The organism is Amycolatopsis mongoliensis, assembly GCF_030285665.1.
Classification (GTDB): Bacteria; Actinomycetota; Actinomycetes; order Mycobacteriales; family Pseudonocardiaceae; genus Amycolatopsis; species Amycolatopsis mongoliensis.
The window spans coordinates 8,720,827-8,777,722 of sequence record NZ_CP127295.1; the positions used below are offsets into that span (position 1 = coordinate 8,720,827).

Below are 56,896 nucleotides of genomic sequence, written 5' to 3' on the forward strand. Positions count from 1 at the left end.
GCAGCCACAGCTGCGGCGGGCCGTCCTGGGCGCGCAGGAAAGCGATCCGCGTCCCGTCCGGCGACCACGCCGGTACCGCGTCGGCGCTGCCGCGGGTCAGCCGGCGCGGCTCGCCGTCGCCGGTGGCGACCGCCCAGAGCGAGCGGACGTCCTCGTCCTGGTCGCGGTCGGCGGTGCGCAGCGCGTAGACGATCCGGGCGCCGTCTGGCGAGATCGCCGGCTGCTCGGGGAACTCCAGGGCGTACAGGTCGTCGATGCCGAGACGGCGGGTCATGCGGATCTCCTCGGGGGGATGACTGTGGTCATGCCGTGAGCCAGGACTTCGCGGTGGTCACCTCGGCGAGCCGCTCCGGGATCGGGGTGACGCCGAGACCGGGGCCGGACGGCACGGGCAGCCGGCCGTCTTCGAGCACGAACGGTTCGGTGATGTCGCTGGTGTAGAAGCGGTCCGACGCCGAGGTGTCGCCGGGCAGGGTGAACCCGGGCAGCGACGCGAGCGCGACGTTGGCCGCCCGGCCCAGCCCGGTCTCGATCATCCCGCCGCACCACACCGGGACGCCGTGCGCGGCGCAGACGTCGTGCACCCGCCGCGCCTCCAGGTACCCGCCGACCCGGCTCGGCTTGATGTTGACGATCCGGCACGCGCCGAGCTTGATCGCGTCGGCGGCCGAGCGGGCGGAGACCACGGACTCGTCCAGGCAGATCGGGGTCCGGATGTGCTTGGCCAGCTCGGCGTGGCCGAGCACGTCCTCCTCTTCGAGCGGCTGCTCGATCAGCAGCAGGTCGAAGGGGTCGAGCCGCTGCAGCTGCGGCACGTCCGAAAGCGTGTACGCGGTGTTCGCGTCGACCTGCAGCAGGATGTCGTCGCCGAAGCGCTCCCGGACCGCGCGCACCGGCTCGACGTCCCAGCCCGGCTCGATCTTCAGCTTGATCCGGAGGTACCCGGCGTCGAGGTAGCCGCCGACGACGTCCAGGAGCTTCGGGACCGTGTCCATGATGCCGACGGACACCCCGCACGGCACCGAGTCGCGGGTGGATCCCAGCGCCGTGCCGAAGGACACGCCGTGGGCACGCAGCTCCGCGTCGAGCACCGCCATTTCGAGGGCACCCTTCGCCATCCGGTGGCCCTTGAACTTCGCGAGCAGCGGCGCGACCTTGTTCGCGGTGAGGTCGCCGGCGGCGAGCAGGGCCGGCACGAGGAAGGTCCGCAGCACGTGCTCGACGCCGTCGACGTACTCCGAGGAGTACAGCGGGTCGACCATCGCGCCGCACTCGCCCCAGCCCTCGCCCTCGGCCGTCACCGCGCGCAGGAGCAGCAGCTCGCGTTCGGACTGCGTGCCGAACGACGTCCGGAACGGCGCCACGAGCGGCATCCGGACCCGCAGGAGTTCCACACCGGTGAGTTTCACGACTGCTCCTTCGCGATCACGTACCAGCCGGCACGATCGAATCCGGCGACCGAAGCGCCACCGGCCAGCAGGCCGCCCAGTGCCTCCCGCAGCGCGACCCGCCACGCCCGGCCGCGGCCGGGGTCGGCGAGCCGGAGCGCCTCGATGTCCGGCGGCACGGCGACGAGCACGACCGGCGCGTCGGCGGGCCCGGTGACCGGCGCACCGTCGGGGCCGGCCGCCAGCGCGACCGCGGCGCCCTGCTTCCTCAGCGCGGCCGCGTCGAGCCGGGCCGGCCTGCCCTCGGCGGCCGCCCGCACGGACGGGCTCGCCAGGTCCCAGACGGCCATGAGCCGGTCGGTGTCGCCCGCGCCGTTGATGCCGTCGTGCATCGGGCCGTAGAAGTCCGGCAGGTACTGCTCCGGCCGCGCCGCGAGCTTGGTCAGGTTGAAGTGGGCGTTGCGCCGCACCAGCGGGTCGAACGTCCACGAGATCACCCGGACGTCCTGGCGCAGGGCCCACGCGCGCTGGTGCAGCTTGAGCGCGAAGCCGATGCCGCGTCCGTGCCCGGCGGTGGCGACCCCGGCGATGTGGCTGTGCAGCCCGCCCTTCGCGGGCCCGCCGAAGAACCCGAAGCACGCGCCGAGGAGGTCGGGCCCGTCGAACGCGCCCGCGACGTAGTTGCCCGCCGATACCATGGCGCGCAGCAGTTCGGGCGTCACGGGCTGGTTGCCGGGGGCCGGGCGCCAGATCGACTCGAAGAGCCGGGTCACGGCGGTCAGGTCGGCGACCTCGGCCAGGGTCCGGACGTGGACCCCCGAGGCCGTGGCGGCGGCGGTCGCCGCGACGGCCGCCTCGTCCCGCAGCGGCGGGGCTGTGTTCGTCACGACTTCTGTCACGCTGACGATCCTCTCCGGACCCGGCCGGTGGGTCACCGTTGTGCCGCACCGGATTCGTCCCGCGCGTTCGTCGGGACGGACGAACTCCGGTGCGCCAGCACGGTTTCGGTGAGGGCGGCGAGCAGCGCGGTCCGGCGCGGCAGCTCGGCGACGACGACGTGTTCGTCGTCGGCGTGGGCGCCGCCGCCCACCGCGCCGAGGCCGTCGAGCGTCGGAATGCCCAGCCCGGCCGTGAAGTTGCCGTCGGACGCGCCCCCGACCGCCGCCTCGGTGAGGGGCCCGGCCGCGAACTTCCGGGCCAGGGCGAAGAGATCTTTCGAGGCGGCCACGTCCAATGGTGGCCGGTTGATCCCACCGGCGATGCGGATCCGGGCGTTCTCGTGCACCGGCCGCAGGCTTCGGACGGCCCGGTCGACGCGCTCCTGCTCGGCGGCGTCCCACACCCGCACGTCGACCGCGACGCTCGCCGCGGCGGGCACGGTGTTGGTCGTCGTCCCGGCGCTCAGCGCGGTCGGGACGACCGTGGTGCCGCGGTCCGGGTCGGCGAGCGCGGCCACGGCGAGGATCTGGTGGGCGACCTCGATCCCCGCGTTGACCCCCTTCTCCGGTTCGAGCCCGGCGTGCGCGGCGCGGCCCTCGACCTCGATCCGGTACAGGGAAACGCCTTTGCGGCGGGTCTTCAGCGCACCGCCGTCGGCGGAGGCTTCGAGGACGAAGACCGCCTCGCAGGTCTTGGCCTCTTCCTCGATCAGCGCACGCGACCGCGGTGAGCCGATCTCCTCGTCGCCGGTGACGAGGATCGAGAGCCCGTCCCGGCGGGGCAGCGCCGCGGCGGCGTGCAGGGCCATCACGACACCGGCCTTCATGTCGAAGCAGCCGGGACCGCGCAGGACGCCGTCTTCGACCGAAAAGGGGTGCGTGCGCAGGGAACCCAGCGGCCACACGGTGTCGTGGTGGCCGAGCAGCAGGACGCGCGGCGGGCCGTCGCCGAACCGCCAGCGCAGGTGCGTGCAGCCGTCGGTGACGATGCGCTCCGGCTCGACCCCGAGCAGGCGGCGGCCGATCCCGGCGACGGCTTCGGCGCTGCGGGCGACGGCTTCGTGGTCTGACGACGGCGACTCGCACCGGACGAGCGTCTCGATGTCGTCGATCACCGCGGCTCACCACGCAGCGGCTTGCCGGGCAGCGCTCCGGTGTCGAGTTTCCCTTCGCTGACAACCGGAACTCCCGCGACGTACAGGTGCCGGACACCGACGGACGGGCGGGTGGGGTCGGCGTAGGTCGCGGCGTCGGTGACGCGGTCCGGGTCGAGGACCACGAGGTCGGCGTCGGCGCCCACACCGAGGTGCCCCTTGCGGCGGGCGGCGGGTGCGACGTCGTCGAGGAGCCGCGACGGCAGGTACGAGCAGCGGCGGAACGCTTCGAGCCAGCTCCACTCCTCGGCTTCCCGGACCATCAGGCGCAGGGTCTTGGCGTAGGTGCCCGCGGTCCGCGGGTGCGTCGCGCCGCCCGGCGGGAGCGGCCACTCGGTGCTCTCGCTGCGGCCGTCCGGCCAGGAGACGGGCATGGCGTCGCTGGCGACGACGGCGTCGGGAAACGCGAGCGCCTGGTGCAGCAGCCCGCGGTCGCGGGGGTCGGCCTCGTCGAGGAACTCGAGGAGGCAGGGCGCGCCCGGGTCTTCCCGCCGCAGCTGCCGCAGGCGTCCTTCGTCGCGGACCCGCTCCCCCGTCTCCAGGATGACGACGCTCGACGGCTTCAAGCCCTTCAGCCGCAGGCGGTCCGGGTCGATGAAGGCGGCGCCGACGGCCGTGCTGCCCGCGCCGTACGGATAGGCCTCGACGGTGACGCGCGAGCCTTCCCGGCGGGCGGTGTCCAGGGTGACCAGCACGCGGTCGATGTGGTGGCCGGAGGTGCTGTTGACGTGGCAGTGGTGCATCGCGGCACCGGTCTCGCCCGCGGCGGCGGCGATCTCCACGGAGCCGTCGACCGGGATCGCGGGGTCGACCTCGACCAGCTCGCGCACGTGGGTGTAGGTGGGCACGCCGGCCTTCGCGGCCAGGTGCGCGACGGCGATGAACTCGCCGGGCTCGGTCGCGGGCGCGTAGCCCATGAGGACGCCGATGCCGAGGGCGCCCTTCGCGAGTTCGGCTTCGAGCAGGGAAAGCCACCCGGCCAGTTCCTGCTTCGACGAACTTCGTTGCCACTGCGGGTTCCCGAGGACGGCAAGGCCGCTGTCGATCTGCGCGTCGGGCGCGATGCCGGCGAGGACCTGCGCGCGGGCCGCACCCCAGGACGCGGAGAAGCCGTAGTGCAGCGGCCGCCCGGCCGCGGCGGCCTCGGCGTAGGCGCGCTCGATCGGCATCAGCCCGGCTTCGAGGTCGAGGGCGGTGGTGACGCCGTCCATGGCCTGCAGCCGCTGCCCGGCGATCGAGTGCACGTGGCTGTGCACGTCGACGAACCCGGGCCCGACGACGAGCCCGCTGACGTCGACTTCGGTGGCACCGGGCGCGTCGAGCCCCGGGCCGACGGCCTCGACGTGGTCGTCGTTCAGGAGGACGTCGGCGAGGCCGTCGAACCCGCTCCCCGGATCCACGACCCGGCCACCCCGCAAGAGTGTGTGCACCCGTCCGCCTCCTCGTCGTCGCTCCCCGGCGACGTTAGGAGGATTCCGGCCCGTTCCGTTGGTCCGCGCCGACGAACCGGAGCGGCCGGATTGATCCGCGCGGACGAACGCGTCAGGCCGGCGTGACGGGCGCCAGGAGCAGGCCGGTGATCGCGTCGATCAGGCCCGTCCCGGCGTCGTCCCAGGTCGCTCGCGGTGTCGGGGTGCCCTCGGCCAGCGCGCGCTCGCGCTCCGCCGTCATGTGGATCATCAGCTGGCGGGCCATGTCGCTGCGCTCCGCGCGGACGTCCGCCGGCAGGCCGTCCAGGCAGCGGTTCAGCCCCGCCACCGCGCGGGCGAGCGCCGGGGACGCCAGTGACTCCTCCGCGATGATCTCCCGCAGCGCCGGGTCGGTCATCACCTGCGCGCTGAAGCGGGCGAACCACGTCGGGGCGCCCAGCTCCCGCAGGTACGTCGTGCTCGGGCGGACCAGGCAGGCCACCCAGTCACGCAGGTCACCGTCGTCTTCGATCGCCTCGACGAGCTCGGCGCGCAGGCGCTCCATCCGCTCCGAGTGCCGGCGGACGATCGCGCGGACCAGGTCGACCTTGGTGCCGAAGTGGTAGTTCACGGCGGCGTTGTTGCCCTGCCCGGCGGCCTCGCTGATGTGCCGGTTGGACACCACCTGCACCCCGTGCTCGGCGAACAGCCGCTCCGCCGTCACGAGGATGCTCTCCCGCGTCGCACTCGCGCGGGCCGCCTTCACGTTCATTCCGAAACCACCTGGTCAGCCTGATCATCCGCCGGCCCCCACCTTACGGAGCCCGCGCGCTGGCGAGAAATCGGCGGAGCGTGACAGAACAGCCACTGGTCGCGCGGAGCGGGCGTTCCTAGCGTGGCGATCATGATCGCAGTGCTCGCGCCGATCCTGATCGGCTTCCTCTACGTCGTCCTCAGCTCGCTGATCCGCGAACCCCACCGGCGGAAGGTCAACGCCGTCATGGTGGGCGGCGCCGGCGCGGCCTACCTCTCCGGCGGCGCGCTCGGACCGTGGGAGCTGGCCTTCTGCGCGGTCATGACGTACGTCGCCTTCCGCGGGCTCGACTCGTGGACGTTCATCGGCATCGGCTGGCTCCTGCACACCGGCTGGGACGTCGTCCACCACCTCAAGGGCCAGCCGATCCTGCCGTTCGCCCACGACTCGTCGTTCGGCTGCGCGTTCTGCGACCCGGTGATCGCGATCTGGTGCTTCACCGGCGGCCGGTTCCGGCGGGTTGGCGCACCTGAGTCGCGGGTACCCGGCGGGGCATGAGCACCGACGTCGAACGCGCCGCACACGCCTTCTGCCCCCGGTGCCACCCGGATCCCCGACCGGGCGAGGTGGTCGTCGCGCTGTGCGGCGCGCGATACCCCTACTACGGCCGCCGCGACCGGCCGGTGAACACGTGCCCCGCCTGCGTCCGGCTGGCCTCGGCGAACGTCTACGCCTGCGGCCACCCCGGCGCCTAGTCCCGGACCAGCACGGGCAGCGCCACCACCAGCGCGAGCCCGCGCACGGCGGCCGCCACGAGATAGGGCGCCCGCAGCCCCAGCCCGTGCGCCACCAGCCCGCCGGCCAGGGTGCCGGCCGGGATCAGGCCCCAGGCGAGCAGCCGGTACGCGCTCGTGACGCGGCCGAGCAGCGAGGACGGCACGAGCTGCTGCCGGAGCCCGACGGTGACGATGTTCCACAGCGTCGTCACGAAACCGGTCACGGCGAGGAACGCGCCGAGCACCACGGCGTCGCGGCTCAGGCCGATGCCCGCGAACGCGCCGACGTTCACCACCAGCGCGGTCAGCAGCGCCGCCCGCGCCCCGATCCCGGCCACGATGCGCGCGTTGACCAGGCCGCCGAGCACACTGCCGAGCGCGGCCCCGCCGAGCAGCAGGCCGTAGCCGCGCGCGTCGAGGTGCACGACCTGCGTGGCGAGCAGCACCAGTGTCGCGGCGGCGAGCTGGCCGCAGAAGGCGTTGACGCCCACCAGGATCGCCAGTGTGCGCAGCAGCCGGTGGCGCAGGAGCCACGCCAGGCCGTCCCGGACCGCGGAGCGCGGCCGGGCGCCGCGGGCGCGCCGCGGCAGCGTCGCCACCAGCACGGCGGACAGCGCGAAGGAGACGGCGTCGAGCGCGAACGGCAGCGCCGCCGCGACGCCGAACAGCAGGCTGCCCAGCGGCGGGCCGGCGAACTGCTCGGTGATCGTGGTGACCGCCTGCTGACGGCCGTTGGCGCGCGGCAGCAGGGGCCGCGCGACCAGGTCCGGCAGGATCGCCTGGGCCGTCGTGCTCGGCTGCCCGCACGTCCTGGTCAAGCGGCGCACGTCCACGCAGACGACGGTCCGCTACCCGGCCCGCGGCCGCGGCGCCCTGTGGACGGCGGGCACGCGCCCGCCGTCGGAGGGCACGGTCCGGCTGCTCGGCCGCCCCCGTGCCGCACTCCTCGAAGCACTGCGCTCGCCCGCCACCACGACCGAGCTGGCCCGCGCGCTCGGCGTGACGCCCAGCGCGGTGCCGCAGCACCTGGCCGTCCTGCGCGAGAACGGCCTGGTGGACCGGGAACGTTCCGGGCGCCAGGTCCTCTACTTGGTCACGGCGCTCGGAACGTCCCTCCTCGGCGGTTAACCCAGCGAGGACAGCGGCACCGCGAACACCGACCGCCCGCAGACCTGGTTCTGCGCCTTGCAGTCCGCGGTCGACCACTCCGACTGCGACCAGACCAGCCCCGTCGACCAGTCGTACGTCAGCGCCTCCGGGTGGATCGCCCAGCAGGCCGTCGTGGTGCCGCAGGTCGCCGACGTGCTCGCCGCGGTCGTCTGGGCCCAGAGCTGGCCGTTGATCGTCGCCGAGCTGTGGGCCACGTACCACTTTCCGTTGTGGGACAGCACTCCCTGCATGTTGCCGACGTAGCTGCGGAACGCCTCGGACGCGGTCCCGGTCAGCAGGTAGTCCGTGCCCATCGGGAAGCGGTAGAGGCGGCCGTGGAGGCTCTGGTCGGAGAAGTACTCCGTCGTCACGATCGACGCCGGGGTCGTGCTGCGGTCCAGCGACATCGAGGAGAAGCACGGAACGCCCGTGTCGGACGCCATGCTGCACGTGCCGCCCGCGTAGGTGTAGTAGCCGACCTGCATCATCGCGTACTTGTAGGTGTAGGCGGCATACCCGCTCGAGGTCTTGCCGATCGCGTTCGACGTCGTGTCGGTCATCTGCAGGATGTGCTTGGTGCTGAACACCCGGATCGCGGTCGAGGTGCTGCCCTCGGCGGTCACGTAGATCTTGTCGCCGTACCAGGCCATCCCGCCCATGTGGGCCTGCGCCGCGGAGAAGCTGCTGCCGGTGCTGTTCGGCACGGCCAGGTACATCATCCGGTGCGCGGCCGCGGCGGGATCGTTGTAGTTGATCGCCTGGATCCGCGCATCGTTGTAGCGGCCGAGCGCGTCGGTGCCGTGCCAGCCGGACAGGATGATCTTGTCCGCACCCCACAGGCCGTCGTCGTCGGCGTCGCCGGACGTCGTGATGCCCTGCGGGCTCCACGTCGTCGTGCCGGCGCGGTCGGCGTCCCAGCACAGCGACTTCGTCGCCACCGGGGCCTTGGGCAGCGCGGCCTTCTCCGCACTCGTGCAGCCGGTCATCGAATAGCTGGTGTCGTTGACGACGGTGTTGAGGCTGACGTTCGGCAGCGCGTTGTCCAGCGCGGTCAGCGCGGCGGCCGGCGTCGCGTGCCAGACGAGGTTCTGTTTGGTCGTCGTCGTCAGCGGGTCGCTGTAGGCGGCACTGGCCGTACCGGGCAGCGCCAGTGCGCCGGCCACCACGGCCAGCGCGAGGAGGAGCAGTTTCGGAGTTCGCATGGGCGCCATTGCCGCACGCGCGAGTCAAAATTTCGTACATCGGCGGTTGTACAGCTCTTGTACCAGCCGGGTCAGCCCGATCGCGATCGCGACGAGGGCGACCCCGGCGACGATGTCCAGGACGTAGTGGTGCCCGGTCACGAGGAGGACCAACGCCGTGCCGAGGGGGAACAGCCAGACCGGCCACGCACGTCTCGGACCGCGCCGGCGCAGCACCGACCACGCCGTGTAGGCGCACCAGGTCGTCCAGGCGATGTGCATGCTCGGCATCGCCGCCAGCGGGTTCACCGCCCGGCTGGGGGTGCGGGAAGCGGCTCCGCCGAGGATGTCGTACGTCGCCATGTAGTCGACGATGCCGCTCTGCGCGAGCCGCGGCGGGGACTCCGGGAAGAGCCACACCAGCAGGATGTCCAGGAGCATCAGCACCACGAGCACGGCCAGCAGCCGGCGGTAGCGCGCGAAGTGGGAGACGCGGAGCCAGATCAGGACGGCCGGTACGGCGAGAACGCACAGCCGGTAGAAGTAGCCGGTGAGGTACATCGCGACCGGATGCGCGAGCATCGCGTGGTTGAGCGGGTGCTCGACGGCGATCCGGAGGGTCTGCTCCAGACGCTGGACGAACACCGCGGTGCTCGTGGCCGCCGCGTCGCCCCGGTAGACCGCGGCCCGCGCCAGGCCGAAGGCGACGTACCCGGCGACGAGCAGCGGCGCCTCGAAATACCATGCGGGCCACCTGCGCCGGACGCTCTCCGAGGACATGCGGCGCGAGACTACCCGACCGGCCGGACCGGCTAGTCGGCCAGCGAAAGCACCGTCCGCGCCTGCTCCACCATGGCCACGTCGAGGAAGGTCCCGTCCGGCAACGCGATCGCGCCGACGCCGGCCGCCGTCGCGCCGGTGACCCGCGCGATGACTTCGCGCGCCCGCGAGACCTCCTGCGGGGTCGGCAGGAACGCGTTCCTGATCGTCTCGAGCTGCACCGGGTGGATCGCGGTCCGGCCGCGGAAGCCGAGCGCGCGGCCCGCCCGGCACGACGCCGCGAGCCCGTCGAGGTCGCGGACGTTCGCGTAGGCGGACATCGCGGGTGGTGCGAGCCGGGCCGCCCGCGCCGCGACGATCACGCGGCTGCGCGCCCACGTCAGCCCGGCGTCGTCGGCGACGCCGAGGTCCGAGCGCAGGTCGGCCTCGCCGAGCCCGATCGACGCGATCCGCGGCGACGCCGTGGCGATGTCCAGGGCCCGTTCCACCCCGAGCGCCGACTCGATCAGCGGGTGCAGCGCCCGGCCCGGCAGCGCGGCCTCGACGGCCTGGATCTCTTCCGGCGACTCGACTTTCGGCAGCCGTACGCCGACCGGCAGCGGCAGGCGCGCGAGCGCGGCGAGGTCGGCGGCGTGCCAGGGTGTGCTCGGGTGGTTGACGCGCACCTGCACCGGCCTGACCACCGAAGCGAGCAACTCCAGGGCGTGCGAACGGGCTTCGTCCTTGCGCGCCGGGGCGACCGCGTCCTCGAGGTCGACGAGCACGACGTCCGCCTCGGACTCCAGGGCCTTGCGCACCCGGTCCGGCCGGTCGGCCGGGGTGTAGAGGAACGTCAGCGGCGGGCTCACACCGCACCCCGCTCGCGCAGCTCGGCCACCCGCTCGGGCGAGAACCCGAGCTCCTCCAGCACGGCGTCGGTGTCGGCGCCGTGCGGGCGGCCGGTGAAGCCGATGACGCCGTCGTGGCCCGACAGCCGGAACAGCGGGCCCTGCATGAGCATCGGGCCGAGGTCGGCGTCCTCGATCTCGTGGATCGTGCCGAGCGCGCAGAACTGCGGGTCCGCGACGATGTCGGCGGCGTCGTAGATCGGCGCGACCGCCGCCTGCGCTTCCTCGAACGCGGCGACGACCTCGTCGCGCGTGCGCTGCCCGATCCACTTGCCGACGGCTTCGTCGAGTTCGTCGGCGTGGCGGGCCCGGTCGGCCCCGGTGGCGAACCACGGTTCGTCGGCCAGGTCCGGGCGGCCGACCATGCGGACCACGCGCTCGGCGATCGACTGGGCCGAAGTGGACACCGCGACCCACTGGCCGTCCGCGGTGCGGTAGGTGTTGCGCGGCGCGTTGTTCGTCGACCGGTTGCCGGTGCGCGGCTGGACGGTGCGCAGCTGGTCCCAGCGCGTGATCTGCGGGCCGAGCATGGCCAGCATCGGCTCGATGATGGCGGTGTCGACGACCTGCCCGCGCCCGGTGGTCCCACGCGCCGCGAGCGCGACCATGATCGCGTACGCCGTGGCCAGGGACGCCACGCCGTCCGCGAGCCCGAACGGCGGGAGCGTCGGCGGGCCGTCCGGTTCCCCGGTCGTCGCCGCGAACCCGCTCATCGCCTCGGCGAGCGTCCCGAAACCCGGCCGGCTCCGGTAGGGGCCGAGCTGCCCGAACCCGGTGACGCGGGCGAGCACGAGCTTCGGGTTCCAGCTCGCCAGCTCGTCGTACCCGAGGTGCCAGCGTTCGAGGGTGCCGGGGCGGAAGTTCTCGATGACGACGTCCGCCGTGGTGGCCAGCGCGAGGAACACCTCGCGGCCGCCTTCGCTGCCGAGGTCGGCGGTGACCGTGCGCTTGTTCCGGCCCAGGGTCTTCCACCACAGGTTGACGCCGTCCTTCGCGGCGCCGTGGGTGCGCGAGGGGTCGGGTTTGCGCGGGTGCTCGACCTTGATCACGTCGGCGCCCATGTCACCCAGGTGCATCGCGGCCATCGGGCCGGCGAACAGCGTGGACGCGTCGACGACGCGCAGCCCGGCCAGCGCCCCGGCCGAGGCATCGCGGGAGACGGTCATGCCGGCACCTCCCAGGCGCACCGGAAGCCGACCGTCGCGCTCCGCGCGAGGCCCAGTCCGGGCAGGAGGAGCTTCACCGTGTACTCGGGCTCCTTCAGGCCGCCTTCGACGTACCACTCGGAGCCTTCGGCCGCGTAGTCGCTGCCGCCCTTGAGCATCACGAAGCGCGTCCGGCCGTCGGAGTGCTCGCTCTCGGTCCAGTTCCACACCGCCGGAGTCCCGCGCCGCAGCTTCTCCCCCGCCAGCTGCCACTCGTCCTCGGTGGGCAGCCGCCCGCCGCGCCAGGCGCAGTACGCGCGGGCGTCGTCGAGGTCGACGTAGGTGACCGGCTCGCCGGGGGCTCCCGGGTGCGCGAGGAACCGGTGCTTCAGCTTCGGCTCGTAGCCCGTGGCGGCCAGGAACTCCGCGAACTGGGCGTTGGTCACCTCGCCGGCGCCGACCGCGACGGCCGTCGCCAGTTCGCCCTCGCGCTGCAGCGTGCGGGCGTCGTGCAGGCGCGGCGGGAGCGGCTTCCATTCGTCCACATAGGGCGCTCCCTGGTACATGCCGGTCTCGCGGGCGCGGTACCGCACGGTCAGCACGTACGGCCCGGCCGGGACGACGACGGCGTCTTCGTCCGGCTCACCGGAGGTCCTTTGTGGACTCACCCGGGTCGCGAGCCGGTGCGGGAACCGGGCATCCGGGTCGTGCGGCAGCGGCGGGAGGTCCGGCCGCCACCCCTGCACCGCGGCCCCGATCCCCCGGGCCGGTACGCCGTCGAAGAGGTCGGTGCCGGGCAGCGGGCCGTGGTAGTCGGTGTCGCCGCGGTTGACCAGGGTCCACAAGATCTTGCCGTCGAGTTCCCATTTGGACGCGTATACGCCCGCGGCCTCCGCTTCGGGAGCGAGTGCGGCCAGGGGCGTCCACTCGCCGTCCAGCACCAGGTCGGCCGCGGCACGCTGGAGCGTGACCATCCGGCGCACGGTCGCGGCGTCGCGGGCCGACCAGCCGACCCACACGCCGAAGACGACCTCCCACACCATGACGCCGACGCCGTTGAGCCACGCCGACTGCAGCTCCTCGCTGTGGTCGCGGTGCCAGCGGCGGACGTGGTGCTGCATGTGCCGGCGCTCGTACCAGTGGGCGCGCAGCACGCCGGGGACGGGCGAGTCGGCGAAGAACTGGGCCCACGACGCCGCGTGGTCCTCGATCCGCTCGACCGGGAGCTTGGACTCGCCTTCGAGGACGATGCCGGGCCGGGCGGCTTCGAGCCGGTCGACGAAGTCCGGCTCCGCCTTCTTGAGCGTGTCGAGGAAGACGCCGTCGGCTTTCAGGTCGGCGACGAGTGCCGCCAGCTCGGTCAGGTCGTCGTCGCCGCGGCGGGTGCCGACGTCCCAGGGGTTGTAGTCGACGAAGACGTGCAAGCCGTGGTCGTGCAAGGTTTCGATCAGCTCGGCGAGTCCCGGGACGTCGCGGTAGAAGTCCCACTGGTTGCGGTCGTCGAGGCCGATCACGGGGTAGGCGTGCCAGAGGACGACGGCGTCGAGGCCGCCGAAGCGGTCGCGCGCGTCGGCGAGGAAGCGCTCGGGGGTGAACCGGTGCTCGGCGAAGGAGTAGAGCAGCTCGTCCCAGAGCCACACCTGGGCGACCGTGTGGCAGGTCGCCGCCCAGGCCGAGCCCGGCCGCTCGTAGGCGGCACCGGTGTGGGCGTGCCGGCTTCGAGCGTCCTCGCGCCATTGGTGGAGTTTCGCGCGCCACGCGGGCCGGTCGGCCGGGTCTTCCGGTGCGGCGAAGATCTTCGCGTCGTCCAATTCGGACAGCGGGCCGCGTACCTCGGTGGGCCGGTCGATCGGCCGCGGGACGAGCGGGTCGAACTGGTAGGTCATGATGTCTTTCCTGCGACCTCGTCTGCGGTGGGGACGGCGGCTTGGGCGCCGGGCCGGGTGACGGCGAGCGCGCCGGCCGCAGCCGCTCGTTTCGCGGCCTCGGGGAGGTCTTCGCCCCGGGCCAGCGCCGCCGCGAGCACGCCGCAGAAGGTGTCGCCGGCTCCGGTGGTGTCGACGACGTCGACGGGAATGCCGGGGATCCGCACGGGTTCGTGGTCCCTTCGGAGGACAACGCAGCCTTCGCCGCCGAGGGTGACCACGACGGCGGGCACGCGCCCGAGCAGCTTCTCCGGCTCGCCCGCGAGGTCGGCGGCCTCGTGCTCGTTGACGACGAGCAGGTCGAGGGCGTCCCAGAGCGAATCCGGCAGGTCCCGCGACGGCGCCGCGTTGAGGATCATGAGGGCATCGGGTTTCCGGGCCGCCGCGGCGGCCGCCACGACGTCGAGCGGGATTTCCAGCTGGGCCAGCACGACGTCGGCTTCGGCGATCCGCTCGGCCTGGGCGGCGCCGATCTTCGCGTGCTCGTTCGCGCCGGGGGCGACCACGATGGCGTTCTCCCCGTCCGGGGCGACGGTGATGAAGGCGGTCCCGGTGGGCGCGTCGGCCCGGTCGATCAGATCGGTGCGGACCCCGGCGCCGCCGAGGGAGACGAGGATCAGGTCGGCGGCTTCGTCTTCGCCGAGAGCGCCGACGAAGGTGGTGTCGGCGCCGCCGGCCCACGCGGCGGCGACGGCCTGGTTCGCGCCTTTGCCCCCGGGACTGCGCCGGAGCCGCCCGCCGAGCACCGTTTCGCCGGCCTTGGGCGGCCTGGGCACGTCGACGGCGAGATCGACGTTGGCCGACCCGACGACGACCACCCGCCCGGTCACGGCGTCACCCCCGCCAGCGCCGCCGTTCGAGCCGCGAGGTCCACGATCCGCCGCTCCCCGCCGGGCAGCGACGTCGCGATCCGCCCGTCAAGGGGCTTGCTCCAGTACTCGTCCACCCCGCTCAGCGCGCCCACCACTCCCCCGACCGTCGCGGCCGCGGAATCCGTGTCCCAGCCGGCCGTCACCGCGATCGCCACGCTCGGCCCGAACTCTCCGCCCCCTGCGGCGAGGGCGTAGGCGATCACCGCCGCGTTGTTCAGGACGTGCACCCAGTGCAGGTGCCCGTAGGCCGCGTGCAGGCGGTCGAGTCCACTTCGGACATCTCCCTCCGATGCCGCCGACCGGCCGAGGCGGACCGCCGAAGCCAGCTCGCTCGAAGGCGGGATCACGGCCGAAGCCGCGTCGAGGACCTCCTCCACCGTGTCGCACACCATCGCCGCCGAGGCGAGCCCCGCCGCCCACATCGCCCCGTACACGCCGTTGCGCGTGTGGCTGAGCCGCGCGTCCGTCCACGCCAGCCGCGCCGCCGCCCGCACGTCGCCCGGCGACACCCAGCCGAACACGTCCGCGCGGATCAGCGCGCCGATCCACTCCCGGAACGGGTTCCGGTAGGTCGCGGTGTCCGGCCGCGCGTCCAGGAGATTCCGGTACGCCGCGCGCTCCGCGGTGAACACCCGCCCGGCGGGCAGGTTGTCCAGCCACAGCTGCGCGACGTCCTCGGTGGTGAACTCCCGGCCGTGCGCCTCCAGCAGCGTCAGCGCGAGCATCGGGTAGTTGAGGTCGTCGTCCTCGGGCATCCCGTCGATGTTCTCTTCCAGCGACGTCGGCGCCGAACGACGGTTCCACGGCCACCGCGCGGCGACGTCGCCGGGCAGCCCCGCCGCGGTGAACCACCCCGCGAGAGGCCAGCGGCCGGTCGCCCGCAGGATCTCCTCGATGCCCTCCCGCGGGATCTTCTCCACGGGCTTGCCGAGCAGGCACCCGGCGGCCCGGCCGGTCCACGCGTCCAGCTCACGCCCCCGGGACCCACGCGGCAGCGAAGGCGCGGGCGGCAGATCGAGCGAGTCCCAGGCCGGTTCGGCGACCGGCGCGTCGAGCTCGTCCAGCAGCTCCCGGGCCAGCGGCCGCAGCGACGGCATCGCCGGACCCGCGCCGCTCACGACGGGCGTGGGGTCGCCGCCCGCCGCGATCCACCGCTCCCGCACCGCGGCGACGTCCTTGCCCTCCGCGGCGGACTGCACCAGCTCGTGCGGGAGCAGGTCCTCGGGCCGGGCCCAGGTCAGTCTCACGCCGTCTCCTCGAGGAACGCGGCCCGGGCCGCGGCCCGCTCCCGGTCGGCCTTCAGGATGTCCGCGGCCGCCGAGGCCAGCAGGTGCCCGGTCTCGCGCAGGTCCATCCGGCTGGCGTCGCCGATCTCGTCGACCCACTCGGGCGGCACGACCGCCGTCCCGCCGAGGCCCGCGCAGATCGCCGCCGCCATCACGGCGATCGAGTCGGCGTCGCGGCCGTAGTTCACGGCGGCGAGCACCGCGCCGCGGAAGTCGCCCCGGTGCGCGAGCACGAACGCCAGCGCCGCCGGCAGCTCCTCGATGGACTTCGTCCGCGACGGGCGCCGCGCGTCCATCGACATCTCCCGGTAGTGCGGCCCCACCGAGTCGAACGGCGCGACCGTCTCCCGGACGAGCGCGGCGAGTTCACGCTCTTCGTCGTCGGTGGCCGGGGGGACGGTCCGGCCACCGAACTCTTCGACGACGGCCCGCAGTGCCGCCGCGGTCCCGTCGTGCGCGACGTCGAGGGCCGCCGCGACGACGTCGTCGAGCGACGCGCCCGGGGCGACGGCGGCCGCCACCATCGCGGCCAGCACCCCCGCCGCCTCGCGGCCGTAGCTCGACTGGTGCGCGCCGGTGAGGTCGATCGCCTCGGCGTACGCCGCCCGCGGGTCGCCCGCGTTGACGACGCCCACCGGGGCGACGTACATCGCCGCGCCGCAGTTGACCACGTTGCCCACGCCGGCTTCGCGCGGGTCGACGTGTCCGTAGTGGAGTCTCGCGACGATCCACTTCTCCGCCAGGAAGACCCGCTGCAGCAGCAACGCGGTCGACTCCAGCTCCGGCACCCAGCGCGGCTCGCCGATCATGAGCGGCACCAAGTCCTCGGCCATCGCGTACGCGTCGAGGTGCGCGCGGCGTTTCGCGTACACCTCGACGAGCGCCCGCGTCATGAGCGTGTCGTCGGTGATGTGCCCGTCGCCCTTGTGGTACGGCGCGATCGGGCGGGCGGTCCGCCAGTCCGGGTACCACGGCCCGACGACGCCGGTCACCCGGCCGCCGTGCCGCTGCTCGATCTGTTCGGGGGTCCACCCTTCGGTCGCGCCGCCGAGGGCGTCCCCGACGGCCGCGCCGGTGATCACCGCGACGGCCCGGTCTTCCAGCCAGGTCAAGAATCCGCTCCTGTCACTTGCTGACGCTCTTCCAGCCGTCCTCGAGCTGCTTCGCGAGGCCGGCGGCGTCGATCTTCTGTCCGAGGAACTGCTGGTACGCCGGGGTCGCGACGGTGTCCTTCCACTGTGCGTACTTGCCGGCGAACAGGTAGGGCGCCGAGGTCAGGTACTCCCCCGAGGCGAGGATTTCCTTCCAGCCGTTCTTCGCACCGAGCTTGGTGGTGAGCGCCTGCCGCGCGGACGTCGTCGGCGGGATCAGCGCGTCGGCCTCGTTGATCGCGGCGAGGTTTTCGGTGCCGGTGAAGAAGTCGACGAACTCCGCCGCTTCCTTGACGTGACCCGAGTCCTTGTTGACCGACAGCGTCTGCGGGTTCGCGGCCTGCGCCGGCCCGGCCGAGCCGGCCAGCGGCGGGAGCACGACCCAGTCGAAGCCCTTCGGCGCGTCCTTCGCGATGTTGGCCGCCTGGTAGGAGCCCTGGACGGTCATCGCGATCTGGCCGGCGTAGAACGGCGCGAGCGCCTTGGTGCCCGACTGCGTCAGCGTGACCGGCAGGATCGAGTGGTCCTGGTGCGCCATCGCGTCGACGAGCTGCGGCAGCGCCTGCTCGCCCTGGCCGACGCTCAGCTTCGCGGTGGTGCCGGTGCCGTCGAAGTACTTGCCGCCGAAGCCGGGGGCCAGCGCGACGAACGCCGCCGTCGGGCTCGACAGGCCCCAGCCGAGGCCGAACTTGCCGTCCTTCGTGGTCGCCTTCGCGATGTCGCGCAGCTGGTCCCACGTCATCGTGGCGCCGGTCGGGATCGTGACGCCCGCCTGCTGCAGCTGGGTCTTGTTCGCGAAGACCACATAGGACTGCAGCTCGGTGGGCGCGGCGATCACCTTGCCGTCGACCGTCACCGAGTCCAGGACGCCCTTCGGGATGTCCGCGCGCTTCTGCTCGGGCAGGTACTGCGTCAGGTCGGCGAGGTAGCCGTCGGTCGCGAACGGCGCGATGCCGGCCGCTTCGTAGTGCACGATGTCCGGTGCCGTACCCGCGTTGAACTGGGTGATCAGCTTGTCGTAGACGCCGTCCCAGCCCGCCTGCACGATCTTGACCTGCACGTCCGGGTGGGCCTTGTTCCAGTCGCCGACGATCTTCTGCGTGGCGGCGATGGCGGCGGGCTGGTCGGACAGGGACTGGAAGGTGAGGGTGACCGGCCCGTCCCCGCCGGCTCCGCTGCCGCCGCCCCCGCACGCGGTGAGCAGCAGGCCGGCGACCGTCAGGAAGGTGGCGGCAATCATGCGTCGTGTCTTCATCGACCGACCTTTCGAACTTTTCTTTTGAGGGGCTGAGTTTTGAGGGGTAGGGAGAGTCATCCCTTCACCGCCCCGGCCATCAGGCCGCTGGTGAGCTTCCTCCGCAGGATGCTGAAGAAGACGATGCTGGGGATGGCCGCGAGCACGGCGCCCGCGGCGAGCGGGCCGAGGGCGACCTTGCCCTCGCCGCCGACGAACATGTTGAGCGTGATGGGCAGGGTGTAGTTCTCCGGCGACTGCAGGAGGACCAGGGCGAAGAAGAACTCGTTCCACGACGAGACGAAGCTGAACATCGCCGTCGCGACGACGCCGGGAGCGAGCAGCGGGAAGACGATCGTGCGCAGCACGGTCAGCCGGCTCGCGCCGTCCATCGCCCCGGCCTCCTCCAGTTCCACCGGGATCGCGGCGACGTAGCCCTGCAGCATCCAGAGCGCGAACGGCAGCATGTACGTCGTGTGCACCAGCGTCAGGCCGGCGAGGTTGTCGGCCAAGCCGAGCGTCCGCAGGATGAGGTACAGCGGCAGGATGATGAGCACGACCGGGAACACCTGGCTCACCAGGATCCAGCCGACGCCGGCGGCCCGCACCTTGCCCTTGAGGCGGGCGAGCACGTAGGACGCGGGCACGGCGATGACGACCGACAGCGCGGTCGAAGCGAGCGCGACGATCAGGCTGTTGGCGGCCGACCGGACCAGGCCCTGCTTCTCCAGGGCCTCGGTGTAGTTGTCCCAGTGCCATTCGCCCGGCAGCAGGCTGACCGTCAGCGAGTTGAGCTCGCCGGACGACTTGACCGACGCGGAAATCAGCCACAGCAACGGGAAGCCGAGGAACAGGATGTACAGCGCGAGGGCCGCGTACTGGGCCGGGCGCACGAGGACGCGCATGGTCACCGCCCCTTCACGGCACGGTCGTCGCGGAACTGCGACCGCAGGTAGACGGCGAGGATCAGCACGACCACGACGACGAGCACGAGCCCCATCGCGGCGGCATAGCCGATCTCGCGGTTCTTGAAGGCTTCGAGGTAGATGAACAGCACCGGCACCATCGTCTTGCCACCCGGGCCACCCGCGGTGAGCACGTAGACCAGCGAGAACGAGTTGAAGTTCCAGATGAAGTTCAGCGACGTGATCGAGGTGACGATCGGGCGCAGGCTCGGCCACGTCACCGCGGTGAACCGCCGCCACGCGCCCGCGCCGTCGACCGACGCGGCTTCGTGCAGCTCGGCCGGGATCTGCTGCAGGCCGGCCAGGAGCGTCACCGTCGTCTGCGGCATCCCGACCCAGACGCCGACGACGATCACCGCGGGCAGCGCCGTCGAGAAGTCGCCGAGCCAGTTGACGTCGCTGGGCAGCCCGACGCTGCCGAGGAAGGCGTTGAGCGGGCCGCCGTTGGCCGAGTAGATCATCTGCCACATGATCGCCACGACGACCGGCGGCATCGCCCACGGCACGAGCGCGAGCACCCGCGTCAGGCCCTGCAACCGCAGCCCCGAGTTGAGCAGCAGCGCCAGGCCCATCGCGGCGGCCAGCTGCAGCAGCGTGACGCCGACGGTCCAGATCATGCCGATCCGCAGCGAATCCCAGAACAGGTCGTTGCCGACGAGCTTCGTGAAGTTGTCGACGCCGGCGAAGCCGTAGTCCGGGTGGCGCACCAGGCGCGCGTCGGTGAAGGCCAGGAAGATCCCGACGACCAGCGGCGCGACGCTCAGCACGAGGATCGGGATCAGCGACGGCAGCACCAGCGCGATCGCCTCGCGGCGCCGGGTGCGGGCCAGCGCGGGCTTGCGCCGGGCCTTCCCGGTGGTGGGCGACGGGCGGATCAGCGTCGCGGTCATCGCGCACCCCCGGTCGACTCGCGCACCATCAGCTCCGGGCCGACGATGATCTGCTGCGCCGCGTGGTCCGGGTCGTCGGTGAGCTGGAGCATGATCCGGGCCGCCGCGCGCCCGCGCTCGGTCGAGCCGAGGGAGACGCTGGTCAGGCTCGGCTGGAAGACCCGGCCGATCTCGGTGTCGTCCATGCCGGTGACGGCGACGTCTTCGGGCACCGAAAGCCCGAGTTCCCGCACGGCCCGGATGGCGCCGATGGCGAGCAGGTCGTTGGCGGCGACGAGCGCGTCGAGACGACCGCGGGCGAGCAGCCGGCGGGCGGCCTCGAGCCCGGCGGTGACGGTGAAGTCGCCGGCGACCTCCTGGTCGGCCCGGTCGAAGGCGGTTTCTTCGGTGGCGGCGTCGAACCCGCGCTGCCGGGACGCCCCGGGGGTCGTGTCGAGCGGGCCGTTGAGGAACCCGACCCGGCGGCGGCCGAGGGTGTGCAGGTGGCGGACCGCCGCGCCGATCCCGCCCGCCGAGTCGGTGGAGACCGAGCTGATGCCCCGGTCGTCCAGCGCCCGCCCGATCACCACGACCGGGACGGGGGCCTGCTGGATCTCGTGGATCAGCCGGTCGTCGGTGCGCAGCGGGCTGACGATCATGCCGTCGACGAACCCGCTGTTGAGGCTGCGCACGAGCTCGGTGGTCGAGGTCGCGGTGTCCCCGGTGCTCATCACGACGACCCGGTAGCCGTGCGGGGCGAGGACCTCGTGGATGGCCCGCATCATCTCGACGTAGACGGGGTTGCCGATGTCGGCGACGGCGAAGGCGACCTGGAAGGTCTTCTTCAGCCGCAGCGACCGCCCGATGGCATCCGCGCTGTAACCGAGCTCGGCTGCGGCGGTGCGGACCCGCTCGACCATCGCCGGGCTCGCACCGGTGCCGTGCAGCGCCCGGGAGGTCGAGGCCAGGGACACCCCGGCGCGCTCGGCGACCTGGAGCAGCGTGGCCCGTGTTGACGTCATCGGCTACCTCGTTGTGCGTTCTTGGAAACGTTTCCAGGTGCGGATGGCGAAGTTGGAAACGTTTCCAATCGGATTAATCCTGATACTGACACCGGTGAGCGGGGCATGTCAACACGGCACGGAGAGCACCAGGGTGGTCACCGAGGGATGCCGGGCCACGGTCCGAGGCAGCCTGGGACACCGTTCCCCGCGCAGGTCCACGACGTGAAGGCCGCGGTGCGGTGGGTGCGCCACCACGCCGGGGAGCTGGAGCTCGACGGCGGGCGCGTCGCGGCGTGGGGACACTCGGCGGCGGCTACCTGGCCGCGATGCTCGCGGTGACCGCCGACGACGCCGGCTTCGAAGGCGACCTCGGGATCACGGGCCCGCCGAGCCGCGTCGGCGCGGCGATCGCCTGGAGCCCGCCGACGGACTTCACGCGCATCCCGCCGCCGCCCGCGGGTTTCCCGATGCACGGCAGCGGTCACGACCCGCACGACTGGCTCCCCGGCCCGACGGCGAGCCCGCTGCTCCACGCGACGGCGACCGCGGCCCCGCTCCTGCCGGCCCACGGCACCGACGACGCCGGCATCCCGATCGCCCACAGCGAAGCACTGGTGACGGCCTCCTGGCGGGTCGGCGCCGGCGCCGACCTGATCCGCCTGGACGGCGCGGGCCACTTCTACGGTGAGCGCAAGCTCCAGCACGTCACCGACGCCGGGATCGACTTCCTCCGCAACCACCTCGCGGCGCGGGCCTGAGCCGCACTGCGCCGAACAGGTGACTTCCCCGGCCGGCACCAACCGGTCCCGGCACTCCGGAGTGAGCAGACCGCACACCCGGACCCCCCAGGAGGACCCGTGCCGAACCGCAAGCTGCCCATCCTCGCCGCCTCGGCGTTCCTCGCCCTCGCCGGCACCGTCGGCTTCGCGCCCGCGGCGTCGGCCCACGACACCCTCGGCGAGGTCTACGGCTGTGGCTACCAGGGCCAGTTCCGCTGCGGCTACGGCGGCGTCACCAACAGCCACACGCGCGTCTACTCCTGCGACACCGCGAGCGACGGCTACGGTTTCCGCACGGAGTACCGGCTTCGCAACGGCGGGAGCGGCTTCGTGGACGACGCCAACGGCAGCAGCTCCGGCTGCAGCTCGATCACGCCGGGCACGGCGGCCAACCCGGTGACCACCTTCCGCGCGTGCCAGAAGCAGAACGCGTGGTGGTGCACGAGCTGGCTGACCGCCTGAGCGCCGCTCAGCCGACGACGTCGATCTCGAACGGCTCCGCGGCGCTGTACTCGAGGTCGGCCCACAGTGCGCCCGGCAGGGCGAAGCGGCGGTGGGACGTCAGCCGGTCGTCGTAGCCCGGGTCGGACTTGGGGTTGTGCCCGATCCCCACCTTGTCCGAACCCCACGCGAAGATGTTGCCGACCCACATCGGCTTCGACAGGCCTTCACCGTTGATCCGCGGCCGGACGACGACGGCGGCGCCGGCACTGCCGGACAGGTTGAGCCGGACCGAGTTCTGCCCGTTGTCGGGCGGGGTGACGGTGATGCGTTCCATGAGCTCCACTTCCGGTTCGGCGGTCAGGGATCCCGGCGAATCCACGCCGGGCCAGAAGTCGGCCACGACGGAGACGTCGATGCCGGGCGCGACGTCGAGCAGGTACTGCGCGGCGATCGCGCCTTCGGGGATTTCGGGTCGGCCGGTGGCCGTGGCGATCCAGTACAGCGGCGGCTCGACACCCTGTGCCTTGAACGCGGCCCGCACCTTCGGCCAGGTCGACCGGTTGCAGTAGATGACCGGGTAGGCGAACCCCGCCGCCCGACGCCGCCGAGCCCAGCCCGGTGCCTCCTCCGGCGTCGCGTCGCCCGGCTCGACGTCCAGGACGTGCCCGTCGTTGGTCGACGCCTTCTTGACGATCCGCACCTTGAGGGCGTCCGGGAAGAGCGCCCAGTCCGCGGCGGTCCACGGCGCGAGCTTGATCCGGTCGACGTACCCGGCCACGAGCGCGGGCCGGCCGTCCTTCTTGAGGATGTTCCGCGCGGTGACGGCGTCGTACATGGTGCGCATCGGCGTTCCTCGAAATCGTGGGGCGGCGGATATCGGCGTATTCACGATCGCGGAAGCGAGGATATCGCGACAACGGCGAAAAGGGCGCCTTTTCGGGCGGAATCGGCTCGGCGAAAAGACTCCACGCGCCGGGGCGGGCCCGGAAACAACCGGACCCGCCGCCGTCCCGGGTCATTCTTCGCGCAAATTCTCCAGGTTCGTCGTGCGCCACAACGCGGGCAGTGTCAACGCGGTGACGAACAGTACCGCCGCGATCGCGGTCGCCGTCAGGAGCGCGATCGACGGCACGTCCGCCGTCATCGGACGGTGCGCCACGAACGTGAGCACCAGCCAGTCGAGGCCGAGCCCGGCCGGTACGGCGACGACCACCGCCACCGCCACCGGGATCGCCAGCTGCCACACCAGCGACCGGGCGAGCACGCCGCGCCCGACGCCGTTCGCCGCCAGCGCGGCGAGGCTGCGCCGCCGTTCGCGCAGCTGCTCCCACGCGGCGACGAGCAGGCTGGCCGCGACGAACAGCAGCACCAGCACCGAACCGGCCGAGAGCACCCGGGTGATCAGCGCGGAGGTGCCGTCCTGCCCGGTGCCGAGCGAGCTCACGGATCCGTTCCAGCCCACCACGTTCCGGACCCGCTCCACCTGATCCGCGTCGGCGTCGGGCAGCGTCGCGGACACCGTCAGCCCGACGCCCGACGCCGTCGCCAGCGCGGCCGGGGTGACGATCAGCTCCGGCGCGTCCTCCCCGTACGCCGGCACGCGGTGCACTTCCGGCACCGTCCACTGGGGAACGTCGGCGCGGTGGGCCCGGCGGACTTCGGAGAACCACACGTGGTCCCCGGTCGCGGGAACGGAGCTGCTCCGGGTCGTCGCGGCGTAGACGTCGCCGTCGCGGCAGTCCGCGATCCCGGCGCGCGCCCGAAGCTGCGGACAGCTCTCGACGACGATCGAGGTGCGCTCGCCCGACGCGGTCTCGATCAGGGCACCGGTCCGCACCGGCACGCCGCCCAGCCCGGGCAGCGCGTGGAGGGTGGCGGTGAACGCCTCGCCGTCCGCGACGCTCGTGGCGTAGTAGCTCGCGAGCACGCGGATGTCCTGCGGCGCCGGGCGTTCGAATTCGGTCCGGTCGTAGACGCCTTGCAGCGCAATGGATCCGGCCAGCACCACGGCGACCCCGCTGACCAGGCGTGCCGCCGTCGCGCTGTCCAGCTGGAGCCTGCGGACGGCCAGCAGCCAGGCCGGCGAACCGCCGCCGAGCAGGCCCGCGACCCGCTCGACCACCCACGGCAGCACGAGGGGAACGGCCGTGAGGACGAAGACCACCCCGACGATGACGGAGGGGTTGTCGGCGCCGTTGCCGCCCAGGCCGGTGAGCAGCAGCACCACGCCCGTCACCGCGGGGAACAGGCGCCACGCCAGCTTCCGCCGGGCCCGCGTCCCCCGCCGCTCGACGCCCAGCGGCTCGATGACGACCGGCCGCAGCGCGAACACCGCCGCCGCGCACGCCAGCACCGGCAGGGCCAGCAGGGCCGGAATCCCGAGCCGCCAGTCGGGGACGACGTCGGTGCCGAAGAGGCCGCCGCGGAAGGCGTCCACGGTGATCCGCGGGACGAGCACGCGGATGAGCTGGAACACCGCGACGCCGAGGACCAGGCCGGCGAGCGAGCCGAGCAGCGCCTCGCCGGCCGCGATCCGGTGCACCTGACCGCGGTCCGCGCCGACCAGCCGCAGCGCGGCGAGCCGCCGGTCCCGGGCCGCCGCCGCGAGCCGCGTGCTGGTGACGACGAAGACGAAGACCGGCACCAGGCAGGTCGTCGCGCCGACCACGACCAGCAGCAGTTCGAGCGAGGACAGGGGGCGGCGGGAGGATTCGTGGCCGAACCGGCTCACCAGGGTGGCGTCCGGCTGCTGCGCGACGGTCCCGGAGCCGACGTAGAAGAAGAGCTCGTTCGGGCCGGTCAGCCCGGCGTCGCCGATCGTGCCGACCACGCGCGCGGAGAACCGTGGCCGCAGCAGCTCGCCGCCGGGTGAGCGCAGCAGGTCCGCCAGCGCCGGGGAAAGCACCATCTCCCCCGGCCCCGGGAGCCGGTCGACGCCCGGCGCGGCGGGCGGCCGCGATCCGGTCGCTTGCACGAGGTAGCCCTGCAGGCCGCGGCCGCGGAACTCGTCGTTACGGGTGACCGCGTAGACCGGGTCGACGCCCGCGGCGGCGGCGCCCGGGGCGAGAACCCGCGCGCTCGCCCGGTCGTCCCGGGCGGCGAGCAGGTTCGGCACCGACGTCGCGGTGAGCAGGACCGCGACGCCGAGGCCGACGCCGACCGCCGTCAGGGTGAGCCGCACCAGGGCGGTCCGCGCCCCGCCGCCGCCCAGCGCGAGGCGCATCCCGAGCGCGAGGTCGGCCGTCCAGCGCCGGATCATCCGGTCACCTCGAGTTCCCGCGTCCGCCCGTCGCGCACGACGACCTCGCGGTCGGAGTACGCCGCGACACGGGGTTCGTGCGTCACCAGGACGACCGCCGCGTCCCGCACCCGGGCCGCGGTGGTCAGCAGCTGCATCACCTGCTCGCCGTTGAGCGAGTCCAGGGCGCCCGTCGGCTCGTCGGCGAAGACGACGCGCGGGCCGGTCACGAGCGCGCGGGCCATCGCGACCCGCTGGCCCTGCCCGCCCGACACCTCGCCCGGCCGCTTGCCCGCCACGTCGGCGAGGTCGAGCTCCGCGAGCATCTCGCGCGCCCGCCGGGCCGCCACCCGGCCGCGCTCGCCGTTCAGCCGCAGCGGCAGGGCCACGTTCTCCAGGCAGGTCAGCTCCGGGACGAGCCGGCCGAACTGGAAGACGAACCCGAAGTCCGTGCGGCGCAACGCCGAGCGCGCGCGGTCGGTCAGCGCCGCGAGGTCCGCGCCGCGGTAGCGGACCGCGCCGCCGTCCGGCCGGACGATCCCGGCCAGGCAGTGCAGGAGCGTCGACTTCCCCGCCCCGGACGGCCCCATCAGCGCCACGACCTCGCCCGCGCGCACCCGCAGGCTCGCCGACGTCAGCGCGTCGGTGGCCCCGTACGCCTTCCGGACCCCGGCGGCCTCCAGCAGGACTTCCCCGGCGGCGCTCACGCGATCTCCTTCGCCAGCTGGTCGAGCCGGGCCGCGGTCAGCTCCAGCCAGCGGAGGTCGGCCTCCAGGTGGAACAGCGCGTGGTCGCAGACCAGCTGGTCGACGAGGTCGCCCCCGGTCTTGCGCCGGGTCAGCTCGCGCATGGCGTCGAGGTGGGCCGAGCGCTGGACGTCGAGGACGTCGGCGGCGGGGCGGCCGGAGAGCAGCGCGAGCACCACCTTGGTGTAGAGGGTGTTCTGCAGGTAGGCCTCCGGCTTCTCCGGGGTCGCCAGCCAGGTGCCGACGTCGGCGACCCCGGCCTCGGTGATCGCGTAGCGCTTCCGCTCGGGGCCGCCGCCCGCCTCGATCCCGTCGGCCTCGACGAGTCCCTGCTTCAGCAGCCGGGCCAGGGTCGAATAGACCTGGCCGTAGTGGACGCGGCGGTCGTGCCCGAACCGGTCGTCGTAGGCGCGTTTGAGGTCGTAGCCGTGCCGGGGGCCGTTCTCCAGCAGCCCGAGCAGCGTGTGTCCGATCGACATGGGGACGGACTGTACACGGGGTGTATAGCCGCAGTTTATACACCCCGTGCATAGTGATCAGCCGAGGATGGACCGCAGGGGTGTGGCCGGCCGTCCGAGCAGCTCTTCGAGGTCGGGACCGGTGGTGGCGAACTCGCCCCGGCGCGCGGCGCGGAACATGCCGAGCAGCATCGCGGCCTGGGCTGCCGGGACGCCGTGCGCGGTCAGGCCCGCCACCCACTCGTCGTCGTCGGCGACCACGCGGCGGATCGTGCGTCCGGTGAGTTCGCCGAGGAGACCCGCGACGTCCTCCAGGTCGAGGGCGACGGGTGCGGTCAGCGGCGGCGTCGGCCCGTCGAACCGGCCCTCGTCGGCGAGAACGACCGCCGCGGCTTCGGCGAGATCGGCGTGCGCGGTCCACGACACGGGCCCGTCGGCCGGGGCGACCAGTTCGCCGGTTTCCCGCGCCGGCCCGAGCAGCAGCGGGACAGTGGCGGCGTAGAAACCGTTGCGCAGCGCGGTGAACGCCGGGCCCGCCGCCGCCAGGTGACGTTCGGTCGCGGCGTGGTCGGGCATCGGTGCGAAGAGCGAGTCGTCGGCCGCGGCCTGGTGGCTCGTGTAGAGCACGCGCTTGGCGCCGGCGTCCCGCGCGGCGTCGATCGCCGCGACGTGGTGCCGCAGGGCCGCCTCGCCCGAGGCGTCCGTCGAGACGACGAGGACCTGCGTCGCGCCTTCGAACGCGTCGGCGAGCGAGTCCGGGTCGGCGAAGTCGCCGCGTCGCACGCGGACGCCGCGCTCGGCGAGCCCGGCCGCCTTCCCGGGCTCGCGGACGCTGACGCCGACCTCGCCGGCCGGGACGCGCCGAAGCAACTGCTCGACGACCTGGGAGCCGAGCTTGCCGGTTCCGCCGGTGATCACGATCATGATGAACCCTCTCGGTTGACTAACGACGATATTAACCACGTGAGCATCATCGATAGCAACCATGGGTTATCATTGGAATCATGGTGAAGAACCGGAGCGAGACGCGGGAGCACATCGTCGAGACCGCCGCGCGGCTGCTCGACGGCGAAGGCGCGGCCGCGCTCACCATCCGCGCGGTCGCCCAGGCCGCCGGCCTGCAGGCGCCGGCGATCTACCGGTTCTTCGAGGACAAGGACGCGCTGCTCGACGCCGTCGCCGAGCACGTCTTCACCGCCTACGTGGCCGGCAAGGCGGTCGCGGACGACGGCGACCCGGTCGCCGACCTCCGCGCCGGCTGGGACGCGCACATCGGCTTCGGCCTGGCCAACTCGGCGCTGTTCGGCCTGCTCGTGACGCCGGGGCGGCCGTCCCCGGCGGCCGAGGCGGGGCTGGCGGTCCTGCGTGCCCGGGTGCACCGCATCGCGGAGACCGGCCGGCTGCGCGTGCCCGAGTCCCTCGCGGTCGAACTGGTCCACGCCGCCGGCACGGGCACCGTGCTCGCCCTGCTGGGCCGGCCCCCGGCGGACCGCGACCCGGGCCTCGCCGAGGCGATGTACGAAGCCGTGCTGGCCCGGATCCTCACCGACGCGCCGGCACCGCCCGCCGTCTCACCGGCGCCGGCGAAGCTCACCGGCGCCGAGCGCGCGCTGCTCGCGGAGTGGCTGGACCGCGGTTGAGCGATTCGTGTGCACTTCGTGCCCGCGGCGTAACACCTATCGGACTTCCGGCGCCATACGGGACGGTCCCGGTCCCCGCGCACCAGGAGGTCCCGTGCTGTTTTCTCGTCGTCCCCTGTTCCCCCGAAGATCCCGACGTGGCTTGGCAGCGGCGATCGTCGTGCCGCTCGCCGGCGCCCTCGCGGTGGCCGTCGCCACGCCCGCCGCGGCCGTGCCCACCGGGTTCGCCGACACGGTCGCGATCGGCGGCCTGACCTCGCCGACCGCCGCGGCGTTCGCGCCCGACGGCCGGGTCTTCGTCGCCGAGAAAAGCGGCCTGGTCAAGGTCTTCGACTCCCTCGCCGACCCGACCGCGACGGTGTTCGCCGACCTGCGGACCCCGACCCAGGACTTCTGGGACCGCGGCCTGCTCGGCCTGGCCGTCGACCCCGCGTTCCCCGCCCGGCCCTACGTCTACGTCTCCTACACGCTCGACGCCTTGCCCGGCGGCGCCGCGCCGCAGTGGGGCGACACCTGCCCGACGCCGCCGGGCGCGACCGACCAGGGCTGCGTCGTCACCGGCCGGGTCTCCCAGCTCACCATGGGCCCGGCCGGCACCGCCGTCAGCGAGAAGCCCCTCGTCACCGGCTGGTGCCAGCAGTTCCCCAGCCATTCGGTGGGCGCGCTGGCCTTCGGCCCGGACGGCGCCCTGTACGCGGGCGGCGGCGACGGCGCCAGCTTCAACTTCGCCGACTACGGCCAGGTCGGAAACCCCTGCGCCGACCCGCCTTCGCCGGCCGGCACGAACCTCGCCCCGCCGAACGCCGAAGGCGGCGCGCTGCGTTCGCAGTCCGTGCGGCGCGCGGCCGGGCAGCCGGTGCTGCTCAACGGCACGCTCCTGCGCATCGACCCCGACACCGGCGAAGGTCTGCCGGGCAACCCCTTCGCGAGCAGTTCCGACGCCAACGCCCGGCGCGTGATCGCCTACGGCGCCCGCAACCAGTTCCGCTTCGGGTTCCGGCCCGGGACGAGCGAGCTGTGGGCCGGGGACGTCGGCTGGGACACCTGGGAGGAGATCAACCGCGTCGCGAACGCCGAGGACGCCGTGGCGGAGAACTTCGGCTGGCCCTGCTTCGAAGGCACCGCGCGGCAAGCCGGCTACGACGGCGCGAACCTCGACCGCTGCGAATCGCTCTACACCGCAGGCGGGCAGACCGCGCCGTTCTACACCTACAACCACAACGCCAAGGTCGTCGCGGGCGACCCGTGTCCCACCGGCGGCTCGTCGATCAGCGGGATCGCCTTCGAGTCCGGCAGCAACTACCCCGCCGCGTACGCCGGCGCGCTCTTCTTCGCCGACTCCTCACGCGGCTGCATCTGGGCGATGCAGACGGCGAACGGCCAACCCAGCCCCAGCCGCCTGGTCCCGTTCGTGACCGGGGCGAACACCCCCGTGCAGGTGCTGACCGGTCCCGGCGGCGACCTCTTCTACGTCGCACTGGGCAGTGGTGAACTGCGTCGCGTGAGCTACCCGGGCGGCACCAACCGGCCGCCGGTCGCGTCGGCCACGGCGACGCCGTCGAGCGGGCCGGCCCCGCTGACCGTCCGGTTCGACGGCACCGGGTCCACCGACCCGGACGCCGGCGACACCCTGACCTACGCCTGGGACCTCGACGCCGACGGCGCGTACGACGACTCGACGGCCCCGGACCCGACCTGGACGTACACCACGGCGGCCGCGGTCGACGCCGGCCTGCGGGTGACGGACTCCCACGGCGCGACGGCCACCACGACGGTCCGGGTGACCGTCGGGAACCCGGCCGGCCTGGACCCGGTGCCGGTCATCGACGCCCCCGCACCCGCACTGACCTGGTCGGTGGGCCAGACCGTGGCGTTCTCCGGGCGGGCGATCGACGCCCAGGACGGCGAGCTGCCGCCCTCGGCGCTGTCCTGGCGGCTCGCGATCCGGCACTGCGCGGCCAACGGCACCTGCCACACGCACAACGTCCAGGACTTCCCGGGCGTCGCTTCGGGCACGTTCGTCGCGCCGGACCACGAGCACCCGTCGTACCTTCAGCTCACCTTGACGGCGACGGACTCGACCGGCCGGACCGGCTCGAAGACCGTCGACCTGCAGCCGAAGACGGTGACGCTGGACTTCACCTCGAGCCCGAACCAGGCGCTGCTCACCGTCGGCGGAACGCAACAGCGCACGCCGTTCTCGCGGACGGTGATCGCCGGTTCGACCAACTCGATCAGCGCGGACAGCCCGCAGAACCTGCCGCCGCTCAACCTGAAGTACGCCTTCACCAGCTGGGCGCACGGCGGGGCGCGGACGCAGAACATCGTCGCCCCGGCGACTTCCGCGACCTACCAGGCGAAGTACCGGCTCTGCTGGCTGCTGCAACCCTGCTGACCGGACGACCCGGCCCCGGCGCGGGGCCGGGTCACCCTCCGGGCTGCGTCGTCTTTCCCGCCTTCTTCGACTCCTTCGCCGCTTGCTTCGACTCCTTCGCCGCTTGCTTGGACTCCTTCGCGGCTTGCTTCGACTCTTTCGCGGCTTGCTTGTCGTTCGTGGCCGTGCCGCCGGTTCCGGAAGCCCCCGTCTGCTCCCCGGCCGCCGTCTCCACCGCGGACGACTCCGGCGCGGGCGGAGCCGACGTGAGCTGCGCGCCGGAGGTGGGCCGCTGGTCGCCGCCGGCCGGGACCCCCGCCGCGGGCCGGTTCGGGACCGGTTGTTCCGTCGCGCCATCCGCACCCGGGGCCGCGGGTGGCGTGCTGTCGGACGTGCTCGCGCCGATGGTCACCGTCGTGACCAGCGCCGCGCTCGCGGCGGCCACCTTCGCCGCCGTGGCCCACGACAGAACCGAGGCACCGGTGCTAGTGGCCGCCCCGGAGGAGGCGAGCGATCCGGTGGCGGTCAGCCAGTGCGTCGCCACCGGGATGCCCAGGATGAGCGGGGCGACGGCGGCGGGCAGCTCCGCGTTGAGCTCCCGGAGGCCGGTGGCCAGCTTCCGGCAGTCCGCGCAGCGGTCCAGGTGGGTCGTGATCCGGTGTGCCTTGTGGTCTCCGACGCCGTCGCGCACCCAGCGGGCGAGCTGCCCGGAGACGATCCGGCAGTTGCGCCGCCGGGCCGCGGGGACGTGCTGGTCCAAGTACGCCTGCCGCAGCCCTTCCCGGGCGCGGTAGGCCAGCGCGGCGACGCCGTTCGGCGTCATCCCGAGGTCCTCGGCGATCCGGGCGGGCGACTCGCCCTCGATCTCGGTCCGCCACAGCACCGTCCGCCACCGCTTGGGCAGGCTCGCGAACGCGTCCGCGGCGACGGTGCCGTGCAGCCGGCTGTCCACCGGCTCGTCGCTGCCCTCGCCCGGCAGGACGTCCGGCACCTCGGCGACCAGTGAGACCGCCGAGTCGCGCCGGCGCCAGCTGATCATCGTGTTCCGGATGGTCGTCAGCAGATAAGGCCGGAATTCCTCGTCCGGGCCCTCGCCCGTGCGCAGAATCCGCAGTACGCGGGTGAATCCTTCGGCGATGAGGTCGTCCCGCTCCGCCGCGTCCGAGGCGATCGCGGCCGCCACCCGGCGGGCCGCGACCAGGTGCCGGTCGTAGAGCTGGCCGTACGCGGCGATGTCCCCGCCGCGCACTGCCTGGATCAAGACCGCGTCGCTCGGGACGTCCGTCGTCCCGGCCACCGCCGGTGCCACCTCGGTCACCCGCACCTCCCCCTTGCTCGTGCGCTTGCACGTGCAGAACGTCACGCGATAGTCGTCCACTGAGGGGCCGGGCGCAAGGTTTCGGCGCGGAAAGCCCTTTTTCTTCTGCGGTGAGTATCCCGCACCCCCATCTTGTCAGGCGGCTGAGCGCTCCGGCGCGGTTTCGTCCCGGCCCGGCGGCGCGTCGTTGCCGCGGCGTTACCGAGCGGGTAGAGACGAAGGGCGGTGGCCACCGCGTCAGTGTCCGATGTGGACAGTCCTCGTCCGCTCCCGGGAGGGGCTCCCCCTTGCGCAGAGTCGTCTGCCTGCTGCTGACCTTGCTCCTTCCGGCCATCGTGGGCACCGGCGTGGCCGCGGCCGCCCCCGCGCCCGCGGTGACGGCGATCCCCGCGAACGCCGGCAGAGGCTGGCCGGTGAGCGGCGCCCAAGGCGTCCTCGACCTCGCCGGCCGCGGGTACGTCGAGCAGGAGTATCTTCTGTCCGGCCAAGCCGAAACGTACGCCCAGGACGGCCGGTGGACCGACGACGGCCGCTGGGCCACGCACGTCGCCACCACCGGAAACCCCTACACCACGCGGATGGTCGTGGTGCGGCCCCGTGACCCGGCGCGGTTCACCGGCACCGTCGTGGTCGAGTGGCTGAACGTCAGCTTCGGCGTCGACATCCCGGTCGATTTCTCCCAGTCGTACGAACACTTCCTGCGGGAGGGCTACACCTACGTCGGCGTGACGACGCAGAAAGCCGGAGCCGACAAGCTGAAGAGCCTCGACCCCGTCCGGTACGGCACCGTGGACCTGAGCTCCGACGCGCTCTCGTACGACGTGTTTTCGCAGGCCGCACAGGCGGTCCGGACGCACCCGGAGCTGCTGGGCGGCCGGACGCCGGCGGTCGTGCTCGGCACCGGGCACTCGCAGTCCGCGCTGCGGCTGACCACCTATGCGAACGCTGTTCAGCCGGTGCGCAAGAGCTACGACGGCCTCATGATCCACGGCCGGGCGACCCTGGCGGCCCCGATCGGCGACGGCGTCGTCGGTCCGCTGTCCGCCCGCATCCGCACCGACCTCGACGCCCCGGTGTTCGTCCTGCAGTCGGAGACGGACGTCGTCGCGTCGGCCTCGGTCCGGCAGGACACCGCCCGCGTGCGGACCTGGGAGGTCGCGGGCACGGCGCACGCCGACCAGTACGGGCTGGACCTCTACAACGCGGCCAACGCCCGTGACCGGTCGATCAACGACGGCGCGCCCACGACGTGCGACAAGCCGGTGAACAGCATGACGTTCCGGTACGCGGAGAACGCGGCGTTCGCACACCTGGACCGGTGGGCCCGCGGCGGCGCGGCCCCACCGGCCGCGCCGCCGATCTCCCTGCTGCTGGGCCTGTTCATCCGCCGCGACGCCGACCAGAACGCCCTCGGCGGCATCCGCCTGCCCGACCTCGACGCACCGGTGGCCGCCTACGCGCCCGACAACAGCGGCGGCAACGTGGCGGGCGCGTGCCTGCTGCTCGGCACGACGACACCGTTGTCAGCGGCGCGGATCCGGCAGCTCCACCCGGACCACGCCGCGTACGTCGCGAAGTTCACCGCCGCGGCGGACCGGGCACTCGGCGCCGGCTACCTCCTCCCCGCCGACCACGACGAAGCCGTCGCCCGCGCCCAGGCCGCTCCCGTCCCGTGAGGCGCAGCCGGGGGCCGGTCGGTGCCGGCCGGCCTGAAGGGACGATTTCGGCAGTGAAACCTGTTCCACCGAGTCGGGGCCCGGACACCCCTTGCCCCGTGCGGGTATAGTGCCGAAAACAGTAACGTGTTCTAGTATTGCGCCGTGGAAGGGGCCGGGATGGACGAGCAGGCGATGCGGTATCCGAACCACCTCGGGCATCTGGTCGTCTCCGCCCTGAAGCGCCACCGGGACGCGCCGGTGATGGTGCTGGGCGAGACCACGATGACCGGCGGCGGGACCGCCGAGCAGGTCAGCCAGTACGCCCAGGCCTTCGAGGAGCTCGGGGCCGGGACGGGCGCGGCGGTGGCGCTGCTGTCGCTGAACCGTCCCGAGGTCCTGCTGATCATCGCGGCCGGCCAGATGCAGGGGTCGCGGCGGACGGCGCTGCACCCGCTGGGCTCGCTCGACGACCACGCCTACATCCTCGGCGACGCCGGGATCACCACGCTGATCATCGACCCGGTGCCGATGTTCGTCGACCGCGCACTCGGCCTGCTCGAGAAGGTGCCCGGGCTCACCCAGGTGCTCACCATCGGGCCGGTGCCCGAGCAGCTCGCCCACGTCGGCAAGGACCTGACCGCGACCGCCGCGAAGTTCCGGCCGGGCCCGCTGAAGCCCGCCGACCTGCCGCCGGACCAGGTCGTCTCGATCACCTACACCGGCGGGACGACCGGCAAGCCCAAGGGCGTCATGGGCACCGCGCAGGCGATGGCGACGATGACCCAGATCCAGCTCGCCGAGTGGGAGTGGCCCGAGGCGCCGAAGTTCCTCATCTGCACGCCGCTTTCCCACGCCGGCGCGGCGTTCTTCGCACCGACGCTGCTGAAGGGCGGTTCCCTGGTCGTCGTGCCGAAGTTCGACCCCGCCGACGTCCTGCGGATCATCGAAGAGGAGCGGATCACGGCCACCATGCTGGTGCCGACCATGCTCTACGCCCTGATGGACCACCCCGACTCGCGCACGCGCGACCTGTCGTCACTGCAGACGGTCTACTACGGCGCCGCGTCGATCAACCCGGTCCGGCTGCGCGAGGCGATCGACCGGTTCGGACCGATCTTCGCGCAGTACTACGGCCAGTCCGAGGCGCCGATGGCGATCAGCTACCTCGCCAAGGGCGACCACGACGACGCGCGGCTGTCCTCGTGCGGGCGCCCGTCGGCGTTCCTGCGCACCGCGTTGCTCGACGCCGACGGCGCTCCGGTCGCCCCCGGCGAACCCGGGGAGATCTGCGTGTCGGGCCCGCTGCTGGCGGCCGGCTACTGGAACCTGCCGGAGGTGACCGCGGAGACGTTCCGCGACGGCTGGCTCCACACGGGCGACGTCGCCCGCGAGGACGAGGACGGCTTCTGGTTCATCGTCGACCGGGTGAAGGACATGATCGTCACCGGCGGGTTCAACGTGTTCCCCCGCGAGGTCGAGGACGTGGTGGCCGAGCACCCGGCGATCGCCCAGGTGGGCGTGATCGGCACCCCGGACGACAAGTGGGGCGAAGCGGTGACGGCCGTGGTGGTCCTGCGCTCCGGCGCGGGCGCCGACGAAGCCGCGATCGAGCAGCTGACGGGCGAGATCCAGGCGGCGGTGCGGGAGCGGAAGGGCCCGGTCCACGTGCCCAAGCAGGTGATCGTGGCCGCGTCCCTGCCGATGACCGGACTGGGGAAGCCGGACAAGAAGGCACTGCGGGCCCAGTACGAGCTCCGGAGCGCGAGCGTGTAGGGCGTTATACGGCGGCGACCGCCTTGAGCTTGCCGGGGTTCATCATCCACAGCACCTGGTCGATGCCCTGGGCCGAGGCGGTCACCGTCAGCACCGTGAACACCTCGCCGTCGCGGGACAGCAGCATCGCGTGCGCACCGTTGACCAGCGCCGGGGTCACCGTCACGCCCACCCAGAAGCGGTCGTGGAAGGCGCGGACGTACTTCGCCACCGTCGTCGCGCCGCGGACCGGGATGCGCGAGGCACGGGCCACGCCGCCGCCGTCGGAGTAGCTGATCACGTCGGCCGCGAACAGCTCCTCCAATGTCGACAAGTCGCCTTCCTGGGCCGCGGTCACGAACGCGGTCAGGAGCCGCCGCTGCTCGGTCAGCCCGGCCGGCGCGCGCCGTTCCGCGGCGAGGTGCTTCCGCGCACGGCTGACGAGCTGACGGGCCGCGACCTCCGTCGTCTGCACGATCTCGGCGATCTGGACGTACGGGTAGTCGAACGCCTCGCGCAGCACGTAGGCCGCGCGCTCGGTCGGCGTCAGCTTCTCCAGCAGGAGCAGCACCGCGAGCTCCAGCGCGGCACCCCGCTCGGCCCCCAGCTGCGGATCGGCCGAGGTGTCCACGGGCTCCGGCAGCCACGGGCCGACGTAGGTCTCGTGGCGCGCGTAGGCCGTCTTGGTCGCGTTGATCGCCAGCCGGGTGGTCGCGGTGGCGAGGTAGGCCGCCGGGTTGCGCACCGCGGCCCGGTCACTGGCCTGCCAGCGCAGCCACACGTCCTGGAGCAGGTCCTCCGCGTCAGCGGCGCTGCCCAGCATGCGGTAGGCGATGCCGAACAGCCGCGGCCGCACGTCCGCGAAGACGGCGGTCGCGTCGTCGAGGTCCTGCATGCGGTGCGGATCCCTTCGAAGCGGCGGATGCGGACGGGAGCGTATCGCCGGTGGGGCTTTGTCACGAATCCACCGGCTGTCTTGTCGTAGTCGGTGCGCGGCCATTCCGGGCGCGCCTGGCGGAAGGAACGGACATGAAGGTCGTCGTCATCGGCGGAACCGGCCTGATCGGCACGAACGTGGTCGCGCGGCTGGCCGAGCACGGCCACGAGGCGGTCGCCGCCGCCCCCAGCACCGGGGTGAACACCCTGACCGGTGAAGGGCTGAAGGAGGTGCTGCAGGGCGCGGACGTCCTGATCGACGTGTCGAACTCGCCGTCGTTCGCCGACGACGACGTCATGGACTTCTTCCGCACCTCGACCGGGAACCTCGTCGCGGCGGCGAAGGAAGCGGGGGTCACGCACTACGTCGCGCTGTCGGTGGTGGGCACGGACCGGCAGCCGGACGTCGGCTACTTCCGCGCCAAGGTCGCGCAGGAAAAGCTGATCACCGAGTCGGGCCTGCCGTTCTCGATCGTGCGGGCGACCCAGTTCTTCGAGTTCGCCGGCGGGATCGCGGACACCTCGACCACCGACGGCGTCGTGCGGCTGCCGGGCGCCGGCGTCCAGCCGATGGCGGCGGCCGAGGTGTCCGCGGCCGTCGCCCGGACCGCGGCCGGGCAGCCGGTCGGCGGCCTCACCGAGATCGCCGGCCCGGAGGTCTTCGGCCTCGACGAGTGGGTCCGCACCGTGCTGACCGCGCGCCAGGACCCGCGCGAGGTCGTCACCGACCCGGAGGCGCCGTACTTCGGCGCGGTGCCGGGGCCGGAGGATCTCCTGCCCGGGCCGGGCGCGAAGCTCGCGGAGACGAAGCTCGCCGACTGGCTGACCCGCTCGTGACGCCGGCCGCACGGGTGGCCCGGCGCCACCCGTGCAGCCCCGGCCGCGATGCAGTGAATGACCCATTCACCTCGTCCGACGACATGAATGACTCATTCATGTCGTCGGACCAGCCGCCGCGACCCTTCGACAGATCCAGATCCGAGGCGCCCGACACACTTCGGCGCGCAGGGCCGGGCCGCTGTCAACGAACCTCGGACGCGCGACACCAGACGCCGTCGTGGTCCGGGTCGGCGTTGAGCACGCTGTGCCGGAGCTGTGCTGAGGCTGTGGGTCGAGCGGTCACCGAAGGGTATGCTCATACTCAACAAGTTGACTAGGTGAGGTGAGGCATGACCAGCTTCCGCAACGCCGTCGAGGCCCGGGACCCCGACGCCATGGCCGCGACACTGGCGGAGAACGTGGTGTTCCGGAGCCCGGTGGCGTTCAAGCCGTACCCGGGCAAGGCGATCACGGCCGCGATCCTGCGCGGCGTGCTGCGGGTGTTCGAGGACTTCCGGTACGTGCGCGAGCTGAGTGGCGGCGAAGGTCGCGACCACGCGCTCGTCTTCGAGGCGCGGATCGGGGACACGCGCGTCGAGGGCTGCGACTTCCTGCACTTCGACGACGACGGGCTGATCGACGAGTTCACGGTGATGGTCCGGCCGCTCTCGGCCGCGCAGGCACTGTCGGAAGCGATGGCGGCCCAGTTCGACCGGATCCAGCGCGAAGCACTCAACTAGTTGACTATGTCACTGCGCAACGCGCTGATGGCGGCGCTGTTGGAGGGCGAGGCGTCGGGCTACGACCTGGCGAAGGGGTTCGACGCGTCGGTGGCGAACTTCTGGCCGGCGACGCCGCAGCAGCTCTACCGCGAGCTGGACCGGCTGGCCGCGGACGGCCTGGTCCGCGCCCGGCTGGTCCGCCAGGAGAAGCGGCCGGACAAGCGGCTGTTCTCCCTGACGGAGGCCGGCGCTCTGGCCCTCCGCGACTTCACGGCGCGTCCCCCACGCCCCGGCGTGATCCGCGACGAGCTGCTGATCCAGGTCCAGGCGGTCGATGCCGGCGACGAGGCGGCGGTGCGCCAGGCGCTGAAGGAGCGCATGACCCGGGCGGAGACGAAGATCGCCCGCTACGAGCGCCTTCGCGCGCGCCTGCTGGACGGCCGGTTCGAGGACGACTACCTCGCGGAGGCCGAGCGGGTCGGGCCGTACCTGACGCTGATGCGGGGACTGTCGTTCGAGCGGGAGAACCTCCGCTGGTGCGAGCAGTCCCTGAAGATCCTCGAACGCCGGGCGGCGCGCTAGCTCAGACCGGCGTCGTGCACCAGGATCGCCACCTGGGTGCGGTTCGCCGCCTCCAGCTTGGCCATGATGTGTCCGATGTGGACCTTCACCGTCGACTCGCTCACCACCAGCGCCTTCGCGATCTCCGCGTTGCTGAGCCCGCGTCCGATGTGGACAGCCACGTCGTGCTCGCGCGGGGTCAGTTCCGCCAGCCGGGACCGGGCCCGCGAACTCCCTCCCCCGGAAGCGAAGTCCGTCAACAGCCGCTTCGTGATCTTCGGGGACAGCATCGCCTCGCCGCGGGCCGCCACCCGGACCGCGGTGACGAGCTCGCGCGGCGGCGTGTCCTTCAGCAGGAACCCCGCCGCGCCGTGACGCAGGGCCGCGTACACGTACTCGTCCACGTCGAACGTCGTCAGGACCACCACCGCCGGCGCCGCCGGGTGCGCGGCCAGGCGACGGACCACCTCGATGCCGTCCACCTTCGGCATCTGGACGTCGGTCAGCACCACGTCCGGCCGGTAGCGGTCGGTCAGCTCGACCGCCCGCGCGCCGTTCGTGTCCTCCGCGACCACCTCGACGTCGTCGGCCGACTCGAGGATCATCCGGATGCCGCTGCGGACCAGCTCCTCGTCCTCCAGCAGCACGACCTTGACCGTCACACGCCCTCCCCGACCGGAAACCCCGCCGACACCCGGAACCGGCCGTCGCCGGTCGGGCCGGTGCGCAGGTCGCCCCCGGCCAGCTCGACGCGTTCACGCATACCCACCAAGCCGTACCCGGACCCCGGGACGGCGCTGCCGTGCGGAGTCAGCCGGTTGGTCACCTCGACCGCCAGCCGCTCCCCGGTGACGGCGAGCCGGACGTCGACGGCCGCGTGCGGCGCGTGCTTGCCCGCGTTGGTCAACGACTCCTGCACCACCCGGTAGACGGCCCGGCCGACCTGGTCGGGCACCACGGGCAGCGGGTCGGGCAGCGTCAGCTCGACCCGGGCTCCGGTCGCCGTGACCTGCGCCACGAGGTCCTCCAGCGACGCGAGCACGCCCGGGCCGCTCTCGGCCGGGGCGTCGTCGCGCAGCACGCGCAGGACGGCGCGCAGCTCGTCGAGCGCCGTCGCGCTGGTGGCCCGGATCGTCTCGGCGGCCTGTTCGGTCTTCTCGTCCGGCGCCCGCAGCGACAGCGCGCCCGCCTGCAGTGCGACCGCCGTCACGCGATGGGCGACGACGTCGTGCATCTCGCGGGCGATCCGCCGCCGTTCGGCGAAGACGGCCTGGTCGGCCAGCAGCGTCCGGGTCCGCTCGGCCTCCTCGGCGCGGTCCCGCAGCACGGCCAGCAGCGCCGCGCGCTGGTGCATCCACAGCCCGGCCAGCACCGGGCCGAACACGAAGAACCCCAGCACGATCACGACCTGGGTGAAGCTCTCCGGAGCGCTCAGCACCGGCAAGACCTTGCCCGCGACCCCGGCGACGACCACCGCGAGCCCGGTCACCCAGCTGACGCCGTGCCGGACCGCGACCGAGTACTGCGCCACCATCAGCGGCAGCAGCGTCACCCCGGCCGGCATGCACGCCACCGCGACCAGCAGCACGAGGAACGGCCACCGGCGCCGCGCCAGCAGGGCGAGCCCCGAGACGAGCACCGCGGGCACGTAGAGCGCCGGGTGCGGGTCACGCGGGTCGCCGCCGGTCAAGGTCACCACGATCACGGCCGCGGCCACCGCGACGTCGAGCGCGAGCAGGACGACCCGGCCGTCCCACCAGCTCAGCCAGCGCTTCATCGTGTTCAGGTTAGGGCGCGCCGGATCAGCCGTCACGGCGAGCCAGGGTGAACGTGGTCGCGCCCAGGGCGAGCACGACCAGCGCGCCGAACACCGCGGTCCCCGGCAGGGCGAACAGGGCCGTGCCGCCGAAGGGCAGCACGGTGATCGGCACCCGGGCCAGCGCGGCCAGCGTCGTCTCCCCGACGAACGTCCACACCGCGAACACCCCGACGGCGAGCCCGGTGTGCCGCAGCAGCCCGCCGAGCGCCACCCCGGCGAGTCCGGACAGGGCGGTCAGCGCGAGCACCCCGCCCACCGCCCTGCCTGCCGCCCCCGCGCCGGCAGGCAGGGCGCCCCCGCCGGTCAGCACCCCGGCGGCGGTCAGCACCACCATCAGCACCCCGCCCAGCAGGCCGAGCCCGCCGGCGACCAGCGCCCGCGCGGCGACGATCCGGGCCGGCGAGCGCAGCACCAGCCGGGTGGTCGCGAGGGTGCCGTGCTGGTGGTCGAGCCCGAACGCGGCGGCACCGACGGCGGCGAGCAGCAGCGCCCCCAGCCGGTCGACGAGGCCGAACGCCGAGGTGAACGCGTCGAGGTCGCGGTCGAGGCCCCAGTACAGGCCCGACGCGAACTGCAGCACCCCGGCACCGGCCAGGAGCAGCCACGTCGACCGCAGCGAGCGGGCCCGCACCCATTCGTAGGCCAGTGCGTTCTTCACGGCAGCTCCCCCCGGTGCCGGACGGCGGCCGCGGTCGCGGCGAGGAAGGCGTCCTCCAGCCCGCTCCGCCGCACGAACAGCTCCCGGACGCCGACCCCCGCCCGGGCGGCGATCGCCGCCACCCGCTCCGGGGCGGCGGTGTCGACGACCAGCTCGGCAGCGGCTTCCTGGCGCACGCGCAGCCCGTCGCGGGCCAAGGCGACCATCAGCACGCTGGGGTGGTCGACGCGGACCACGACGTCGGCGCGCGCGTGCCGCCGGACGAACTCCTCGAGGGGCCCGGCCGAGACGAGCCGCCCGGCGCCGATGACGATCAGGTCGTCGGCGAGCAGCGACATCTCGGCCAGCAGGTGCGAAGACGCGAGGATCGTGCGGCCCTCCCCCGCCAGCCGTCGCAGGAGGTCGCGGATCCACCGCACGCCCTCCGGGTCGAGCCCGGTGGCCGGCTCGTCGAGGACCAGGTACTCCGGGTCGCCGAGCAGCGCCGTGGCCAGGCCCAGCCGCTGCTTCATGCCGAGGCTGAACCGGCCGGCAGGCCGCCGGGCCACCGGCTCCAGGCCGACGGTCGCGAGGACCTCCCGCACGCGTCGCGCCGGCAGACCCCCGCCCGCGGCGACCATCCGCAGGTGCGCGGCGGCCGGCCGCGCGGGGTGCACCGCCGCGGCGTCGGTGAGCACCCCGACCGTCCGCAGTGGACCGGGGACCGCCGCGTAGGTCCGGCCGCCGAAGGTCGTGCGGCCGCGGCCGCGGGTCAGCCCGAGCATCAGCCGGATCGTCGTCGACTTGCCGGCGCCGTTGGGCCCCAGGAAGCCGGTCACCACGCCGGGCCGCACGGTGAAGGACAGGTCTTCGACGCCGGAGCCGCCGCGGTAGGTCTTCGCGAGCCCTTCCGCGACGATCACCGGCGCACCGGCTCGTACGCGTCACGACGGCCGAACACGAACCACAGCAGGCTGCCCAGGAACGGCGCGCAGAAGGCGAAGATCACCCAGACGAGCTTCATGCCGCCGGTGAGCCGCGAGCCGAGGATGCTGACCAGGGCGGCCAGGAACAGCACGGCGAAGGCCAGCAGGACGGCACCGGTCAGGCCGAGCACGAGCCACGACCAGGTTTCCTCGTGGCCTTGGATCAGGGCGGCCGGATGCATGGGTCTCTCCTCACGTCGGTCTCTCGCATCCAAGATCGCCGATCGCGCGCCGGAGCACATCCGATCTTCGGCGACTCCGCGCTAGGCGGAAAGTACTAGGCCGCCCGGCCCGCTTGTACGGCTCTTGTACGGCGTCCGCCGACGATTCGCCGCACGGAATCGTTCTGGAGGACAAGTGAGAACCACACTCAAGGCGGCGGTGGCCACGATCGGCCTCGGCGTCGCCCTCACCGGGCTGGCCGCACCGGCCGCCCAGGCCGCGTCGACCTACCCCGTCACGACCACAGTGGACGGTCGCACCGTCAAGGACCCGGACGTCGCGGTGGGCAAGCAGCGCATCGCGAACATGTACCCCTCGGGCACGTCGGTGACGCTGGCCTGCCAGGACACCGGCCCGGCGTACGGCGGCAGCAGCATCTGGGACCTGACCACCGACGGCCTGTGGGTGCCCGATGCCTACGTCAAGACCGGCTCGACGTCGATGGTCGCGCCGCAGTGCACCACGCCGCACGCGTTTCCGGCCAAGGCCGACCTCAACGGCCGCGCGCAGAAGGGCGACGCGGCCGACGCGGCCGGCAGCGTCGCGAACAAGTACCTCACCGGCGCGTCGGTGCCGGTGGTCTGCCAGGCCACCGCGTCGGACGAGATCTGGGACTTCACCAGCGACGACCTGTGGGTGCCGGACGCGCTGATCAAGACCGGGACAGACGGGTTCGTCAGCGGCGTCCCGCACTGCGACACCGACGGCCTGAAGGCGGGCGGCACGGCGTTCCCGGCGGACCCGCGGGCCGACAGCGCGATCGCGTTCGCCAAGGCCCGGCTCGGCCACACCGACTGGAACAACCAGTGCGAGCTGTTCGTCGAACGCGCCTTCGGCACCAGCGGCCGGTTCGCTTCGGCCACCACGCACTACCAGTGGCAGAAGGCCAACGGCCGCATCCACACGGGTTCGGTCGCCCCGGCCGGCGCGGCGGTGTTCTTCACCAGCACCACCAGCAACGGGCACATCATGCTCGCCCTCGGCGGCGGGGTCGCGATCAGCACGGGCCCGTCGGTGTACCAGACCAGCACCTACGCGCAGCGCTCCGACTACCTCGGCTGGGCGTACGTCCCGTCCAGCTGGTAGTCACCGGCGTTCTCGAAGTCGATCTGCCACCCGGCGGGCACCAGGGTGCGCTCGAAGCACACCCGGTGCTCGTCGGGTTCCGATTCGGGTTCGGGCTCCATGGCAGTGATCACAGCACGCCGCCCGCGCCCCGCAGGTCTCAATGTGAGACGACCGCCGAAAAGATCTTCCCCTTTTCACCACGAAGCTGTTGCCCATTCACCCCGCCCGGTTCTAGGTTGTACCGGGCATTGATCGGACTACTGGGGGTCTCATGTCATTGCGCCACCGATTACTGAACGCCGCCGTCGGGGCAAGCGTCCTCGCGAGCCTGGTCGCCGCACCGTCGTCGGCCCTCGCCGCGGCCGGGCCGACCACGCTGCCCGCCTCGCAGTACACCCTGACCGCGAACTACAACCAGTTCGACACGGTCAACTCGGCACTCGTCTCGAAGCTCGGCACCGCGGCCGTCCACACGGTCATGGACAACGCGAACCACGACCGCACGGCGTTGCCGTCGTCGTTCTCCCTCGCCGGGCTCTCGACCGGGTTCCGGTTCGACAGCGGCGACAACTCCGACTGCGCGAACTACCCGCAGGGCATCACGACCAGCCGCGACGCGGTCGGCACCGCCAACAGCGGCAACTACGACGGGCACCAGCTCGTCCTGGTCAGCTGGTACACGAAGGACGGCTGCGACGGCGCGCAGGCTCGCAGCCGGATCACCCTCGTCGACTGGGACGCCACGTACCCCAACAAGTACCGCAAGGTCCTGCTCGTCGAGCCGACCGGCACCGCGGCGGCCCCGGACTTCAAGGACATCCCGATCCACGCCGGCGGCGTCTCCTGGTACGGCGACTACCTGTACGTCGCCGACACCGGCAAGGGCATGCGGGTTTTCGACATGCGGAAGATCCTGAAGACCGACACGGGTGGCACGGCCGACCAGATCGGGCACCAGACCGGCAGCACGTACTACGCCCACAACTACGCGTACGTCCTGCCGCAGGTCGGCTCGATCACCTCGAAGACGACGTCGGGCACGAACCTCGCGTGGTCGTCGATCTCCCTCGACCGGGTGAGCAAGTCGATCGTGATGACCGAGTACACCTGCTCGTCCGGGTGCACCGACTACCCGAACCGCGCACCGCGGGCGATCCGGTACCCGTTCGCCTCCTCCGGCACCTTCGCCGCCACGACGACGGCGAGCCAGGCCCTGCAGCTGCCCTGGTACAAGCTCAACGGCGTGGCGTCGCACAACGGGCGCTGGTGGTTCAACTCGTCCGGCCAGAAGCAGCTCTACTACTGGACGCCGTCCGCCGGCTCCTCCACGTTCTCCTGGGTGGGCAGCGGCGAAAGCCTCTCCTACTGGGAGGACGACACCAGCGCCGACCTGCTGTGGTCCCTGCAGGAAGGCGCGGGCAACCGCAACGTCTTCGCGGTCACCCAAGCCACCTACGGCGGCGGCTGAGGTAGCCTGACCGTATCGGACCTTTCGGACAGCAGCGCGACCCGAGGCGGCACCACCGCCTCGGGTTGCTGCTTGCTGTCCTGCTGGTCCTTTCCGGGGCGCCGGTCGTCCACTCGGTATCGGCCGGGTTCGAGGGCCCGGCCGTGGCCACCTCGCAGTCGCACGTCCTCGTCCCGGGCCGGCATGCGGTGCCGCGTTTGCCGGCTTCGATCCCTTGGGCCGTTTGTCCTTCTTCGGCCGGTCCTTTCGTTGCTCCTCCGTGGTCACTTCTCGAGCAGTCCGGCTCGTCGTCTTCGGTGGGTGCTCCGCTCCTCGAGCGGCACAGTCGGGCGCCTCCGGGCTTTGTGAGCTGAATTCCTTTCCCGGCACCGACTCTCGGTGTCGTGCTCACTGCTGCCCGGAGGGCCTTCTTTCATGTCTGCTGTTGTGCTGTCTCTTCTTGTTGCCACCGTTGCCTTTGCTGTGGGGTTGCTCGTCAAGATGTTCCGTCATGACGAGCCTCTCTTCGGGGGGCTTGGGATCTGTCTACTTGTTGGGCCTGGATCTCTGCTTGCCTTTGTGCATGTGGGGATCAGCGAGTTCTAAAGATGCGGCTTCGCCGGGGCGTGGGAAATCGGCGCTTGCTGTTCTTGGTTCCCGCTCGGTGCGGGAGCGCCGATTCCCCACGCAACGGTATCCCTGCCGGACTTCGTCGTGATCATCCTTTCGGTAACTGTTCAGGTCGTTTTCGGGCTGTGAGCGGGCCTGTGGGATGATCTTGTTGTGGGGGAAGGTGTTCGTCCGTCGTATGACGAGCTGGCCGCGCTGGTCGCAGCGCAGGCGGTAGAGCTCGCGCATGCGCGGGAGGAAATCGCCGCGTTGCGGGCCGAAGTCGCTGCGCTCAAGCGGCGGTTGGGCACGAACTCGGGTAACTCCTCGATGCCGCCATCGTCGGACCGGTTCGCCAAACCCGCCCCGAAGTCGTTGCGTAGCAGGACCGGCCGCAAGCAGGGCAAGCAGCCCGGTGCGCCTGGTGCGAACCTGTCGCTGGTCGAGAACCCGGACAGGATCGTCGAGCATGCGCCGTCGGCGTGTTCAGGGTGCGGTGCAGGTCTGCGCCGCACTGATCGTGCGGGGGTGATGCGGCGGCAGGTGGTGGACCTGCCCGAGGTGCGCCCGTCGGTGACCGAGCACCGCCTGCAACGGCTGCGCTGCCGCGGCTGCCACCAGGTCACCACCGCGCCCGCGCCGGCCGAGGCGACCGCACCCGCGTGTTACGGGCCGAACGTGACCGCGCTGGCGGTGTATCTGCTGACCTTCCAGCACATCCCGGTCGCGCGGACCGCGCAGCTGCTGGCGGACCTGATGGGGTTGCCGGTGTCGACCGGCTGGGTCGCCGGTGTCCTCACCCCCGTCGCCGCCAACCTCGAAGGGTTCGCCGAGCAGGTCGAGCAGGCATTGCGGGCAGCGCCGGTGGCACATTTCGACGAGACCGGTATCCGGGTCGACGGGAAGAACTGGTGGCTGCACGTGGCTTGCACCCCACACCTGACCGCCTACATGCCGCACCGGCAGCGTGGTGGCGAGGCGATGGACGAGTTCGGGATCCTCAACTACTTCCGGGGTGTCGCGGTCCATGACGGGCTGATGTCGTATCAAGATTTCGGACGCAAACACGCCCGCTGCAACGCCCACCACCTGCGCGAACTGGTCGCGGCCGGCGAAGCCCACCCCGAGCACACCTGGCCCACGATCGCGATCAAAACCCTCGAAGCACTCAACACCGCTGCCCATGCCGCGCGAGACGACGGCCTGGACGCCATCCCCGCCCACATCGTCGATCCGCTGATCTCCCGGTTCGTCCGCACCATCCATCTCGGCCTGCTGCTGCACCCACCGAGCCGGCATCGTAAGCAAAGCAAGACCCGCAACCTGCTGGTACGCCTGCGCGACTACCAGCACCAAGTGCTGCTGTTCGCCCGCGACCTCACCGTCCCGTTCACCAACAACCAAGCCGAACGCGACCTACGGATGATCAAGGCCCAGTTGAAGATCTCCGGCGGCTGGCGCACCCAGCACGGCGCCCAGGTGTGGTTGCGCGTGCGCGGCTACATCTCCACCGCCCGCAAGAACGGCCTGCATATCATCACCGCACTCCGCGACGCCGTCACCGGAAACCCTTGGCTGCCAACAACTATCGAAATGACCTGAACAGTTACTCCTTTCGTGTGATGAACATGCGTGCGACTGCCGGTAATCTTGGTGCGTGGACAGCGAAGCGGCGTGGAAAGCAGATGCGGTGGCCCTGGCCGACCGCATCTCCACACTGCTCACCGTCGTGCGGTCTGCCGAGGCTGAGATCGGTTCTCTGCTCGCGGAAATCGAGTCGCGCGGGGTCATGGAACTCTTCGGCTACCGGTCCGTTGCGCGGCTATTCGAGCACCTCGCCGATGTTCCCAAAGCTGCTTCTGAGACTGCGGTCAAGCGAGCCCGGGCCCTGAACTCCGGCCGACTTTTAGACGGTAGCCCTGTACCCGCGGTTGCCCCCACCACCGGTACTGCTGCTTCAGGCGGGCGGTTGAGCAACCCGATGATCGACTCCATTGTCGGCGTCCTGCAGCAGGTTCCTCACGAGCATCGTGATCGCGTCGAGCAGGATCTGCTGTCCTTCGCCGAAGACGCCGGGCACAAGCAGGTTGCTGCGTTGGGTGCGCGGATCGTGGCGCACCTCGATCCCGATGGCGCCGAACCCGATGAGGCTGAACCGGCCACGCCCAGCCGTGAACTCTCCTTGCGCCGTAGAAGAACTGGGGTCTGGGAACTGACCGGTCGTTTCGATGACGAGACCGGCGCCCGCGCCAGTGCCCTGCTGGATTCCCTGGCCGAACGCCGCAGGGCCGACGACGGCCCCGACTTCCGCTCCCCACAGGAACGCTACGGCGACGCGTTCTCCGACGCGATCGACCTCGCCCTGAATTCCCCGGACCTGCCGATGCAGGCGGGTGAACGAGCGCACGTGATGGTCGCGGTCTCGTTGGAGGACTTGAAGTCTGGTGTCGGTCAGGCGACGTTGGGTGATACCGGCCGCATCTCGGCGGCCGAGGCCCGGATCCATGCCTGCGACTGCCAGATCATCCCCGCAGTCCTGGGTAGCAAGGGGGAACCCCTCGATCTCGGGCGCCTCCGGCGGTTGGTCTCACCCGGCCTCCGCCGCGCGCTGTACCTACGCGACCGCGGCTGCGCCTTCCCCGGCTGCCATCGCCCACCCCGCCACTGCCAAGGCCACCACATCCGGCACTGGGCAGATGGCGGCCCCACCGAGCTGGGCAACCTGGTCCTGATGTGCGGCCACCACCACCGGCTGCTGCACCGCTCCGGCTGGCAAGTCCGCATCGCCCCCGACGGACTCCCCGAGTTCCTGCCACCGGTGTTCCTGGACAAACGCCGAAAACCCAGGCGCAACAACCTCCACCAACCACTACCCTTCGCCGCCTGACCAACCGAACAACGGGAAGGCCCGCAGCCACAGGCTACGGGCCTACACCCACGCCCCACCTGTGGTGCTGCTTCTGGTCGTTGACACCCTGGGCTGGGGGTCTTCTGTGGCAGCCTCTCATACGGGGTCTGGCCGGCCAGGCCGCCGTGGCGGCGGTGGTAGTTGTAGTAGTCCTCCCATTCCTTCAGCTTCTCGTTGAACACGCCGACGTCGCCGAGGACGACACCGTCGAGCAGTGAGGTTCACCCCGAACGGTGGACAGGGGCTTACGAGGGATCAGGCAGCCGTGCGAAGTGACTGCTCGAAATTGTCGGGACTGAGCATCCCGATTGCGGAGTGCCGCCGCACACTGTTGTAGAAACGAACCCAATTGTCAACTGCGGCAACGAGTTCCATCTTCGTGGCGTAGGCATGCCGGTAGTAGTGCTCATGTTTGAACGTCGACCAGAACGACTCTGCCGGGCTGTTGTCCCAGCAGATACCGGTTTCGCCCATCGACCGGCGCAGCCCGTGCCGGAAGCACGCTTGCGCCGTCAGATGCGCCGTGAACTCCCCGCCGCGGTCGGAATGCAGTACCGTGCCGCGACATTCACCGCCACGGGCGGCGACCGCGTCGTGGATGGCGTCCGTGACCATCTCAGCGCTGATACGGTCAGATACACTGTGGCCCAACACTTTCCGAGAGTGCCCGTCCCGGATCGCACACAGGAACATCGCGCCCTCACCACACGTCAAATACGTGATGTCGGTCAGCCAGACCGCGTCCAGCCGGCCCCGGTCGAAAAGCCGGTCGACCAGATCCGGCGGGAACGACGCGGCCGGATCGACCACCGTCGTCTTCACCTTGAACGTGCGCGGGCTGATGCCCTCCAGCCCGATCGAGGCCATGATCTTGGCGACCGTCTTCGCTGTGACCACCTCGCCCTGGTCACGCAGTTCGGCGGTGATCCGCGGCGACCCGTAGGTTCCGCGGGAGTCCTTGTGCGCCTCGGTGATCTTCACCTCGAGGTCGGCGCGGCGTTGCTGCCGTGGCGTCAGCACCCTTGCCGCGGCGCGTTTGGCGTGCGCGTAGTAGCCGGCTCTCGACACGCTCAGCAGCCGCGCCATCCGCCGGACCGAGAACCGGGTGTGCTGCGGCGAGGTGGAGCCGGCCGTCTCGGCGAACTCGTCGGGGCCGGCGTACTTGGCCATCAGAGCGAACCGGGCCGGTTCTTCTGCATCGCGGCAAAGTACGCCGAAGCTTTTACCAGGAACGCGTTGTCCTTCTCCAGTTCGGCCACCTGCCCGCGCAAGCGCAGCAGCTCGGCCCGCTCGGCCGCCTGCAAGGGGTTGTCCCCGTGGACCTCAGCCGCGGTGATCCGGCGTCGTTCGTCTTTGACCCAGACACTCAACATGCCCGCGTCGATGCCCAGCTCGCGGGCGACCTCAGCGATCGTGCGGCCGGAATCGATCACACGGTGAGCAGCCTCGACCTTGTACTCAGCCGGGTACGACCGGCGCTTGCGAGCAGGCATGAGGACATCCTTTCAGCAGGACATCTGATCCTGCTAACTCGGTGTCCACTACCCGGGGTGAACCTCACAGGTGGTAGAACTCCTCGGCGTCGATGCGATGCGAGCGCTCGACCTTGCCGTTGAGCCGAGGTGTGGCGGGCCGGATGTAGACATGCCCGATGCCTTGGTCCAGCAGGTGCCGGTGAAACGCTGACTGGAACTCCGCCCCGTTGTCGGTCTGGATCTTCTCCACCTGGAACGGCAGCCGGGACAGCACTTAGGGGTCAGTTCAGAATGAGTTTGCGGAGGCAGATCACGGAGCAGGCCAGGCTGAGGACGGCTTGGTGCACGTCGGCTCGTCGTTCGGTCCGGATGCGCAGGCGGCGGAAGCCTTTGAGCCACGCGAAGGTGCGTTCCACTGGCCAGCGGATGGTGCCCAGGCCAGAGCCGTGCTCGACGCCGCGGCGGGCGATGACCGGGGTGATGCCGCGGGCGCGGACCAGGCGCCGGTACTTGTCGTGATCGTAGCCGCGGTCGGCGTAGAGCCGACGCGGCCGACGACGCGGCTTGCCGACCACGCCACGGATCGGAGGGATGGCATCGAGCAGCGGGATCAGCTGGGTGACGTCATTGCGATGGCCGCCGGTCAGCGTGACCGCGAGCGGGGTGCCGTGGGCGTCGGTGATCAGGTGGTGCTTGGAGCCGGGTTTGCGCCGGTCGACCGGGCTGGGCCCGGTGTGGTCCCCCCTTTGAGAGCACGCAAGTGGGTGGAGTCGACCAGCGCAGCGGACAGGTCCAGCAGCCCAGCGGCACGCAGCTCGGCGAGCAGGCGTTCATGGAGTTGCTGCCAGACTCCGGCCTCGTGCCATTCGGTCAACCGTCGCCAGCAGGTGGCCCCGGAGGCGCCGAACAACGCCGTCGGCAGACGGTTCCAGCCGATACCGGTGCGGATGACGTACAGGATGCCTTCGAGTGCGGCGCGGTCGTCGGCACGCTTGCGGCCGGGATAGCGGAACCGCCGCGGATGCACCGGAAGGAGTGGTTCCAGCCGCTCCCACAGCTGGTCGGTCAGGACCTCCTCACGCATACCAAGATTCTCGAAAGCCCCGCAGCCCCGGCAAAGACGACACGCCGACTCATTCTGAACTGACCTCTTAGTCGGTGAACTGGATCGCGGTCTTCTGAACGGAGCGAGGGTAGATCCGCAGGATCCTCAGGCGGGTGCACTCGTCGATCGCGGTGTACTGGTAGTACCGCATCTTCCGCCCGGTGTCGGCGGTGATCGGCTCGACGAACTTGACGTCGATCTGCAGCTGGTGGCCAGGGCGCTGCTTCTCATACCGCTTCCACCGCTGATGATGGCGTTTGTAGCACTGGGAAGCGGGCAGCCGGCTCATGCCCAAGCGCTTGAGGATGCGGTAGATCGTCGAGTGCCCGATCTTCCGATCGTGGGAGCGACGCAAGTACATCTCGATCTTCAGCGGGCCGAAGTGGTAGTGCTGCCGCAGGTAGACGATCTTCTCGACCACATCGGGAGGGGTGATCGTCGGGCAGCACAGCGGCGCACTCGAGCGGTCCTTCAGCCCGTCGATGCCCTCGTCTTCGTAGCGGTGTTTCCACCGGTGGAACACCGTGCGGCTGATGCCGTAGTAGCGGCAGGCTGCGGCGACGTTGCCGCTGACCTCTTCGGCGTGACGCAGGACGGCCAGGCGCCGGTTAGCGCACCTGACCAGGTCCTTCTCACTCCACACTCGCTCAGCCACGGGCCTCCCTTGATCAGGAGCCCAGACTGTCAACAACCTCTGTCAGTTTTGGACCTATCCCAGGTCTGCCTCCGGACGGACCTCGATCGTCGCCCCCGCCTGGTGCAGCTCCAAGACCACGATCTCGTTCGCACCCCGGCGCCACAACGGCTTCGGCGCGTACAACGTCTGCTGAGGACCGACCTTCCAGTACCGGCCCAGGTTGAAGCCGTTCAGCCACACGATGCCCTTCTCCCACCCCGGCAACGCGATGAAACCGTCCTCAGGACTCGCCACCTCGACCGTCGCCCGGTGGAATGCCGGGCCGGACGCCGTGCCCGAGGTGAAGCGCAGCCGGGAAAGGTCGTCCAGGGGCAGCGGGCGGATCTCCCAGCCGAACAGCTTCTGCTGGGTGCTCATCGCCACCCAGCCGTCGATACCCTTGCGGTCGGCCAGGTAAGGGCCGTAGTTCACCCGGCCCATCGTGTCGACCAGGATGTCCAGCTGAGTCGCGGGCTTCGTGAGCGTGAGGTTCACCGTCCCCGAAGGCTGGTTGCGGTCCAGGACTCCCAGTAGCTCGCCGTCGGCGAACACCAGGGCCCGGTCGGCCAGGCCGTGGATGCTCAGCGGTCCCGCATGCGGGCCCTGGACCGTCGTGCGGTAGTGGATCAGGCCCGTCGCCTGGCCGACGCGCTCCATCGGTACCGGCTGTGCCGACCGTACCGGTTCGGACAGCACCGGCAGCGAATCCAGCAGCGACACCGTGCCCGACGGCGTCACCGTCCGACCGGGCAAACGGGCCGAGCGGCCGGGTACCGGGCCCGGAGGCACGCCGGTGTACTTCGTGAGCACCGCTCGCAGCGCCGTGAACTTCGCGCCCAGGTCGCCCGCCTCGCCGACCGGGGAATCGTAGTCGTAGCTGGTCACCGTCGGCTGGTACGTCGTGCCCGAGGTGTTCGCCCCGCTCGTGAAGCCGAAGTTCGTTCCGCCGCATGCCATGTACAGGTTCACCGAGGCTCCCGTCGCCAGCAGAGCATCCACATAGGACGCCATCTGCCCGGGGTCGCGCGTGGTGTGCTTCTCGCCCCAGTGGTCGAACCAGCCGTCCCAGTACTCGGCCATCATCACCGGTTTGCCCGGCTGGAACTTCTTGATCGCGGCCACGCTGGGCGCCGGGTCGCCGTCGCCGGTGCCGACCTCGAGGGTGCCCGGCAGCGAGCCGAAGCGCATGAAGAACTCGGACGCGCCGTCGGCCGCGAACAGCAGGCTCGTCATTCCCCGGCCGCGCAGGCCGTCGCGCAGGTGGGCGAGGTAGCTCGTGTCGTTGCCGTAGCTGCCGTACTCGTTCTCGATCTGCGCCGCCACGATCGGGCCGCCGTGCTGGGCTTCCAACGGCACCAGGCGCGGGATCAGCTGGTCGTACCAAGCATCGACGGCCTTGAGGTACGCCGGGTCCGCGCAGCGCAGCTCCAGGTTCCGGTCGGCCAGCAGCCACGCCGGGAGGCCGCCGAACTCCCACTCCGCGCAGATGTACGGGCTCGGCCGCACGATCACCTGGAACCCCAGGTCACCCGCGATCCGGACGAACGCCGGCAGGTCGCGCCACCCGCTGAAGTCGGCGCGGCCCGGCTTCGGCTGGTGGAAGTTCCACGCCACGTACGTCTCGATCGTGTTCAGCCCCAGGGCTTTCAGCCGCGCAAGGCGGTCGCGCCACTGGTCCGGGTGGATCCGGAAGTAGTGGATCGCGCCCGAGACGATCCGGAACGGCTTGCCGTCCAGCAGGAACCGGTCACCGGAAACCGAGAGGCCCCGGCGGCCCGCCGCGCCCGTCGGGCCGGCGAGCACCGCGCCCGCCGTGATCGCCGCCGCTCCCCCGAGGAAGCTCCGCCTGCTCACCGAGTTCATGACCGCTCCCGAAGCTGCGCGAGGAAGGTGTCGAGGACGCCGTCACCGACGAGCGCCTGCCGGACCCCCCACCGGTTGGTGTTGCCCGTCTTGACCGCCTGCGCCCGCGTCACGAGCGCGTCGGCGGCCGCCGTGAGCCGGTCGGCGCGAGCCTGATCGCCGCGGGAAGCCGCCGCGAGCGCGTCGAGCCGGGTCACCATCGCCTCGCCCCACAACGCCGTCGCGTCCAGCCACGGCCCCGCCTCGGCGACGAACGCGCTCTGCACCCGGCCGCCGCGGATCACGCCGGCCGCGTCGCGGATCCGGACCGCATACGCGCGCAGCTCGCTCAAAGAGCGATGGTCCCCCGCGTTCCAGCGCTGCCAGAACGTGGCGACCCGAGCGGCCAGCACCGGTGCCTGCGGCTGCCACGGCGTCGGGCCGAACGTCGGCGCGAGGTGTTCGAGGTCCGCGAAGACCGCCAGTGCGGCCGACGCCCGCGGGTCGCCGCCCGCGAGACGCGCGAGCGCCTGCGGCCACGACCGCGCAGGCGCGTAGCCCGCGTCGTTCCACGCGAAGTCCGCCGCACCGAACTCGGCGACCTCGCTGGCCGCCTCCTGGTTCATCGGGTTGGCGACGATCCCGTTGAGGTACCGCGAGAGCCCCGCTTCCCGTTGCGCGTAGGGCGCGAGCAGCAGCCGCCCGGCCGACTGCCCGTAGTCGTTCACCGGGTAGTTGTCCCAGAGGAACACCTTCCGCCCGTACACCGCCGACACCTGCGCGGCCTCGTCGGTGGTCACGCTCGGCGGGACGACGTCGGTCCCGGTCCACTGCACCACCACCGACGGGTCCAGGTGCTCGCGCAGCTCGGTCTTGTACGGCGAGTCCTTCAGATCGCTGTACTCGGTCGGCACCGTCTGCAGGGGACGGACGCCGTCGTGGGTCTTCACGAACTGCTCGGTGATCGTGTTGAGCAGCGAGACCTGCGCCGCGCCGGCCGCCGCCTGGCCGGGACCCCCGAAGGCCGTCTGGTCGGCGTCGCAGTTCCACTTCGTGTACGAGATGTCGTCGAACGGCATCGAGAACGACCGGACGCCGAGGTCGTAGACGGCCTGGAACTTCGCCTCGACCGCCGCGATGTCGGCCGGCGAGGAGAAGCAGACCGAGACACCGGGCGAGAGCGCGTAGGTGAACTCGACGTGGTGGGCCGTGGCCGAGCGCACCAGCTGCCCGAGCGTGGCCAGCTCGTCCGCCGGATACGGGTCACGCCACTTCGCGCGCAGGTAGGCGTCGTCCTTCGCGCTGTAGATGTACGTGTTCGCCTTGACCTCGCCGAGGAACGCGAGCTGCCGCAGCCGGTCCGCGGTCGTCCACGGTGGACCGTAGAAGCCCTCGATCGACCCGCGCAGGGCCATGTTCGGCCAGTCGCGCACGGCCGCGCCGCTCACCGCCCAGCCGTGTCCCGAGCGGACGAACAGCTGCCGCAGCGTCTGCACGCCGTAGTACTGCCCGGCGCCGTCACGGCCGCCGATGGTGATCCCGGTCCGGGACACGCTCAGCGCGTACCCCTCGGCCTGCTCGGGCACGCCCGTCCCGGCACTTCCGAGCCGGACGAGCAGCCCGTGGCCACCGGTCCTGACACCGTGGTCGCGCAACAACGAGGTCAGCAGGTCCTTCGCCGCCGGGTCGGTGGTGGCGTCGGTGACGAGCGCGACCGACGACGGCAGCGACACGTCCGCGGACGTCCGGGTGATCTGCTGCGGGGTGGGCGAAACGACGGGTAGCGCGCCGCTGGCGGCGGCGGGTAGTGCACTTCCAGTGAGGGTGGCGGCCACCGTGACGACGGCGGCGAACAGGGCTCGGCGGCGGGTCATACTGTGCCTTTCGTTACTAATCCGACCACAGTCACGGCCGGATGGCTTTCGTGGCAATGGCACGTACCGCTCGAGGGCCGGCCTACTTTTGGTCGGATTGGTAACTCCCTTTCAGGCGGCGGTGCGGTACAACGCGAAGGTGGCCAAGTACGGCGTGGCGCGGGACTGCGTGACGACGACGCGAAGCCGGCCGGCGGTCACCGGCGCGGGCAGCGTGACCAGGCGGGTGTAGCCGATCGTGGTCACCGTGGCGAGGGTCTGCCAGGTTCCGCCGATCTCGGCCTGCACGAGCGCGCCTTCCACGTGCTGGCCGCGCGTGATGTCCTCGCCGAGCCGGATCTGGTCGAACGTGACCGGCCGGGGCAGCCGGACGTCGAGCGGGCGGTCCAGGGGTTCCGCCGTGGTGACCGACGAGTCCGTGACGGCGCCGGGAGCGCCGACGGCGAGGTTGCGGCCCTCGGTCCGGGCGATCGCCTGGCCGAAGCCGGCCAGCGCGGCGGTGTCGGCGGGCGCGATCCGGCCGTCCGGGCCGGGCGGGACGTTGAGCAGCAGCGACGAGTTCCGCCCGACCGTCCGGCGGTAGACGTCGACGAGCTGCGCGGCGGACTTCGGCTGCTCGCCGGGGTGGAAGAACCAGCCCGGCCGGATCGAGACGTCGGACTCCGCCGGGGCCCACTGCAGGTACCGCACCGACGGGTCCGCCAGCACCTGCCGCGACCCGAGATCCGCGGCGGTCGCCCCACCGAGGAACAGCTCCTCGTTGTGCGCGGTGGTGGGGTCGCCGGTCGTGGGCAGCGGGCTCCATTCGGTCTCGCGCGCCTGCCCGGTCTCGTTGCCGACCCAGCGCACGCCCGCGGGCCCGGCGAAGGTGACGGTGTCCGGGGACAGCGCGTGGATCATCCGGAACCACGTGGTGAAGTCGTAGGTTTCGCTGATCCCGTGGTCGCGCCAGGGGTTCGCGCCGTCCAGCCACAGCTCGTCGATCGGGCCGTACTGGGTGAACAGCTCGTAGACCTGGTTGAGGTAGTAGGCGTTGTAGTCGTCCTCGTCGACGGTGAACCGCGGCAGCTTCCCGGCGGCGAGCGCGGTCGCGCGGTCGTCGTGCGGCACGAGCGTCGGAATGGTCCGCCGGGTGACCGGGCTGTTCGTGCCGTAGCGGCCCTGGCCCTGCGGCGCGCTCGCGCGGTCTTCGTAGGTGGCTAGCTCTTCGATGCTCAGCGGCTGCCCGGCGGCGACCTTGGCTTCGATGCGCCGCACCTCGTCGGCGAAGAACGTCTTGGGCAGCTCGGCACCGTCGGCGGGCGACAGGTAGACGCCGACCTTGAGTCCCGCTGCGCGGGCGGAGTCGACGTAGTCGCGCAGAATGTCGCCGCGGGGGTTGGCGCAGGGGGTGTTCCGCGTCTGCCAGTAGGCGGACGGGTCCTGGCCCCGCGCGGCCTCCGCCGCGTCCCGGGCCGGGTCGGTGCACCCGGGGGTCAGCCACCACGGGCTCGCGACCACGGAGTGGTTCGTGTAGCGCGTCGGGTAGAGGACGAAACCGTCGTGGTGCTTGGCGGTGAGCATCACCTGCGTCACCCCGGCGGCCTTGAGGGACCGCATCCACTGGGCGGTGTCGACGACCGGCGGCGCGAAGGTGGTTTCCTTCTCGGCGCCGGAACCCCATTCGCGGTCGGTGAAGGTGTTCATCCCGAAGTGCGTGAACGCCGTGACCGGACGCTGCTGCCAGGCCAGCTGCCCCTTCCGCGGGACGACGGCGGCGGCCTTCGCGACGATGCGGGCCGGGCTGTCGCAGGCGTCGACGGTCATGATGCTGGCCGGCTTGACCGGCCCGCCACAGCTCTCGGTCGCGGCGGCCGGGAGTGCCACCAGCGTGCTGGAAACGACGGCGGCCGCGAGGACCAGACCGCGAAACGTCA

General features: G+C 71.8%; 54 protein-coding genes and 2 pseudogenes (2 of these 56 running past the window's edge). 16 read left to right on the forward strand and 40 right to left on the reverse strand.

The window, feature by feature from the left end:
- From QRX60_RS41890 to QRX60_RS41915, 6 genes are all read right to left on the reverse strand, one after another.
- On the reverse strand, positions 1–274 hold the beginning of the coding sequence (locus QRX60_RS41890; RefSeq protein ID WP_285997010.1) for a serine hydrolase. Its footprint begins 3,074 nt before the window's first position; only the first 274 of its 3,348 coding nucleotides appear in the window; the start codon lies at positions 272–274; its stop codon lies beyond the left edge, outside the window.
- Positions 275–302: 28 nt separating this feature from the next.
- Complete coding sequence (gene menC, locus QRX60_RS41895; RefSeq protein ID WP_285997011.1) at positions 303–1,409, reverse strand: o-succinylbenzoate synthase; 1,107 nt, start codon at positions 1,407–1,409, stop codon at positions 303–305.
- Entirely contained in the window at positions 1,406–2,287 is an 882-nt protein-coding gene (locus tag QRX60_RS41900; protein WP_285997012.1) for a GNAT family N-acetyltransferase, read from the reverse strand. Before QRX60_RS41900 ends, menC begins: the two co-directional genes overlap by 4 nt.
- A 32-nt stretch (positions 2,288–2,319) precedes the next feature.
- Positions 2,320–3,441: a M20 family metallopeptidase gene (locus QRX60_RS41905; RefSeq protein WP_285997013.1), complete on the reverse strand. Its 1,122-nt coding sequence runs from the start codon at positions 3,439–3,441 to the stop codon at positions 2,320–2,322.
- On the reverse strand, positions 3,438–4,910 hold the full coding sequence (locus QRX60_RS41910; protein ID WP_285997014.1) for an amidohydrolase family protein: 1,473 nt from the start codon (positions 4,908–4,910) through the stop codon (positions 3,438–3,440). Before QRX60_RS41910 ends, QRX60_RS41905 begins: the two co-directional genes overlap by 4 nt.
- 112 nt (positions 4,911–5,022) lie before the next feature.
- Positions 5,023–5,661, reverse strand: coding sequence for a TetR/AcrR family transcriptional regulator (locus QRX60_RS41915; protein WP_285997015.1), 639 nt, complete (start codon positions 5,659–5,661; stop codon positions 5,023–5,025).
- A 132-nt stretch (positions 5,662–5,793) separates the two neighbouring features.
- Here QRX60_RS41915 and QRX60_RS41920 point away from each other — a divergent pair, with 132 nt between their 5' ends.
- Complete coding sequence (locus QRX60_RS41920; RefSeq protein ID WP_285997016.1) at positions 5,794–6,201, forward strand: DUF6010 family protein; 408 nt, start codon at positions 5,794–5,796, stop codon at positions 6,199–6,201.
- A complete protein-coding gene (locus tag QRX60_RS41925; RefSeq protein ID WP_285997017.1) occupies positions 6,198–6,398 on the forward strand; it encodes a hypothetical protein in 201 nt (66 codons plus the stop codon). Before QRX60_RS41920 ends, QRX60_RS41925 begins: the two co-directional genes overlap by 4 nt.
- Here QRX60_RS41925 and QRX60_RS41930 read toward each other — a convergent pair.
- A complete protein-coding gene (locus tag QRX60_RS41930; protein ID WP_285997018.1) occupies positions 6,395–7,237 on the reverse strand; it encodes an MFS transporter in 843 nt (280 codons plus the stop codon). The two genes, QRX60_RS41925 and QRX60_RS41930, sit on opposite strands and share 4 nt — an antisense overlap.
- Between QRX60_RS41930 and QRX60_RS41935 the strand changes: the two genes are divergently transcribed.
- The gene (locus tag QRX60_RS41935) at positions 7,209–7,547 is read left to right on the forward strand and encodes an ArsR/SmtB family transcription factor (protein WP_285997019.1); all 339 of its coding nucleotides are present in this window, start codon (positions 7,209–7,211) and stop codon (positions 7,545–7,547) included. The two genes, QRX60_RS41930 and QRX60_RS41935, sit on opposite strands and share 29 nt — an antisense overlap.
- On the opposite strand, the gene QRX60_RS41940 is transcribed toward QRX60_RS41935, so the two are convergent.
- Genes QRX60_RS41940 through QRX60_RS41995 form a run of 12 tightly spaced genes read right to left on the reverse strand, consistent with a single transcriptional unit; the run spans position 7,544 to position 20,885 of the window.
- Positions 7,544–8,770 carry a hypothetical protein gene (locus QRX60_RS41940; protein ID WP_285997020.1) on the reverse strand — a complete coding sequence of 409 codons (1,227 nt, stop codon included), beginning with the start codon at positions 8,768–8,770 and terminating at the stop codon, positions 7,544–7,546. The genes QRX60_RS41935 and QRX60_RS41940 overlap by 4 nt on opposite strands.
- 24 nt (positions 8,771–8,794) lie before the next feature.
- Entirely contained in the window at positions 8,795–9,529 is a 735-nt protein-coding gene (locus tag QRX60_RS41945; protein ID WP_285997021.1) for a phosphatase PAP2 family protein, read from the reverse strand.
- A 32-nt stretch (positions 9,530–9,561) separates the two neighbouring features.
- Positions 9,562–10,377 carry an HpcH/HpaI aldolase/citrate lyase family protein gene (locus QRX60_RS41950; protein WP_285997022.1) on the reverse strand — a complete coding sequence of 272 codons (816 nt, stop codon included), beginning with the start codon at positions 10,375–10,377 and terminating at the stop codon, positions 9,562–9,564.
- Positions 10,374–11,582 carry a CaiB/BaiF CoA transferase family protein gene (locus QRX60_RS41955; RefSeq protein ID WP_285997023.1) on the reverse strand — a complete coding sequence of 403 codons (1,209 nt, stop codon included), beginning with the start codon at positions 11,580–11,582 and terminating at the stop codon, positions 10,374–10,376. Before QRX60_RS41955 ends, QRX60_RS41950 begins: the two co-directional genes overlap by 4 nt.
- A complete protein-coding gene (locus QRX60_RS41960) occupies positions 11,579–13,447 on the reverse strand; it encodes a formylglycine-generating enzyme family protein (RefSeq protein WP_285997024.1) in 1,869 nt (622 codons plus the stop codon). The genes QRX60_RS41955 and QRX60_RS41960 overlap by 4 nt, the downstream gene beginning before the upstream one ends.
- The gene (locus QRX60_RS41965; RefSeq protein WP_285997025.1) at positions 13,444–14,316 is read right to left on the reverse strand and encodes a ribokinase; all 873 of its coding nucleotides are present in this window, start codon (positions 14,314–14,316) and stop codon (positions 13,444–13,446) included. The genes QRX60_RS41960 and QRX60_RS41965 overlap by 4 nt, the downstream gene beginning before the upstream one ends.
- Entirely contained in the window at positions 14,313–15,605 is a 1,293-nt protein-coding gene (locus tag QRX60_RS41970; protein ID WP_285997026.1) for an ADP-ribosylglycohydrolase family protein, read from the reverse strand. The genes QRX60_RS41965 and QRX60_RS41970 overlap by 4 nt, the downstream gene beginning before the upstream one ends.
- Positions 15,602–16,756 carry an ADP-ribosylglycohydrolase family protein gene (locus QRX60_RS41975; RefSeq protein ID WP_285997027.1) on the reverse strand — a complete coding sequence of 385 codons (1,155 nt, stop codon included), beginning with the start codon at positions 16,754–16,756 and terminating at the stop codon, positions 15,602–15,604. The genes QRX60_RS41970 and QRX60_RS41975 overlap by 4 nt, the downstream gene beginning before the upstream one ends.
- 13 nt (positions 16,757–16,769) lie before the next feature.
- On the reverse strand, positions 16,770–18,050 hold the full coding sequence (locus QRX60_RS41980; RefSeq protein WP_285997028.1) for an ABC transporter substrate-binding protein: 1,281 nt from the start codon (positions 18,048–18,050) through the stop codon (positions 16,770–16,772).
- A gap of 56 nt (positions 18,051–18,106) precedes the next feature.
- The gene (locus tag QRX60_RS41985) at positions 18,107–18,934 is read right to left on the reverse strand and encodes a carbohydrate ABC transporter permease (RefSeq protein WP_285997029.1); all 828 of its coding nucleotides are present in this window, start codon (positions 18,932–18,934) and stop codon (positions 18,107–18,109) included.
- Positions 18,935–18,936: 2 nt separating this feature from the next.
- Complete coding sequence (locus QRX60_RS41990; protein WP_285997030.1) at positions 18,937–19,884, reverse strand: carbohydrate ABC transporter permease; 948 nt, start codon at positions 19,882–19,884, stop codon at positions 18,937–18,939.
- Positions 19,881–20,885, reverse strand: coding sequence for a LacI family DNA-binding transcriptional regulator (locus QRX60_RS41995; RefSeq protein WP_285997031.1), 1,005 nt, complete (start codon positions 20,883–20,885; stop codon positions 19,881–19,883). Before QRX60_RS41995 ends, QRX60_RS41990 begins: the two co-directional genes overlap by 4 nt.
- Positions 20,886–21,032: 147 nt before the next feature.
- Here QRX60_RS41995 and QRX60_RS42000 point away from each other — a divergent pair.
- Both QRX60_RS42000 and QRX60_RS42005 read left to right on the forward strand, forming a co-directional pair.
- Positions 21,033–21,625 (forward strand): annotated as a pseudogene (locus QRX60_RS42000) (alpha/beta hydrolase fold domain-containing protein).
- Positions 21,626–21,724: 99 nt separating this feature from the next.
- Positions 21,725–22,108 carry a hypothetical protein gene (locus tag QRX60_RS42005; protein ID WP_285997033.1) on the forward strand — a complete coding sequence of 128 codons (384 nt, stop codon included), beginning with the start codon at positions 21,725–21,727 and terminating at the stop codon, positions 22,106–22,108.
- A gap of 7 nt (positions 22,109–22,115) precedes the next feature.
- Here the strand turns inward: QRX60_RS42005 and QRX60_RS42010 are convergent, their stop codons facing one another.
- The 5 genes from QRX60_RS42010 to QRX60_RS42030 all read right to left on the reverse strand — a co-directional run bounded on the left by QRX60_RS42010 (position 22,116) and on the right by QRX60_RS42030 (position 27,456).
- A complete protein-coding gene (locus QRX60_RS42010; protein WP_285997034.1) occupies positions 22,116–22,934 on the reverse strand; it encodes a hypothetical protein in 819 nt (272 codons plus the stop codon).
- A 171-nt stretch (positions 22,935–23,105) separates the two neighbouring features.
- Positions 23,106–25,349, reverse strand: a complete 2,244-nt coding sequence (locus tag QRX60_RS42015) for an FtsX-like permease family protein (protein ID WP_285997035.1) — start codon at positions 25,347–25,349, stop codon at positions 23,106–23,108.
- Positions 25,346–26,035 (reverse strand): ABC transporter ATP-binding protein, encoded by a 690-nt coding sequence (locus tag QRX60_RS42020; protein ID WP_285997036.1) that lies wholly within the window; start codon positions 26,033–26,035, stop codon positions 25,346–25,348. Before QRX60_RS42020 ends, QRX60_RS42015 begins: the two co-directional genes overlap by 4 nt.
- Positions 26,032–26,553 (reverse strand): PadR family transcriptional regulator, encoded by a 522-nt coding sequence (locus tag QRX60_RS42025; protein WP_285478893.1) that lies wholly within the window; start codon positions 26,551–26,553, stop codon positions 26,032–26,034. The genes QRX60_RS42020 and QRX60_RS42025 overlap by 4 nt, the downstream gene beginning before the upstream one ends.
- A 57-nt stretch (positions 26,554–26,610) precedes the next feature.
- Positions 26,611–27,456 (reverse strand): NAD(P)H-binding protein, encoded by an 846-nt coding sequence (locus tag QRX60_RS42030; RefSeq protein ID WP_285997037.1) that lies wholly within the window; start codon positions 27,454–27,456, stop codon positions 26,611–26,613.
- A gap of 80 nt (positions 27,457–27,536) precedes the next feature.
- Here QRX60_RS42030 and QRX60_RS42035 point away from each other — a divergent pair, with 80 nt between their 5' ends.
- Positions 27,537–28,172: a TetR/AcrR family transcriptional regulator gene (locus tag QRX60_RS42035; protein WP_285997038.1), complete on the forward strand. Its 636-nt coding sequence runs from the start codon at positions 27,537–27,539 to the stop codon at positions 28,170–28,172.
- A 154-nt stretch (positions 28,173–28,326) separates the two neighbouring features.
- On the forward strand, positions 28,327–30,567 hold the full coding sequence (locus QRX60_RS42040) for a PQQ-dependent sugar dehydrogenase (RefSeq protein WP_332845878.1): 2,241 nt from the start codon (positions 28,327–28,329) through the stop codon (positions 30,565–30,567).
- Positions 30,568–30,598: 31 nt separating this feature from the next.
- Here QRX60_RS42040 and QRX60_RS42045 read toward each other — a convergent pair whose 3' ends face one another.
- Positions 30,599–31,864, reverse strand: coding sequence for a sigma-70 family RNA polymerase sigma factor (locus tag QRX60_RS42045; RefSeq protein WP_285997040.1), 1,266 nt, complete (start codon positions 31,862–31,864; stop codon positions 30,599–30,601).
- Positions 31,865–32,151: 287 nt separating this feature from the next.
- Here QRX60_RS42045 and QRX60_RS42050 point away from each other — a divergent pair, with 287 nt between their 5' ends.
- Entirely contained in the window at positions 32,152–33,540 is a 1,389-nt protein-coding gene (locus tag QRX60_RS42050; protein WP_285997041.1) for an alpha/beta hydrolase domain-containing protein, read from the forward strand.
- A 159-nt stretch (positions 33,541–33,699) separates the two neighbouring features.
- On the forward strand, positions 33,700–35,295 hold the full coding sequence (gene fadD8 / locus QRX60_RS42055; RefSeq protein WP_285997042.1) for a fatty-acid--CoA ligase FadD8: 1,596 nt from the start codon (positions 33,700–33,702) through the stop codon (positions 35,293–35,295).
- A gap of 4 nt (positions 35,296–35,299) precedes the next feature.
- Here the strand turns inward: fadD8 and QRX60_RS42060 are convergent, their stop codons facing one another.
- Positions 35,300–36,169, reverse strand: a complete 870-nt coding sequence (locus QRX60_RS42060; RefSeq protein WP_285997043.1) for an RNA polymerase sigma-70 factor — start codon at positions 36,167–36,169, stop codon at positions 35,300–35,302.
- 134 nt (positions 36,170–36,303) lie between these two features.
- Between QRX60_RS42060 and QRX60_RS42065 the strand changes: the two genes are divergently transcribed.
- From QRX60_RS42065 to QRX60_RS42075, 3 genes are all read left to right on the forward strand, one after another.
- A complete protein-coding gene (locus QRX60_RS42065; RefSeq protein WP_285997044.1) occupies positions 36,304–37,047 on the forward strand; it encodes an SDR family oxidoreductase in 744 nt (247 codons plus the stop codon).
- A gap of 332 nt (positions 37,048–37,379) precedes the next feature.
- Positions 37,380–37,769: a nuclear transport factor 2 family protein gene (locus QRX60_RS42070; RefSeq protein ID WP_285997045.1), complete on the forward strand. Its 390-nt coding sequence runs from the start codon at positions 37,380–37,382 to the stop codon at positions 37,767–37,769.
- 6 nt (positions 37,770–37,775) lie between these two features.
- Positions 37,776–38,333: a PadR family transcriptional regulator gene (locus QRX60_RS42075; protein ID WP_285997046.1), complete on the forward strand. Its 558-nt coding sequence runs from the start codon at positions 37,776–37,778 to the stop codon at positions 38,331–38,333.
- Here QRX60_RS42075 and QRX60_RS42080 read toward each other — a convergent pair.
- The 5 genes from QRX60_RS42080 to QRX60_RS42100 are packed head-to-tail and all read right to left on the reverse strand — an operon-like array spanning position 38,330 to position 41,936.
- Positions 38,330–38,974, reverse strand: a complete 645-nt coding sequence (locus QRX60_RS42080) for a response regulator (RefSeq protein ID WP_285997047.1) — start codon at positions 38,972–38,974, stop codon at positions 38,330–38,332. The genes QRX60_RS42075 and QRX60_RS42080 overlap by 4 nt on opposite strands.
- Complete coding sequence (locus QRX60_RS42085) at positions 38,971–40,089, reverse strand: sensor histidine kinase (protein ID WP_285997048.1); 1,119 nt, start codon at positions 40,087–40,089, stop codon at positions 38,971–38,973. Before QRX60_RS42085 ends, QRX60_RS42080 begins: the two co-directional genes overlap by 4 nt.
- A gap of 25 nt (positions 40,090–40,114) precedes the next feature.
- On the reverse strand, positions 40,115–40,789 hold the full coding sequence (locus QRX60_RS42090) for a hypothetical protein (RefSeq protein ID WP_285997049.1): 675 nt from the start codon (positions 40,787–40,789) through the stop codon (positions 40,115–40,117).
- On the reverse strand, positions 40,786–41,691 hold the full coding sequence (locus QRX60_RS42095; RefSeq protein WP_285997050.1) for an ABC transporter ATP-binding protein: 906 nt from the start codon (positions 41,689–41,691) through the stop codon (positions 40,786–40,788). Before QRX60_RS42095 ends, QRX60_RS42090 begins: the two co-directional genes overlap by 4 nt.
- On the reverse strand, positions 41,688–41,936 hold the full coding sequence (locus QRX60_RS42100; RefSeq protein ID WP_285997051.1) for a PLD nuclease N-terminal domain-containing protein: 249 nt from the start codon (positions 41,934–41,936) through the stop codon (positions 41,688–41,690). The genes QRX60_RS42095 and QRX60_RS42100 overlap by 4 nt, the downstream gene beginning before the upstream one ends.
- A gap of 175 nt (positions 41,937–42,111) precedes the next feature.
- Here QRX60_RS42100 and QRX60_RS42105 point away from each other — a divergent pair, with 175 nt between their 5' ends.
- Entirely contained in the window at positions 42,112–43,062 is a 951-nt protein-coding gene (locus QRX60_RS42105) for a hypothetical protein (protein WP_285997052.1), read from the forward strand.
- Here QRX60_RS42105 and QRX60_RS42110 read toward each other — a convergent pair.
- Entirely contained in the window at positions 43,026–43,163 is a 138-nt protein-coding gene (locus tag QRX60_RS42110) for a hypothetical protein (protein WP_285997053.1), read from the reverse strand. The genes QRX60_RS42105 and QRX60_RS42110 overlap by 37 nt on opposite strands.
- Before the next feature lie 152 nt (positions 43,164–43,315).
- On the opposite strand from QRX60_RS42110, the gene QRX60_RS42115 reads away from it, so the two are divergent.
- The 3 genes from QRX60_RS42115 (at position 43,316) to QRX60_RS42125 (ending at position 47,987) form a co-directional block, all read left to right on the forward strand.
- Complete coding sequence (locus QRX60_RS42115) at positions 43,316–44,512, forward strand: hypothetical protein (RefSeq protein ID WP_285997054.1); 1,197 nt, start codon at positions 43,316–43,318, stop codon at positions 44,510–44,512.
- A gap of 762 nt (positions 44,513–45,274) precedes the next feature.
- A complete protein-coding gene (gene tnpC / locus QRX60_RS42120) occupies positions 45,275–46,702 on the forward strand; it encodes an IS66 family transposase (protein WP_285997055.1) in 1,428 nt (475 codons plus the stop codon).
- 55 nt (positions 46,703–46,757) lie between these two features.
- Positions 46,758–47,987 (forward strand): HNH endonuclease signature motif containing protein, encoded by a 1,230-nt coding sequence (locus tag QRX60_RS42125; RefSeq protein ID WP_285997056.1) that lies wholly within the window; start codon positions 46,758–46,760, stop codon positions 47,985–47,987.
- Between the two features lie 276 nt (positions 47,988–48,263).
- Here the strand turns inward: QRX60_RS42125 and QRX60_RS42130 are convergent, their stop codons facing one another.
- The 8 genes and pseudogenes from QRX60_RS42130 to QRX60_RS42165 all read right to left on the reverse strand — a co-directional run.
- A complete protein-coding gene (locus QRX60_RS42130) occupies positions 48,264–49,178 on the reverse strand; it encodes an IS3 family transposase (protein ID WP_285994935.1) in 915 nt (304 codons plus the stop codon).
- Complete coding sequence (locus QRX60_RS42135) at positions 49,178–49,501, reverse strand: transposase (RefSeq protein WP_285994936.1); 324 nt, start codon at positions 49,499–49,501, stop codon at positions 49,178–49,180. Before QRX60_RS42135 ends, QRX60_RS42130 begins: the two co-directional genes overlap by 1 nt.
- Positions 49,502–49,568: 67 nt before the next feature.
- Positions 49,569–49,724: pseudogene (locus QRX60_RS51665) on the reverse strand (IS481 family transposase); the annotation flags it as partial.
- A 40-nt stretch (positions 49,725–49,764) separates the two neighbouring features.
- Positions 49,765–50,567 (reverse strand): IS5 family transposase gene (locus tag QRX60_RS42145; protein WP_285997057.1). Its coding sequence is split into 2 segments (ribosomal slippage): positions 49,765–50,231 and positions 50,231–50,567, totalling 804 coding nucleotides; the frame shifts between segments, so codons are not numbered across the junction.
- Between the two features lie 67 nt (positions 50,568–50,634).
- The gene (locus QRX60_RS42150; protein ID WP_285997058.1) at positions 50,635–51,243 is read right to left on the reverse strand and encodes a helix-turn-helix domain-containing protein; all 609 of its coding nucleotides are present in this window, start codon (positions 51,241–51,243) and stop codon (positions 50,635–50,637) included.
- Between the two features lie 54 nt (positions 51,244–51,297).
- Positions 51,298–53,127, reverse strand: a complete 1,830-nt coding sequence (locus tag QRX60_RS42155; RefSeq protein WP_285997059.1) for a glycoside hydrolase family 35 protein — start codon at positions 53,125–53,127, stop codon at positions 51,298–51,300.
- Entirely contained in the window at positions 53,124–54,980 is a 1,857-nt protein-coding gene (locus QRX60_RS42160) for a beta-N-acetylglucosaminidase domain-containing protein (RefSeq protein ID WP_285997060.1), read from the reverse strand. Before QRX60_RS42160 ends, QRX60_RS42155 begins: the two co-directional genes overlap by 4 nt.
- Positions 54,981–55,091: 111 nt before the next feature.
- Positions 55,092–56,896 carry the 3' portion of an alpha-L-fucosidase gene (locus QRX60_RS42165; protein WP_285997061.1) on the reverse strand. The gene runs 1 nt beyond the window's last position, so only the last 1,805 of its 1,806 coding nucleotides appear in the window; the start codon is cut by the window's right edge — 2 of its three bases fall inside, at positions 56,895–56,896; its stop codon occupies positions 55,092–55,094.

Coding starts and splice junctions, on each gene's coding strand:
- QRX60_RS41915 (WP_285997015.1), bottom strand. CDS start 5,661: ATGAACGTGAAGGCGGCCCGCGCGAGTGCGACGCGGGAGAGCATCCTC.
- QRX60_RS41920 (WP_285997016.1), top strand. CDS start 5,794: ATGATCGCAGTGCTCGCGCCGATCCTGATCGGCTTCCTCTACGTCGTC.
- QRX60_RS41925 (WP_285997017.1), top strand. CDS start 6,198: ATGAGCACCGACGTCGAACGCGCCGCACACGCCTTCTGCCCCCGGTGC.
- QRX60_RS41940 (WP_285997020.1), bottom strand. CDS start 8,770: ATGCGAACTCCGAAACTGCTCCTCCTCGCGCTGGCCGTGGTGGCCGGC.
- QRX60_RS41945 (WP_285997021.1), bottom strand. CDS start 9,529: ATGTCCTCGGAGAGCGTCCGGCGCAGGTGGCCCGCATGGTATTTCGAG.
- QRX60_RS41955 (WP_285997023.1), bottom strand. CDS start 11,582: ATGACCGTCTCCCGCGATGCCTCGGCCGGGGCGCTGGCCGGGCTGCGC.
- QRX60_RS41960 (WP_285997024.1), bottom strand. CDS start 13,447: ATGACCTACCAGTTCGACCCGCTCGTCCCGCGGCCGATCGACCGGCCC.
- QRX60_RS41980 (WP_285997028.1), bottom strand. CDS start 18,050: ATGAAGACACGACGCATGATTGCCGCCACCTTCCTGACGGTCGCCGGC.
- QRX60_RS41985 (WP_285997029.1), bottom strand. CDS start 18,934: ATGCGCGTCCTCGTGCGCCCGGCCCAGTACGCGGCCCTCGCGCTGTAC.
- QRX60_RS41990 (WP_285997030.1), bottom strand. CDS start 19,884: ATGACCGCGACGCTGATCCGCCCGTCGCCCACCACCGGGAAGGCCCGG.
- QRX60_RS41995 (WP_285997031.1), bottom strand. CDS start 20,885: ATGACGTCAACACGGGCCACGCTGCTCCAGGTCGCCGAGCGCGCCGGG.
- QRX60_RS42010 (WP_285997034.1), bottom strand. CDS start 22,934: ATGCGCACCATGTACGACGCCGTCACCGCGCGGAACATCCTCAAGAAG.
- QRX60_RS42015 (WP_285997035.1), bottom strand. CDS start 25,349: ATGATCCGGCGCTGGACGGCCGACCTCGCGCTCGGGATGCGCCTCGCG.
- QRX60_RS42025 (WP_285478893.1), bottom strand. CDS start 26,553: ATGTCGATCGGACACACGCTGCTCGGGCTGCTGGAGAACGGCCCCCGG.
- QRX60_RS42030 (WP_285997037.1), bottom strand. CDS start 27,456: ATGATCGTGATCACCGGCGGAACCGGCAAGCTCGGCTCCCAGGTCGTC.
- QRX60_RS42035 (WP_285997038.1), top strand. CDS start 27,537: ATGGTGAAGAACCGGAGCGAGACGCGGGAGCACATCGTCGAGACCGCC.
- fadD8 (WP_285997042.1), top strand. CDS start 33,700: ATGGACGAGCAGGCGATGCGGTATCCGAACCACCTCGGGCATCTGGTC.
- QRX60_RS42060 (WP_285997043.1), bottom strand. CDS start 36,169: ATGCAGGACCTCGACGACGCGACCGCCGTCTTCGCGGACGTGCGGCCG.
- QRX60_RS42065 (WP_285997044.1), top strand. CDS start 36,304: ATGAAGGTCGTCGTCATCGGCGGAACCGGCCTGATCGGCACGAACGTG.
- QRX60_RS42070 (WP_285997045.1), top strand. CDS start 37,380: ATGACCAGCTTCCGCAACGCCGTCGAGGCCCGGGACCCCGACGCCATG.
- QRX60_RS42075 (WP_285997046.1), top strand. CDS start 37,776: ATGTCACTGCGCAACGCGCTGATGGCGGCGCTGTTGGAGGGCGAGGCG.
- QRX60_RS42085 (WP_285997048.1), bottom strand. CDS start 40,089: ATGAAGCGCTGGCTGAGCTGGTGGGACGGCCGGGTCGTCCTGCTCGCG.
- QRX60_RS42100 (WP_285997051.1), bottom strand. CDS start 41,936: ATGCATCCGGCCGCCCTGATCCAAGGCCACGAGGAAACCTGGTCGTGG.
- QRX60_RS42110 (WP_285997053.1), bottom strand. CDS start 43,163: ATGGAGCCCGAACCCGAATCGGAACCCGACGAGCACCGGGTGTGCTTC.
- QRX60_RS42115 (WP_285997054.1), top strand. CDS start 43,316: ATGTCATTGCGCCACCGATTACTGAACGCCGCCGTCGGGGCAAGCGTC.
- QRX60_RS42130 (WP_285994935.1), bottom strand. CDS start 49,178: ATGGCCAAGTACGCCGGCCCCGACGAGTTCGCCGAGACGGCCGGCTCC.
- QRX60_RS42135 (WP_285994936.1), bottom strand. CDS start 49,501: ATGCCTGCTCGCAAGCGCCGGTCGTACCCGGCTGAGTACAAGGTCGAG.
- QRX60_RS42155 (WP_285997059.1), bottom strand. CDS start 53,127: ATGAACTCGGTGAGCAGGCGGAGCTTCCTCGGGGGAGCGGCGGCGATC.
- QRX60_RS42160 (WP_285997060.1), bottom strand. CDS start 54,980: ATGACCCGCCGCCGAGCCCTGTTCGCCGCCGTCGTCACGGTGGCCGCC.